General features: G+C 70.3%; 49 protein-coding genes and 1 pseudogene (1 of these 50 running past the window's edge). 30 read left to right on the top strand and 20 right to left on the bottom strand.

All coding sequences use genetic code 11. The annotated features are described in order from the left end of the window. A protein-coding gene (locus tag ABD299_RS06805) for an NsdA family TPR-like regulatory protein (RefSeq protein WP_344259598.1) crosses the window boundary here: on the bottom strand, nt 1-867 show its 5' portion. 516 nt of this gene lie to the left of the window's left edge; only the first 867 of its 1,383 coding nucleotides appear in the window; the start codon lies at nt 865-867; the stop codon falls past the left edge of the window. A gap of 350 nt (nt 868-1,217) precedes the next feature. Here ABD299_RS06805 and ABD299_RS25110 point away from each other — a divergent pair, with 350 nt between their 5' ends. From ABD299_RS25110 to ABD299_RS06775, 7 genes are all read left to right on the top strand, one after another. Continuing rightward, complete coding sequence (locus ABD299_RS25110) at nt 1,218-1,970, top strand: ATP-binding protein (protein ID WP_425581267.1); 753 nt, start codon at nt 1,218-1,220, stop codon at nt 1,968-1,970. Further along, nucleotides 1,967-3,187, top strand: coding sequence for a methyltransferase, FxLD system (gene fxlM, locus ABD299_RS06800; RefSeq protein ID WP_344259597.1), 1,221 nt, complete (start codon nt 1,967-1,969; stop codon nt 3,185-3,187). The genes ABD299_RS25110 and fxlM overlap by 4 nt, the downstream gene beginning before the upstream one ends. Nucleotides 3,188-3,267: 80 nt before the next feature. Continuing rightward, the gene (locus tag ABD299_RS06795) at nt 3,268-3,477 is read left to right on the top strand and encodes an FxLD family lanthipeptide (RefSeq protein ID WP_344259596.1); all 210 of its coding nucleotides are present in this window, start codon (nt 3,268-3,270) and stop codon (nt 3,475-3,477) included. A gap of 95 nt (nt 3,478-3,572) precedes the next feature. Further along, nucleotides 3,573-6,665 (top strand): lantibiotic dehydratase, encoded by a 3,093-nt coding sequence (locus ABD299_RS06790; RefSeq protein WP_344259595.1) that lies wholly within the window; start codon nt 3,573-3,575, stop codon nt 6,663-6,665. Continuing rightward, on the top strand, nt 6,649-7,875 hold the full coding sequence (locus ABD299_RS06785) for a lanthionine synthetase C family protein (protein ID WP_344259594.1): 1,227 nt from the start codon (nt 6,649-6,651) through the stop codon (nt 7,873-7,875). The genes ABD299_RS06790 and ABD299_RS06785 overlap by 17 nt, the downstream gene beginning before the upstream one ends. Next, nucleotides 7,857-8,948 (top strand): thiopeptide-type bacteriocin biosynthesis protein, encoded by a 1,092-nt coding sequence (locus ABD299_RS06780; protein WP_344259593.1) that lies wholly within the window; start codon nt 7,857-7,859, stop codon nt 8,946-8,948. The genes ABD299_RS06785 and ABD299_RS06780 overlap by 19 nt, the downstream gene beginning before the upstream one ends. 97 nt (nt 8,949-9,045) lie before the next feature. Continuing rightward, on the top strand, nt 9,046-10,179 hold the full coding sequence (locus tag ABD299_RS06775) for a hypothetical protein (protein ID WP_344259592.1): 1,134 nt from the start codon (nt 9,046-9,048) through the stop codon (nt 10,177-10,179). Between the two features lie 96 nt (nt 10,180-10,275). On the opposite strand, the gene ABD299_RS06770 is transcribed toward ABD299_RS06775, so the two are convergent. After that, nucleotides 10,276-12,840 (bottom strand): type I restriction endonuclease subunit R, encoded by a 2,565-nt coding sequence (locus ABD299_RS06770; RefSeq protein ID WP_344259591.1) that lies wholly within the window; start codon nt 12,838-12,840, stop codon nt 10,276-10,278. A gap of 24 nt (nt 12,841-12,864) precedes the next feature. On the opposite strand from ABD299_RS06770, the gene ABD299_RS06765 reads away from it, so the two are divergent. The 4 genes from ABD299_RS06765 (at nt 12,865) to ABD299_RS06750 (ending at nt 14,524) form a co-directional block, all read left to right on the top strand. Continuing rightward, a complete protein-coding gene (locus ABD299_RS06765) occupies nt 12,865-13,212 on the top strand; it encodes a hypothetical protein (protein ID WP_344259590.1) in 348 nt (115 codons plus the stop codon). Beyond that, nucleotides 13,209-13,610 carry a hypothetical protein gene (locus tag ABD299_RS06760; RefSeq protein ID WP_344259589.1) on the top strand — a complete coding sequence of 134 codons (402 nt, stop codon included), beginning with the start codon at nt 13,209-13,211 and terminating at the stop codon, nt 13,608-13,610. The genes ABD299_RS06765 and ABD299_RS06760 overlap by 4 nt, the downstream gene beginning before the upstream one ends. A gap of 151 nt (nt 13,611-13,761) precedes the next feature. Next, nucleotides 13,762-14,214 carry a hypothetical protein gene (locus tag ABD299_RS06755; protein ID WP_344259588.1) on the top strand — a complete coding sequence of 151 codons (453 nt, stop codon included), beginning with the start codon at nt 13,762-13,764 and terminating at the stop codon, nt 14,212-14,214. Between the two features lie 178 nt (nt 14,215-14,392). After that, a complete protein-coding gene (locus ABD299_RS06750) occupies nt 14,393-14,524 on the top strand; it encodes a hypothetical protein (protein ID WP_344259587.1) in 132 nt (43 codons plus the stop codon). 271 nt (nt 14,525-14,795) lie between these two features. Here ABD299_RS06750 and ABD299_RS06745 read toward each other — a convergent pair whose 3' ends face one another. From ABD299_RS06745 to ABD299_RS06710, 8 genes and pseudogenes are all read right to left on the bottom strand, one after another. Continuing rightward, nucleotides 14,796-15,413, bottom strand: a complete 618-nt coding sequence (locus ABD299_RS06745) for a DUF6461 domain-containing protein (protein WP_344259586.1) — start codon at nt 15,411-15,413, stop codon at nt 14,796-14,798. A gap of 99 nt (nt 15,414-15,512) precedes the next feature. Continuing rightward, on the bottom strand, nt 15,513-15,728 hold the full coding sequence (locus tag ABD299_RS06740) for a DUF397 domain-containing protein (protein WP_344259585.1): 216 nt from the start codon (nt 15,726-15,728) through the stop codon (nt 15,513-15,515). Continuing rightward, on the bottom strand, nt 15,725-16,594 hold the full coding sequence (locus ABD299_RS06735; RefSeq protein WP_344259584.1) for a helix-turn-helix domain-containing protein: 870 nt from the start codon (nt 16,592-16,594) through the stop codon (nt 15,725-15,727). Before ABD299_RS06735 ends, ABD299_RS06740 begins: the two co-directional genes overlap by 4 nt. Before the next feature lie 1,180 nt (nt 16,595-17,774). After that, nucleotides 17,775-18,041, bottom strand: a complete 267-nt coding sequence (locus ABD299_RS06730) for a type II toxin-antitoxin system Phd/YefM family antitoxin (RefSeq protein WP_344259583.1) — start codon at nt 18,039-18,041, stop codon at nt 17,775-17,777. 206 nt (nt 18,042-18,247) lie between these two features. Continuing rightward, the gene (locus tag ABD299_RS06725; RefSeq protein ID WP_344259582.1) at nt 18,248-18,439 is read right to left on the bottom strand and encodes a DUF397 domain-containing protein; all 192 of its coding nucleotides are present in this window, start codon (nt 18,437-18,439) and stop codon (nt 18,248-18,250) included. A gap of 26 nt (nt 18,440-18,465) precedes the next feature. Next, nucleotides 18,466-19,338, bottom strand: coding sequence for a helix-turn-helix domain-containing protein (locus ABD299_RS06720; RefSeq protein ID WP_344259581.1), 873 nt, complete (start codon nt 19,336-19,338; stop codon nt 18,466-18,468). Nucleotides 19,339-20,274: 936 nt separating this feature from the next. Next, nucleotides 20,275-20,502 (bottom strand): type II toxin-antitoxin system VapB family antitoxin, encoded by a 228-nt coding sequence (locus ABD299_RS06715; RefSeq protein WP_344259816.1) that lies wholly within the window; start codon nt 20,500-20,502, stop codon nt 20,275-20,277. Nucleotides 20,503-20,604: 102 nt separating this feature from the next. Beyond that, a pseudogene (locus tag ABD299_RS06710) lies at nt 20,605-21,176 on the bottom strand (Uma2 family endonuclease); the annotation flags it as partial. Between the two features lie 197 nt (nt 21,177-21,373). On the opposite strand from ABD299_RS06710, the gene ABD299_RS06705 reads away from it, so the two are divergent. Continuing rightward, nucleotides 21,374-22,051: an esterase/lipase family protein gene (locus ABD299_RS06705; protein ID WP_344259580.1), complete on the top strand. Its 678-nt coding sequence runs from the start codon at nt 21,374-21,376 to the stop codon at nt 22,049-22,051. 105 nt (nt 22,052-22,156) lie between these two features. On the opposite strand, the gene ABD299_RS06700 is transcribed toward ABD299_RS06705, so the two are convergent. Genes ABD299_RS06700 through ABD299_RS06690 form a run of 3 tightly spaced genes read right to left on the bottom strand, consistent with a single transcriptional unit; the run spans nt 22,157 to nt 25,438 of the window. After that, the gene (locus ABD299_RS06700; protein WP_344259579.1) at nt 22,157-24,544 is read right to left on the bottom strand and encodes an ATP-binding cassette domain-containing protein; all 2,388 of its coding nucleotides are present in this window, start codon (nt 24,542-24,544) and stop codon (nt 22,157-22,159) included. 28 nt (nt 24,545-24,572) lie between these two features. Then, the gene (locus ABD299_RS06695) at nt 24,573-24,983 is read right to left on the bottom strand and encodes a VOC family protein (RefSeq protein WP_344259578.1); all 411 of its coding nucleotides are present in this window, start codon (nt 24,981-24,983) and stop codon (nt 24,573-24,575) included. A gap of 5 nt (nt 24,984-24,988) precedes the next feature. Then, nucleotides 24,989-25,438 carry a helix-turn-helix transcriptional regulator gene (locus ABD299_RS06690; RefSeq protein ID WP_344259577.1) on the bottom strand — a complete coding sequence of 150 codons (450 nt, stop codon included), beginning with the start codon at nt 25,436-25,438 and terminating at the stop codon, nt 24,989-24,991. A gap of 276 nt (nt 25,439-25,714) precedes the next feature. On the opposite strand from ABD299_RS06690, the gene ABD299_RS06685 reads away from it, so the two are divergent. Both ABD299_RS06685 and ABD299_RS06680 read left to right on the top strand, forming a co-directional pair. Continuing rightward, nucleotides 25,715-26,935 carry a S8 family peptidase gene (locus ABD299_RS06685; RefSeq protein WP_344259576.1) on the top strand — a complete coding sequence of 407 codons (1,221 nt, stop codon included), beginning with the start codon at nt 25,715-25,717 and terminating at the stop codon, nt 26,933-26,935. Between the two features lie 185 nt (nt 26,936-27,120). Beyond that, on the top strand, nt 27,121-27,873 hold the full coding sequence (locus ABD299_RS06680) for a GntR family transcriptional regulator (RefSeq protein WP_344259575.1): 753 nt from the start codon (nt 27,121-27,123) through the stop codon (nt 27,871-27,873). 48 nt (nt 27,874-27,921) lie between these two features. On the opposite strand, the gene ABD299_RS06675 is transcribed toward ABD299_RS06680, so the two are convergent. The 7 genes from ABD299_RS06675 to ABD299_RS06645 all read right to left on the bottom strand — a co-directional run bounded on the left by ABD299_RS06675 (nt 27,922) and on the right by ABD299_RS06645 (nt 37,080). Further along, the gene (locus tag ABD299_RS06675; protein ID WP_344259574.1) at nt 27,922-30,447 is read right to left on the bottom strand and encodes a SpoIIE family protein phosphatase; all 2,526 of its coding nucleotides are present in this window, start codon (nt 30,445-30,447) and stop codon (nt 27,922-27,924) included. Nucleotides 30,448-30,533: 86 nt separating this feature from the next. Then, on the bottom strand, nt 30,534-30,734 hold the full coding sequence (locus tag ABD299_RS06670) for an SPOR domain-containing protein (protein ID WP_344259573.1): 201 nt from the start codon (nt 30,732-30,734) through the stop codon (nt 30,534-30,536). 232 nt (nt 30,735-30,966) lie between these two features. Then, a complete protein-coding gene (locus tag ABD299_RS06665; protein WP_344259572.1) occupies nt 30,967-32,982 on the bottom strand; it encodes a TPM domain-containing protein in 2,016 nt (671 codons plus the stop codon). Nucleotides 32,983-33,052: 70 nt separating this feature from the next. Then, nucleotides 33,053-33,841 carry a succinate dehydrogenase/fumarate reductase iron-sulfur subunit gene (locus ABD299_RS06660; RefSeq protein ID WP_344259571.1) on the bottom strand — a complete coding sequence of 263 codons (789 nt, stop codon included), beginning with the start codon at nt 33,839-33,841 and terminating at the stop codon, nt 33,053-33,055. Next, entirely contained in the window at nt 33,838-35,784 is a 1,947-nt protein-coding gene (locus ABD299_RS06655) for a fumarate reductase/succinate dehydrogenase flavoprotein subunit (protein WP_344259570.1), read from the bottom strand. The genes ABD299_RS06660 and ABD299_RS06655 overlap by 4 nt, the downstream gene beginning before the upstream one ends. Nucleotides 35,785-35,832: 48 nt before the next feature. Next, on the bottom strand, nt 35,833-36,666 hold the full coding sequence (locus tag ABD299_RS06650) for a hypothetical protein (protein ID WP_344259569.1): 834 nt from the start codon (nt 36,664-36,666) through the stop codon (nt 35,833-35,835). A gap of 129 nt (nt 36,667-36,795) precedes the next feature. After that, the gene (locus tag ABD299_RS06645) at nt 36,796-37,080 is read right to left on the bottom strand and encodes a hypothetical protein (protein ID WP_344259568.1); all 285 of its coding nucleotides are present in this window, start codon (nt 37,078-37,080) and stop codon (nt 36,796-36,798) included. 295 nt (nt 37,081-37,375) lie between these two features. Here ABD299_RS06645 and ABD299_RS06640 point away from each other — a divergent pair, with 295 nt between their 5' ends. The 16 genes from ABD299_RS06640 to ABD299_RS06565 all read left to right on the top strand — a co-directional run bounded on the left by ABD299_RS06640 (nt 37,376) and on the right by ABD299_RS06565 (nt 57,644). Further along, entirely contained in the window at nt 37,376-39,640 is a 2,265-nt protein-coding gene (locus ABD299_RS06640; RefSeq protein WP_344259567.1) for an ABC transporter family substrate-binding protein, read from the top strand. Between the two features lie 165 nt (nt 39,641-39,805). Beyond that, a complete protein-coding gene (typA, locus tag ABD299_RS06635) occupies nt 39,806-41,674 on the top strand; it encodes a translational GTPase TypA (RefSeq protein ID WP_344259566.1) in 1,869 nt (622 codons plus the stop codon). A 453-nt stretch (nt 41,675-42,127) separates the two neighbouring features. Next, entirely contained in the window at nt 42,128-43,738 is a 1,611-nt protein-coding gene (locus ABD299_RS06630; RefSeq protein ID WP_344259565.1) for a peptide ABC transporter substrate-binding protein, read from the top strand. A 130-nt stretch (nt 43,739-43,868) separates the two neighbouring features. Then, on the top strand, nt 43,869-44,798 hold the full coding sequence (locus ABD299_RS06625; protein ID WP_344259564.1) for an ABC transporter permease: 930 nt from the start codon (nt 43,869-43,871) through the stop codon (nt 44,796-44,798). Next, nucleotides 44,791-45,732: an ABC transporter permease gene (locus ABD299_RS06620; protein WP_344259563.1), complete on the top strand. Its 942-nt coding sequence runs from the start codon at nt 44,791-44,793 to the stop codon at nt 45,730-45,732. Before ABD299_RS06625 ends, ABD299_RS06620 begins: the two co-directional genes overlap by 8 nt. Before the next feature lie 99 nt (nt 45,733-45,831). Beyond that, nucleotides 45,832-46,866, top strand: a complete 1,035-nt coding sequence (locus ABD299_RS06615; protein WP_344259562.1) for an ABC transporter ATP-binding protein — start codon at nt 45,832-45,834, stop codon at nt 46,864-46,866. Then, the gene (locus tag ABD299_RS06610; RefSeq protein WP_344259561.1) at nt 46,859-47,884 is read left to right on the top strand and encodes an ABC transporter ATP-binding protein; all 1,026 of its coding nucleotides are present in this window, start codon (nt 46,859-46,861) and stop codon (nt 47,882-47,884) included. The genes ABD299_RS06615 and ABD299_RS06610 overlap by 8 nt, the downstream gene beginning before the upstream one ends. Nucleotides 47,885-48,125: 241 nt before the next feature. After that, nucleotides 48,126-49,775 carry a peptide ABC transporter substrate-binding protein gene (locus tag ABD299_RS06605; protein WP_344259560.1) on the top strand — a complete coding sequence of 550 codons (1,650 nt, stop codon included), beginning with the start codon at nt 48,126-48,128 and terminating at the stop codon, nt 49,773-49,775. Between the two features lie 108 nt (nt 49,776-49,883). Then, the gene (locus tag ABD299_RS06600) at nt 49,884-50,807 is read left to right on the top strand and encodes an ABC transporter permease (protein WP_344259559.1); all 924 of its coding nucleotides are present in this window, start codon (nt 49,884-49,886) and stop codon (nt 50,805-50,807) included. Continuing rightward, nucleotides 50,800-51,717 (top strand): ABC transporter permease, encoded by a 918-nt coding sequence (locus ABD299_RS06595; protein WP_344259558.1) that lies wholly within the window; start codon nt 50,800-50,802, stop codon nt 51,715-51,717. Before ABD299_RS06600 ends, ABD299_RS06595 begins: the two co-directional genes overlap by 8 nt. 13 nt (nt 51,718-51,730) lie before the next feature. Further along, on the top strand, nt 51,731-52,732 hold the full coding sequence (locus tag ABD299_RS06590) for an ABC transporter ATP-binding protein (protein WP_344259557.1): 1,002 nt from the start codon (nt 51,731-51,733) through the stop codon (nt 52,730-52,732). Then, a complete protein-coding gene (locus ABD299_RS06585) occupies nt 52,722-53,762 on the top strand; it encodes an ABC transporter ATP-binding protein (protein WP_344259556.1) in 1,041 nt (346 codons plus the stop codon). Before ABD299_RS06590 ends, ABD299_RS06585 begins: the two co-directional genes overlap by 11 nt. A gap of 293 nt (nt 53,763-54,055) precedes the next feature. Then, a complete protein-coding gene (locus tag ABD299_RS06580) occupies nt 54,056-54,250 on the top strand; it encodes a DUF2304 family protein (RefSeq protein ID WP_344259555.1) in 195 nt (64 codons plus the stop codon). A 73-nt stretch (nt 54,251-54,323) separates the two neighbouring features. Next, complete coding sequence (gene mshB, locus ABD299_RS06575) at nt 54,324-55,172, top strand: N-acetyl-1-D-myo-inositol-2-amino-2-deoxy-alpha-D-glucopyranoside deacetylase (protein ID WP_344259554.1); 849 nt, start codon at nt 54,324-54,326, stop codon at nt 55,170-55,172. Continuing rightward, nucleotides 55,169-55,534: a DUF6113 family protein gene (locus ABD299_RS06570; RefSeq protein ID WP_344259553.1), complete on the top strand. Its 366-nt coding sequence runs from the start codon at nt 55,169-55,171 to the stop codon at nt 55,532-55,534. Before mshB ends, ABD299_RS06570 begins: the two co-directional genes overlap by 4 nt. 421 nt (nt 55,535-55,955) lie before the next feature. Next, entirely contained in the window at nt 55,956-57,644 is a 1,689-nt protein-coding gene (locus ABD299_RS06565; protein WP_344259552.1) for a hypothetical protein, read from the top strand. The last annotated feature ends 27 nt before the right edge of the window (nt 57,645-57,671 follow it).

Below are 57,671 nucleotides of genomic sequence, written 5' to 3'. Positions count from 1 at the left end.
GATGCGGGCCTCCCGTGCCAGGGTGACGGCCGATTGCACAGGTCCGTAGTAGTAGCCGAGCATCGCCGCCTGAGCGCGCACACGGGCCCGCAGCTCGGCGTTGCCGCTCTCGTCGGAAGCGTGCCGGGCGGTGGCGTACCAGATGCGTGCGTCGTCGATTTCGCCGAGCTTCATCAGGGCGTCCGCGATCAGTGTGGACACCACGGCCGTGATCTCCGTGAGCCGCACCGTCACCGAGGCTGGCTGCCGGTCTTCCAACAGATCCTTGGCCTCCCGGAGGATGCGGAGCAGCTTGTTCATCATCTGGGCGGGCGGCGTGAAGACGTACTCGTGCCGGACCAGCAGGAGCTGCTCCTCCAGCAAGTCCATCTGGCCGGGGGCGACGGTGCCCGCGGCCAGGGCGCGGTCCACCGAGCGCCGAGCGGCGTCGATGTCTTGGAAGAGGGGGTCGCGTTTCATGGCGATCCCGGAGCTGGATGCATGCGTCCGAGCCGTGTGCCGCGCGGGCGGTTCGCCTTCGTCCGCCAAGTCGTCGGAGTGCCCGAGCCCGAGCTCGTAGGGCGTGGCGCCGTAGTAGCGGCACAGCAGCGCGACGGCTTCCGCCCGGGGAGCGCGTGCGCCGGTTTCCCACAGCCGCAGTTGGTCCTCGTCCGCCTTCGGGCCCTCCGGGCTCATCTGGAGGGCCAGGTCCCGGAGTTCTCCGCCGGCCTGGTTCAACGTGAGCCCCCGGGCGAGGCGGTTCGCACGGAGCTTGGACAGACCGCAGTGGTCACGGATCGCTTGCGCGGTCTCAACGACCGTCCACCCTTCCTCAGCCGCCCGCTCTCGTATGGTCCGTGCGCACGCGACACCATGTCGGCCCGTCATCCGACCCACGATCCGCCTCCCTCCGCAGTGGCTGTTCAGGTCAGTAAGCACCATCGTTCCCGGAGTATCCGACGCTTTCCGTCGGTTTTTCGGCCGGATGAGGGAACTCCCGTCTCCTTGGCGTCGGTTCCGACGCCCGCGCCGGTTGAGCTACGCCCTGCCGTTGCCGAAGCTACGTGCCACGTTGAGCCGCACATCCCAGTACGCGGCCACCGACGATCGGACACTTCGATGGCACCGCTGATTGATCGCACCGCAGTACTCACTGTGCCGCCACAGGCGGGCACGGTCGCCGGCCGGTGCTTTCGGGTTCCTGAAGTGAGCCGATCCCAGGCACGGGAGTACTGAAGATGACCTCCTTTCCGTGTATCCGCCGCTTCGCCATCACGATCCCGGCCGAGCTGCACCAAGTCTCAGCAGCCCGGCGCCTGATGGAGACCCACCTGAGCCGATGGGTCTGCCCGCTCCTCGACGACGCGTCCTTGGTGGCGCAGGAGCTGATCGCCAACGCGGTGCGGCACGGCTGCTCCGGCCCGGATGAGACCGTGGTGCTGAGCGTCGAGCAGACGAACAGCCGGCTGCTGATCGCAGTGGACGACCCGTCGCCGAAGCTCCCGCATGTGCGCCGCGCTGCCGATGACGACAGCAGCGGGCGGGGACTGCTCATGGTCCGGGCACTTGCCAGCTGCTGGGGCTACCGGGCAGCTGAGGACGGCCGGGGCAAACGGGTGTGGTGCATCCTGGCGCCGCCCGGTAGTCCGTCGTCTCTCACCTCTTCCCAGAGGGGGACCTTCCTGTGCGCGACCTCCGGCAGACCAGGGGCTGACTTCCCGATACAGCCACCGGACACGGTGCCCGTCCAAGGCGACTCGGCCACTTCCCCGGCTACGGCGACCACTTCTTGGCCGCGCTTGTCACCACCACGGCTCGTACACGGCACTACTCGTCCAAAGCTCCCCCGAGTTTCAGCGATCCCATTGCCCGCGGGCCCCTGGGCATCCGAGGAGAGCCTCCGGCCAACGAACGAGCGGAGAAGAGCCAACCCGGACATCATCACCGTCCCCCGATCGGCACCACACATCACAAGGAGTACGAGTCCATGAGCGAACTACGCGACGAAAACCGGGCGGAAGAACTGCGGAACAAGACCGTGGACCAGCTCGTCGCGGATGGCACGATCACCTCCGCGAGGGTGGAGGCCGCTCTGCGGAAGGTCCCCCGGCACATCGCCGTCCCCGAGGTCCCGGTCGAGAAGGCGTACAGCGTCTATGAACCCGTGGTCACCAAGCAGGACGAGCACGGCATCCACACGAGTTCGGTATCCGCTCCGCAGATCCAGGCCATGCAGCTGGAACAGGCTGACATCCAGCCCGGTGACCGCGTGCTGGAGATCGGAACGAACGGTCCGAACGCCGCCTACATCGCGGAACTGGCCGGGCCCACGGGGCAGATCACCACCGTTGACATCGACCCCGCCCCCGCCGACCGGGCCCAGCGGTTCCTGGACGCCACTGGCTACACCGGCGTGCGGGTTCTCGTCGGTGACGCCGAGCACGGTGTCCCCGATCGCGCCCCCTTCGACGCCATCCTGGTGACGGCCGGGGCATGGGACATTCCCCCCGCCTGGATCGCCCAGCTGAACGAAGGCGGTCGGCTCGTCGTCCCGCTGCGCATCAACAGCCTGACCCGCACGTACCGCTTCGTCCGCGAGGGTGATCACCTGGTCAGCACCGGCGCGCACGTGTGCGGGTTCGTCCCGATGCAGGGTGACGGTGCCCACCGGCAGGAGACGCTTCTGCTGCGCGGCAACGAGGAGATCGCGCTGCGCTTCGATGAGGCCCTGCCGGCCGATCCGTCGCTGTTGAACGGTGTGCTGATCCCCCCGCGCGCCGAGGTGTGGACCGGGGTCACCGTCGGGCGGGCCGAACTGATCGGCGGCCTTCAGCTGTACCTGGCGACGATGCTGCCGGGGTTCTGCACCATGGCTGTCGATCCAGACCTGGACACCGGCGTCGTCGAGCCCAACAACCCCCGGTTCTCGATGGCCGCGGTGGACGGACCGAACTTCGCCTACCTGCTGGTGCGCCGCACTCCCGACGACAAGAACGTCGAGTACGGCATCCACGCCTTCGGGCCGGACCGGGACAAGATCGCCGAGCAGATCCGCGACTTGTTGCGCACGTGGGCCAAGCAGTACCGGGGCGGCCCCGATCCGCGACTGACCGTCCACCCGGCCGGCACCCCCGATGACCGGATTCCCGGCGACCGGGTCATCGACAAGAAGCACAGCCGCATCTCGATCTCCTGGCCTACCGCATAAGAGACGGCCCAGGCCAGGCGTCACGCACCACCACGACCGACACCAAACGACACGCACCAAACGACAGGGAGAGCGATCCCATGACCAACACCGCACTGCTCGACCCGGCCACCGCGCTGGACGAGCCGCCGACCACCGACCTGCTCGACGACGAGTTCGCGCTGGACGTGCACATCGTCATCGCTGAGCACCCCACCGGCAAGTTCAGCTGCGCCACCAGCGACGGCTGCGGAAACACGTGCGCCAACGGCGCCAGCGCCTGCAATTCCTTCACGGACGACCCGGCCTGACGGCTGCCTGACCGCCGGGGGCGACAGCCATCGACAAGCCGTCGCCCCCGGCGACACCGTCCGCGCTTCCCGGCGCGAAGAAGGAGGAATGCCTCGTGGCCCCAGGCTCACCCATCCGATACCAGTGGCAGCCCGGCACGCTGCTGCGTGCTTCCACCGCCGCACATCCCATACCCCTGGCCGACCTTGATCTGTACGGCGCGGACAGTGCCACCGCCGGAGCGAAGTGGCTGGCCACCGTATGGCGGGACGAGTGGGTTCCCGCCGCACTGGCCGCCGCCAGCCCCGTCCTGTGCCGCCAGATCGACGCGATCCTCGCGGACGCGGAACCCGAGGAGCGCCGGGTACGCCGGGCCGTGCTGTCCGTGGCCTCGTATCTGCTGCGTTGGAACAACCGACCCACGCCTTTCGGGGCGTTTGCCGGAGTCGCCCCGGCCCGGACCGGGCCCGGCATGCACCTGGCGTGGGGCACCGGGCAGCGCACCGTGCTGCGCCCCGACGCCGACTGGATGACCGACATCATCCTCCGTCTCGAACGAAGCCTTGCTTTGATCGAGCGGCTCACGGTCGTCGCCAACAACACGGGCCACTCACGCGGTGACCGGCACGTGGTGCCCGGCCTGCCGTCCACCGGGCGTGACGTACTCCTCGCCCCGGTAGAGATGTCGGTTCGCCGCACCCGTCCCGTGGCCACCGTGCTCGACGCCGCCAGATCCCCGGTTCCGTACGACGTGCTGCTGCGCCACCTGGCCGAACAGTTCCCCGCAGCGCGCCCCCGACAACTCAAGGCCCTGCTCGCCGACTTACTGTCCCGGCACGTCCTGATCAGCAATCTGTGGCCCCCGATGACCTGCGTCGACACGCTCACCCACGTATCCGCTCAACTGGAGAAGGCCGACGCAAGCAGCATTCCGGGCATCGGCAATCTTGCCAGGCAGCTTCACGCGTTCCGTGAGGCCATGGACAACCCGGACACCGCCACACCGTGGGCGCCCGGAACCACCCTCACCCGGGACATGCGCCGCCTCAGCGATGTCGCGCCGGTGCCGCTGCTGGTGGACACCGTCCTGGACTGCGATCTCCAGGTGCCCGAGGACGTGCTGTGCGAGGCGGCCGAAGCCGTCGGCGTCATGTACCGGCTGACACCGCACCCGTACGGCTATCCGCAGTGGCAGGACTACCACCGGCGGTTCCGCGCCCGGTACGGCGTGGGGGCGCTGGTGCCCGTACTGGACCTGGTGGCTGACAGCGGACTCGGGCTGCCCGCCGACTACACCGGCGCCGATCGCCGGCGCGCACCGCGCCTGCTGACCGAGCGGGACGAGAAGCTCATCGCACTCCTCCACCAGGCGATGCTCGATGGTCGCCGGGAGATCGTCCTCACCCGCAGAACAGTCGAGGAACTCGCAGCCGGCGACTCCGAACACATCCTGCCCATCCCCCGGGCGGAGGTCGCGGTCGAGATCCACGCCGCCTCTGCGGAGGCCGTCCGTCGGGGCGACTACCGGCTCCGGATCACGGGCATGCCCAGGCCGGGCAGCAGCATGTTCGGACGGTTCGCCCACCTGTTGCCCCCGGACGCCCAGGACCGGCTCACCGCCGGTTACGCGATCACCGCGCCCGAGGCGATCCCGGCGCAGCTCTCGTTCGCCCCGCGCCGCCGCCGCAATGAGAACGTCGCCCGCACGATGCGGCTCCTGCCGCACGTCATCCCCCTCGGCGAGCACCATGAGCCCGGCCCAGGTGTGATCCCGCTGGAAGACCTGGCGGTCACCGCCGACGCCCGGCAGTTCTACCTCGTGCAGATGTCGACCGGCCGCCGCATCGAGCCCCGCGTCCCCCACGCCCTGGAGGCCGGAATCCACACGCCACCGCTCGCTCGATTCCTGGCGGAGATCACCACAGCACGGTGCGCCGTGTACAAGGCATTCGCCTTCGGGGCCGCCGCACGCCTGCCGTACCTGCCTCGCGTCCGCTACAAGAAGACGATTCTGGCCCCCGCCCGGTGGCTGATCACCGCCGCGGAGCTGCCTGCTCACACCGCCCCGATGGCCGACTGGGAGAAGGCCCTGGACCAGTGGCGGGACCTGCTCCGGGTGCCCGACCGCGTCGCAGTCGTGGAGTACGACCAGCAACTCCCCATCGACCTGGGGCAGCAGATGCACCGAGCACTGCTGCGGACCCGGCTGGACAGCACCCGCCGCATCGAGCTGCGTGAGACGGTCCACCAGGACGAGCGTGCCTGGATCGGACGCCCGCACGAGCTGCTGATCCCCCTCGCCCTGGACGACTCCGCCGCCCAGCGAACCGAGCCGCCCGACCTCACCCACGGCCCTGTCACCACCGAGCCCCTGCTGCCGGGCCGGTCAACCGTCCTGCACGCCCGACTCCACGTCCACCCCATGCGGGTCGACGAGATCCTGACCGGTCATCTGGACAGCCTGCTCCGGCGGTTCGACCCTGCGCCGGCATGGTGGTTCCGCCGCCACCGCGACACGAGCCGACCGGACTCCGCCCCGTACCTGGAGCTCTACCTGACGCTGCCCGATGCTGACTCCTACAGGCAGGCCGCCGCCCACGTCCACGACTGGGCCGCCCATTTGCACCAGCAGCACCTGGCCGCCCAACTGGAGCTGTGCACCTACCAGCCGCAGACCGGCCGCTACGGCCACGGGCCCGCGATGGACGCCGCTCACACGGTCTTCGCCGCGGATTCCGCTGCCTGCATGGCGCAGATCCGCGCGGCACCCGACGACAGGAGCACCGCTCAAGCCCTGGCCGCGGCGAGCATGTTCGAGCTCGCGGAGTCCTTCACCGGCGATGCCGACCGAGCCGCGGGCTGGCTGACCCACAACCTGCCCCGGGAACACGGGCCTCTGGACCGGGCCCTGCTGAACAACGCGCTCGCCCTGGCGGACCCCGCCCGCACCGCACTGCGGTCCCGGCCCGGCGGCCACGCCATCGCCACCACATGGCAGAACCGCGCCGCCGCCCTGGCCGCCTATCGGGAGCAACTAGCCCAGCAGCGCGACCCGCACACCGTGCTGCGATCCCTCCTGCACGAGCACCACATCCGGGCTCTGCCCGTCGACCCCGACCGCGAACGGATCACCGGCCGGCTGGTACGAGCCTGCGCCCAGCGCCACATGGTCCGCAGCTCGGGAGCCCACCGTGCCCACACCAACTGACCTGTTCACCCTCGCGGACGACTTGGCCGGCCGTCTGGCCATCCCCGCCCCCGTACCCGAACCCTGGACATCACAATGTCTGGCCACAGGTGCCGCCGGAATCGCACTGCTCCACATCGAACGCGCCCACACCGGGCGGGCGACCTGGCACCAGGCCCACACCTGGATCAAGCACGCCGTCACCGCCGACATCAGCGCCTCCGACGTCACAGGCCTGTACCTCGGGGCGCCCGCCGCGGCGTTCATGCTGCACACCGCACTCAGCCCCGACTCGCCCCGGTACCGCAACGCGCTGGCCGCCATCGACCGGCATGTGAACGCCGGCGCCCACCGCCGCATCACCGCCGCCGAGGCACGCCGCCGCACGGGGCGGCGCCCCGCCTTCCGCGAGTACGACCTCTTCTACGGCCTGACCGGCATCGGCGCCTACCTTCTACGCCGCGACCCCGGCTGCAACGCCCTGGGCCGCATCCTCGACTACCTCGTCACCCTGACCTGGCCCCTACGCGGGGATGACGGAACGACGCTGCCCGGATGGTGGGTCGATCACGACCCCAACCTGAAGTACTCCACCGAATTCGCCGGTGGCCACGCCAACTTCGGCACGGCGCATGGGATCGCCGGCCCCCTGATGCTGCTCGCGCAGGCGATGCGGCAAGGGATCACGGTGGAGGGCCACACCGAGGCCATCGCCACCATCCTCACGTGGCTGGACTCCTGGCAGCAGAACGGTCCCGCTGGCCCCTGGTGGCCGGAGCACATCACCCTGCCGGAACTGCGCACGGGAAGAACTCTCCAGCCCGCCCCCGCCCGGCCGAGCTGGTGCTACGGGACCCCCGGCCTCGCCCGCGCGTGCCAACTCGCCGCCATCGCCACCGGCGACCCGGGCAACCAGCACTCCGCCGAACACGCCCTCGTCGCCTGCCTGAACGACCCCGTTCAGACCGCCCGGCTGACCGATCCCGGCCTGTGCCACGGCTGGGCGGGCGTCTACCAGACCGCGTGGCGTGCCGCCCACGACGCGGCCGGAACCGGTGTGCGCGCCGCCCTGCCCTCCCTGGCGGATGCCCTGGCCCGCCACGCCCAGTCCACCCCTGGACGCGGCGCCGGGCTGCTCCAAGGCGAGGCGGGTACCGCCCTCGCGCTGACCACCGCCGCGACCGAAGCGGCACCGACCTCGGGATGGGACGCATGTCTGCTGATCAACTGAACCGCCCCACCGCCCTCGACGCCACAACCCGGGCAGTCCTGGACCTCCTCTCCGGCGCCGACATCCACACCGTCGCCGCCCGCACGGGGATGGAGCCGGCCGACCTGACCGCCGCTGTCACGGTCTACCGGAACGCTGGCCGCGAAGCGCTGGCCGCCCAGAGCCAACCTGCATGGCGACACCTGTACCTCCAGTTCGCCGACTGGGGAGCAGCCGAGCAGACCGCCGCCCGCCAACTGCTGCCGACCCTCGACGCCGTCCAGAGCTCCGCCCAGATCAGTCACTGGTGGTTCATTCGTAAGAACCCCTGCTGGCGGCTTCGGCTACTGACCCCGGAAGCCGCCCCCGTGCCGGACCGTGTGTCCCTCGTACTCGACCGCCTTGTCGTCGGCGGTGAGCTCCACCGCTGGTGGCCCGGAATCTACGAACCCGAGGCCGCGGCCTTCGGTGGTGACACCGGCATGGCGATCGCCCACGACCTGTTCCACGCCGACAGCCGCACCGTCCTGCACCGGGCGCTGACCGGCGGTGCGCCGCTCGGGCGCCGCGAGGTGTCGATTCTGCTGTGCGCCACGCTGATGCGTGCCGCAGGCCTGGAGTGGTACGAGCAAGCAGACGTCTGGCACCGCATCACCCAGCAGCGACCCCTGCCCGGCAACGCCACCCCGGACAAGATCAGCGCCATGTCCGGTGACCTGCTGAAGCTCATGGTTGCCGACACCAGTTCCACCAGCCCGATGCTGCACCCCGGTGAGGGCCTGGCCTCCGCCGAGGACTGGGTCGCGTCATTCCGCCAGGCGGGCCGCGAGCTCGGCATGGCGGCCCAGGACGGCACCCTCTACCGCGGACTCCGGGAGGTCATCGCCTACCACATCATCTTCCACTGGAACCGGCTCGGCCTACCTGCCGGAACCCAAAGCATCCTGGCTCATGCGGCGTACGCGGCGATCCTCACTCCGCAGACCTGCCCTGCCGAAGGGCCGGCCCCGTTTCGTGAAGGCGCGAGGATGAGGGAACGGAGTCCGGCGGGGAGGCGATCACCAGGTGACCAAGCGCGTCGCCTGGACCGGTAACGTGTGCGGTTGGCGCAGGTATGGCCGGGCTGATCGAGGTCAACGAGGGGGACTGGAGCAACTGATGGGCTTTCCGACGAGCGACATGGTCAGTGCAATGTCGTGGTACCTGAAGTTCCAGAGCTTGCACGGCCTGCTGGTGGAGCGCCATCCGATGTGGGCGTCACGGGCGAACATCCTGGACGGCAAGAACGTCCTGAAAATCACTCTTGCTGATGAGACGGACAGAGGGGTAGCTCTCGCTGTCGTACGCGAGCGTTACACACAAGTGTGGGCGGTCGTCGACGGCATGGACGTGTTGCACGGGAACCTCCTCGTGTGGCCGCTTCAGGGCACCTCTGACGAGACGCTGGTGGACGCTCTCCACGCCTGTGCTGTGGCTGCTGAACGCAGAGAACCGCTGCCCTCACCATGGTGCTGGAACGAACCAGGAACATCGGAACTCACCGAGCTGGCGGATCTCCTCGCTGCGCGTCGTGTAACCGTAGACCGCGTGATGGCAGGTAACCGATACCGTGCCTTGAGAAGCGGGATCGTAAGCTTTGACGTGGAGATCATCCAGCACGGGGAGGGCCGGTTTCTCGACGCGCGGACGGACGACATGGACGTGCGCGTCTCCTTGAAGCCCGCCCTCGGGTGGCTTGTGGACGTCCGGTACGGCCACGAGGGCGTCTGGCGGCGCGTCGACCTGGGCGCCTGGGTCAGTGGGCAGGTGAGCAGCTCGGAACCGGGGGTTCCGCGCGACCGAATTGCACTCTCTCGGCTCGCCGACTTCGTTGCTCACGAGCTCCACTGCGGCGACGCGGCTGAGTACGGGCGACCCGAGACCGAGTGCCGCGAACAGGTTGAGGAAAACGCCGTGACCTCTTCATTTCAGCTTTCGCCCACCGCGTTGGTGGAGGCCGTTGTCGCGCAGTTGACGGAGCGGGGGTTCGGCGACGTCTCAAGGGGCCTGGGCGACTCAGTGTTCCGATCCGACCGTTTCTGGATCGAGTGGAGGAAGGGTAGCTCACGCCTGTCGACGCCCATGCTGCAGAGGTTGAACGGAATCGCGGCAGCCGAGGGGCGACGGTTGATACTGCTCAGCACGTCGGACATCAGCCGCCCAGCCGCCGCTTTTGCGGACCAGGCGCGGGGCTATGTCTTCCAGATCAGCCAGGACACCGGTGAGCTGATGCCACTGAACAGCCGTGCCCGAGAGGCCAATCTGCCCCGTTCTGCTGTTCGTTGATGTCCAACTGTCCACCTCGTTACCGCCTGCGTACTGCCAATCCTGCTGGCCGGTTGGACCGGCAAGCAGCAGAAGTGGTCCGTTGCCGTATCGATGTCACGTACGGCTCTCCGGGGTGCCGTTCGTCGACCACTCGTTGGCGAAGTGCTCCATCTGCTTCAGGACCAGGTTGATCGCCTCGGCCTCCTGGTCCGGCGGGTAGTTGCGGCGGGCCAGGAGGCGCTTGATGGCGCTGCGCAGACGGGCGCGGACCGGCTCGCGGGCGATCCAGTCCGGCTTGAGCTTGCTGCGGACCTCCGCGACCAGCTCGCGGGCGATGCCGGCCAGCACCTCGTCGCCCATCACCGAGCGCGCCGTGCCGTGGTCCGCGACCGCGTCGTAGAAGGCCAGCTCGCGCCAGTCCAGCGGAGGGTTGAACTTCTCGCCGCGGCGGGCGTCGTCCATGACCTCCTTCGCCATCTCGACCAGCTTGGCGATCAGCTCCGCGCTCGTGTACTGCTGCCGCATGTACCGGACCATCAGGTCCTGCAGCCGCTCGGAGAACGTCGTACGGCGGACGATGTTGTGCCGCGTCACCTCGCGCATCTTCCGCTCGATGAGCCGTCGCAGCGCCTCCGCCGCCAGGTGCGGGGTCTCGCTGTTCTGGAGCTGCGCCACGAGGGCGTCGTTCAGGTGCGTGAGGTCGGCGGTCTCCAGCCCGGCCTCGGCGAACAGGTCGGTCACTCCGCCCGTCTCGACGACCGATGAGGTCAGCTGCGCGAGGTACAGCTCGACGTCCCTGGCGACGGGCAGGCCGCGCGCCTCGCGGTCCATCGCGTCGTACTTCGCCATGTAGGCCCGCACCTCGACGAAGAACTGGATGTCCCGCCGCCACGCCGGGTGGTCCGGGAAGCGCTCGCCGATGTTCTTCGCGCTGGCCGACAGCGCGTAGAATCGCTCCAGCCGGTGTGCGTGCTCCCGGAAGCGCCGGCCGAGGGTCTGGCGGGGATCGTCGAGCTTCTCCGGGTCGTTGCCCGCCGTGCGCGGGTCCCGCAGGTAGTTGGCGGCCCGCATCGCCGCGTCGATGAACGCCGTCTTGGACGGCGTGGCCAGTCTGGTCCGCCAGTCGAAGCCGCGCAGGATGTCGGTGAGCACGTCGTACTCGTTGCGCAGCTCGTCCAGCGCCCGGTCGAGGTCCTGCCCGAGCGTGCGGTCCTGCCGGTCGGCCTCGGTGTACTCGGCGATCGCCCGCTGGAGGTTCTCGGTCAGCGGGGCGTAGCCGACGAGGAGGCCGTCTTCCTTGGCGCGGAAGCGCCGGTTGACGCGGGCCAGGGCCTGCATCAGGTTGGCGCCCTTGAGCGGCCGGTCCAGGTACATGGTGTGGACCGGAGGGGCGTCGAAGCCGGTCAGCAGCATGTTGTTGACGATGAGCAGCTCCAGCTCGTCGTCGGGGTCCTTCGCCCGGTTGATGACCGCCTTGCGCTGGCCGTCGCGCAGGGCATGGGCGAGCAGGTGCTCCGCGTCCTTGCGCGAGTTCGAGGAGAAGACGATCTTCATGGCGCCCTTGTCGACCTCGTCGCTGTGCCACTCGGGTCGCAGCTCGCGCAGCGCGTCGTAGACGCGGACGCAGATCTCGCGGGTCGCGCACACGACCATCGCCTTGCCGGACGCGCCGCCCGTCTCGGAGACGCCGACGAACGGCTCCATCCGCTCGCGCCGCTCCTCCCAGTGCTTCACGAGGTCCTCGGCCAGATCCCGTATGCGGGCGGGCGCGCCGTACATCGCGTTCATCGTGGCGACAGCCTGCTCGACGCGGCGGCGCTCGGTGTCATCGAGGCCGTCGGTGATGCGGTCGGCCTCCTCGTCGATCGTCGTCGGATCGATGTCCTTGTCCAGGACGAGCTGGATGACGCGGCTCTCGTGGAACACCTTGACCGTGGCGCCGTCGTCGGCGGCGCGCTTGAGGTCGTAGACGTCGATGTAGCCGTTGCAGTCGCCCTTGTCGCCGAACACCTCGCGGGTGTTGCGGTCGGCCTGGGAGAGCGGGGTGCCGGTGAAGGCGAGGAGCGCGTCGCGCAGGTGGCGGGCGTAGCCGTCGAGGGAGCCGTAGTGGCTGCGGTGCGCCTCGTCGACGACGACCACAATGTTGCGGCGGTCCGACAGCAGCGGGTGGTCCGCGCCCGACTCCTTCTCCTCCTTGGTGCGCCCGAACTTCTGGAGCGTTGTGAAGAGGATGCCCCCGACGCGCTTGGCGGCCAGTTCCTCGCGCACCTCGGCGCGGGTGAGGACCTGCTTCGGCGCCTCCGGGAGGATCTCGCTCTCCAGGAAGGTCGAGTAGAGCTGGTCGTCGAGGTCCGTGCGGTCGGTGATGACGACGACGGTCGGGTTCAGCAGAGCCGGGTCCTTCATCACCATGGTGGTGGTGAGGACCATCTCCTCGGACTTGCCCGAGCCCTGCGTGTGCCAGACGACGCCAGCCTTCCCGTCGCTCGCCGAGGCCGTGCGGACGGCTTCGGCCGCCCGGGTCACCGCGTGGAACTGGTGCGGCTTCGCGATGCGCTTCATCCGCTTCGACGGGACGAAGTTGATGAAGGACCGGACGAGGGTGAGGAAGCGCGGCTGGGTGAACAGGCCGTGCAGGGCGAGGTTCTGGCCCGAGTCCCCTCCCGGGTAAAGGTCCACCCGGTCACCGACCCGGTCCCCCACGTGCTGCCCAGCCTGTGCCGCATCGCCCTGGAGAACGCCTTCCTGGAGGCCGCCTGGATCCGGCACCACCGCGCGGGCGGTCCCGAGCACGCGCTGCAGGCCGCCGTCACCGGAGCCGACAAGCTGATGAAGGTCGCTGCGCTGGCCCTGTTCGGCGACGCACGGCGGACCGGCGACGTCTACCGGGAACTGCGTACGCGCTGCGGGCAGCACGCCGTGGACACCCTCAAGCGGTGCCAGGACGGCGCCCATGCCGAGGGCGCGCGGATCACCGACCCGCACCGTTTCGTCGACCTCGTCGACACCATGGCGCAGAAGATCCGCAAGCCGGAGGAGGCCGTCCGATGAATGCTCCCACCGCCTCCGCTGCCGCCTCGCCGGCATCCGACACAGCCGTTGGAGCACTCCTGCTGACGGCCGACCTGCTGCTGGCCGGGGATCTCTCCGCCGCCACGGCCGCGGGCCGCCACCGCGGGGCCTCGCTCGCCCTGCGGACGGCCCTGGAGATCTGCGTCGACCGGGTGCTGGACACCGCGGTGCCGGGACTCTCCGGCACCACCATGCGGGCCAAGCTCCTCTGCCTCCACCGCTACACGACGCCGGAGACCGCCCGCCGGGCCAGGTCCGTCTGGTCGCACCTGTGCCTGGGCTGCCACTACCACCAGTACGAGATCGGACCCACGTACAACCAGGTTCGCGCTTGGCGGGCGGAGGTCGGAGCGCTGGTCCGGGAACTGGCTGACTGACTGCAGTCCCGGACGGTCCGTCACCGTCCGGTTCTGTTAGTCATTCGATGGGGTGCGGGTGCATGCCGTGGCGGTGTCCCGCGGAACGCCATGAGGGGGATGTACATGAGCACCACCACACGACGAGATCATCGCGCTGGAGCAGAAGCCGGTGGACCACGCGTACGACCGCTACGGGACGCGGCTGGCCGAGATGACCGACGGATCGGTCGCGAGGGCTTCCGCCAGCGGGAAGGACGGCATCGCCAACCGACGCGAGGCCGAGGAGCGGGCCGCTGCCTATGGAGGGCGGGGCGGCGAGTCACTGGTTATCAGCCGGGTCGACGTGCGGGACGAGCCCAGGCCCTGGTACGTCGGTCGACGCGGTGTGCGCGATGCCGAGAACGAGCCCGTGGTCGTGCTGCGGACCACGCCGCTCGCGAAGAAGTGGTTCGAGGCACACCAGGACGCGCCGGGCGTGGTAGTCCTGCAGCGGCGGCTGCGCTGCGCGCAGCGCGTCGTCGAGGACTACTCCGACGAGATCTCCGTGCCCGGAGTGCCCTCGGGCATGCCGTCCGAAGCCGGCACCGAGGCCGAACGGCTACGGGTCGCGTCCCCGCGCTGAGGCAGGCCGCCGACGATGCCCTGCCGGAAGACCGGCCCACGGGCCGCCCGCTCGCCTGCACCGCGCGGGCCTCGCCCGCCGGCCCACACCCCCGCCGATATCGCCCGTATCCAGCGCCGCAGGCCCCCGCAGCCGGACAACTTCCTCCTGCGCGAGCTGCGACGCGCGCGGGGGCCGGATGCGGGACATCGTCGAGACGATCCAGCGCAACCAGACGGACCTGGTCACCGGCTCGCCCTCCGCCATCCTGGTGGTCCAGGGCGGACCCGGCCCCGGCAAGTCCGCGGTCGGTCTGCATCGTGTGACCTAGCTCGTGCAACAACGAGCACTTCAAGGTCCTCGGACTTCCTCGTCATCGGCCCGCACCAGCGGTTCCTCGACTACGTCGGGCCAGGTTCCTGTCCACCCTCGGTGCCCGGGACGCCAAGCCGTCCAGCTGAAACCCGCTTGTGGGACGGCGAGATCCTTGGCACCGACACCCCGCGCACCCGACTGGTCAAGTCCGGCGGACGCATGGCGTGGGACGCACCGTCGGATCGGGCAACGATCAGATGCCCGTGACGAAGCGATGGCAGATCCAGTCAGACGCGGCCGGGCTGTGAGTGGGGCAGGCTCGCAAGCGTGTAGGTCGTTTCCATGAGCAGGCGGGCGGACAGGGACACGCCCGTCAGGTGTCCGGCAAGGGCGAACGCCGCCTGCCGGGACAGGCAGTTCTCCGGTTTCTCGTCTCCGAGGTGGAAACCGATGTGCCGCATGGTCTCCAGGAGAGCGTCTGGTGTGGAGCCCCAGCGGTGGTTCGGGAACATGGGGTCGAAGCGGAGCCGCGCCTCTTCGTCCTCGGCCCAGAGGAACGCGCCGACGCGGTTGACGTTGACGAAGTGCGAGACCCAGCATGTCCCGGCGGACGCGGGCATCGCGCGCTCTTCGTTGACGCCCAGATAGCCGTTCGGCTCGATCAGCAGCGTCCAGGGACCGAGGGCGGCCATCGCACCGAAGTCACCGTCCAGTGTCGGGCCGTAGGAGTGGTCGACGAAGGCTGTGATGTCGTCGGTGGTGCCTTCTCGTCGGCCTCCGAGCCGGTTGATCAGGTCGTCTGGAGACACGTCACGCACGAGTGTGAAGCAGTACGCCTCGGCGAGGAGCGGGAATTCCTTGGAGAACCACGTGTAGTCCGCTGCTGTCTTCGGCACGGTGCTCATCCTGGCTGACCCCGCTGACAGCCGTCACCGGCCGATAGCGAGCCACAAGGCCGCGTGCCGTCTCCCCGGCTCGGGGCTGGGAGACGGCACGGGTGCTGCTCAGAGGTGGTCGGTGCCGACTGCCCGGACGAAGGTGTTCCAGGCTCCGGTACCGGCTCGGAAGCCGGGGATGGCGGTGTCCTTGGAGTCCCGGACGGCCAGGCCGCCGGGGAGGTCGGCGACTTCGAGGCACTCGCCGCCGTTCGCGCTGTGGGACGACTTGCGCCAGGCTGCCGCGCTCAGGTCGGCGGTGTGCATGTCGTGGTTGTGGTTCACAGAGTGCTTCCTTCCATGATTGTCCGGATCTGCTCTCGTGAGTCATCCACGGGAAGCGCTGCGGCGAGAACCCGGTCAAACGCCATCTCGAAGACCTTCACGTCGTCATCGGCTTCCACGAACTGGCCACCTCGCAGATTCTCCAGGAACGCCACGGTGGGCCATGGCTGGGGGAAGCGGACAACCTCGAACAGGCCCATCATCCCAGGGTGTGCTGTGGCGGTGAGCGGCATGACCTGGATGGTGATGTTGGGCAGCTCCGTCATGTCGAGCAGGTGCCGCAGCTGTTCTCGCATCATCGACGGGCGTGAGGCCGAGCGGTGGTACAGAGCGGCTTCGTGCATCACGGCCCACAGGGTCAGCGGGCGTTCCGGGCGTGTGAGGACTGCTTGGCGGGTCTTGCGGACCTCTGCGAGCGCGTGGACTTCCTCGGGGGTGCGGGTGATCGCCGTGGCAGCGATCGCCTCTCGCGCGTAAGCCCCGGTCTGGAGAAGCCCGGGGACGAGGTTGGGTGAGTAGATGTGCGTGGACTCGGCGTCTTCCTCCTGTGCGATGTAGTCACGGTAGTCGTGGGCCACGACGCTTCCGTAGGTCTGCCACCAGCCCCGTTTCCCTGCGTCCCTGGCCAGTCCTTCCAGGGCTGCGATCACTTCCTGATCCTCGACACCGTAAGCGCTGACGAGGGGCGCCACTTCGTTCGGCTTGATGTTCGCCTTCGCGTTCTCGATGCGCGACAGCTTGGTGGCGTCCCAGCCGACGAGCGCTGCCGCGGCTTCCAGCGTGTGACCGGATTGGTTCCGGAGGTCACGCAGACGGCCTCCGAGGCGCCGTCGGCGCAGGGTGGGAACAGGCTTCACGGTCGGCATGAGCGCTGGGTCCTTTGCGGGTATCGAGCACGGTGGTTCGGGGGCCGGTACATCGCAACTGGGAATACGTGCCAGCCCAATGGGTGCAGTGTGCCGCGAAGAGGGTACGCAAGTCCATCGAACTAGGTTTCTTTCTTTGGGGGTTTCACTTGCAATATTGCGAGTAGGGCTCCCAAAGGTGCATGCTTTTCTTGGTGCCTGACTGTCGATCACCTCGTCAGTGCGATCTGTTCTGAGCGAGCGAAGTTGCTCTCCGAAAATCGCAAGAATCAGTTCAACTGGCCGGGAGACTCATGCATTACGTCCACCCTCGAACGCAGCCACGCATTGATGTAGCCGCCGTGCACAGCGACGTGGCACTGGTCCTCCTGTTGCCCCTCCACGACCACACCCACGGGGGACTCATCGCCGCACTGCGGCGGCGGCTCTGCGCACATGTCCACGCCCTGGTCCCGGCGGCCATGGCGTGGGCTTCACGCCAACCTGGTGGGACCAACCAGGCCCGACACACGGCGACCATTCGGCAGGCTCTGATCATCGCCCGCGACGGCGGCCGAGCGAACCCCGATCCCGCACACTCCCTGCGACTCCTTGCGAAGGCTGCCGACACCCTCGCGCGGATGGCCTCCGCCGAAGACCGCCCCGCCCCTATGCCGCAAGACGACGACGTGCCGAGTTCACACCTGCGCGCCCCGAGCGCGGACCGGCCCGGGCCGGTGAACGGTTGCGTCACCTGCGCCCACCTGGCCCGCTTTCGGGAGCGGGCTTACGCGGCAGGTGATGGGGCTGCGGTCTCTGACGCGGATGCGCGTATGCGACGGCACCACATCAGCGAGCATGACGAATAGGGGGTGGGCCCCGACAGGCGGAGAATTCGATGCCGGGGCCCATCCCCCTCGTGGTGGAGCATGGTGGCGTTGTTGCGCTCAGTGAGCCGCGCTCGTGGAGAGAATCGAGGGCCGCGGCCACCAGCGGTCGGTGCCACCGGGCGAGAGCGGACTTGTCGGCCAGGGCACGGGGGCGTTCAAAGGGAGCCTTCGCACCCTTGACGGAGTCGGGCACTTTCGTCTTATCGACGACCTCGCTGAAGTCGAGCGTTCCCGAGGAAGATCGGCTTGGATGGTGCGGACGCCTTCACCACCGCCTGGAAAAGGCCTCGGGCCGGAAGGTGGTGCGGTACTCACTCACCGCGCGCCAGCGTTTCCTTCATGACGTCCTCGATGGGGACGCCGGCCGAGCGGTCCGCCATCCGCTCGTCGATGATGCGATTGATCTCGCACTCCTCCCACTGCTGGTACTTACGCAGAACCTGGATCGATACGACGGCGGCGACTTCCTTTCCTCGTCGTGTGATCACCGTGGGCTGGTCATCGCGATCGGCCCGTTCGACGACCTCCGCGAAGTGTGCGCGGACGTCACGGATGGACTCTACGGGGATCTGTGTCATGACTCATGGCTACCGGATGTTCCCTGCGTACACACCGGAGGGCTTCGGACATCAAAGAGGCTCTGCTCCGGCTCAACCTCTCGGACTGGCCTCGGGGGTTTCGTGCCAGGTCGCTGCTCCCTCTGACAGTGGTCACCGGCTGACAGTGCGCCACAAGGCCGCGGCCGTCTCCCCGGCTCGGGACGGGGAGACGGCACGGGTGCTGCTCAGAGGCGGTCGGTGCCGACCGCCCGGACGAAGGCGTTCCAGGCGCCGGTACCGGCCCGAAAGCCGGGGATGGCGGGGTCCTTGGAGTCCCGGACGGCCAGGCCGCCGGGGAGGCCGGCGACTTCGACGCAGCCCTCGGCGCCGTTGCTGTAGGTGGACTTGCGCCATCCGCCGGTGCGAGGTGCGGCCATGCGCGAGTGAGGCGAACGAGCGGTCTTCATGTGCTGTCCCTTTCCATGAGCTGCCGGATGGCCTCCCGGGAGTCGTCCACGGGGAGCGCGGCAGCGACGACGCGTTCGAATGCTGCCTCGAAGACTGCCACGTCCTCGCTCCCCTCCATGAAGTGCCCTCCGCGCAGGTTCTCCAGGTACGCCACGGTCGGCCAGGGAGAGGGGAAGCGGACCACCTCGATCGGTCCCAGCAGACCTGGATGGGGAGTCGCGGACAGGGGCATGACCTGGATGGTCACGTTGGGCAGTTGGGACATGTCCAGAAGGTGGCGCAGCTGGTCACGCATCAGCGTCGGCTGGGAGGCGAAGCGCTGGTGCAGTGCGGCTTCATGGATGACGGCCCAGAACTTGAGCGGTCCGCCGGGCCTTGTCGTCAGGATGGCCTGGCGTGTCTTCCGGATCTCAGCAAGGGCGTTGACCTCCTCCGGGGTCCGGGTCGTGCTGATTCCTGCCACGATTTCGCGGGCGTAGGCACCGGTCTGAAGCAGGCCGGGGATGAGGCTGGGGGTGTAGATGTGGGTGCTCTGCGCGTCGGTCTCCAGCGTCAGGTAGTCCTTGTAGCTGAGTCCGACCACATCGCCGTACGCCTGCCACCAGCCCTGCTTGCCGGCGTCACGGGCCAACGCTTCCAGCGCAGCCACGACTTCGGGGTCCGTGACGCCGTAGTGCTTGAGCAGAGTCGCCGCCTCCTGCGGCTTCACGCGGGCCTTGGCGTTCTCGATGCGTGACAGCTTGCTTTCGTCCCAGCCCATCATGCCCGCCACCCGCTCCAGGCTCAGGGAAGCCTCGTTGCGGTATCTCCGCAGGGCCTCGCCGAGGCGGCGTCGGCGCAGCGTCGGTACGGCTCGCACATTGGGCATGGTGTCGTTTTCTCCTTCTCGGGTGCGGAATGAGCCCGGCGAGGTGCAGTCTTACAGCACCCAGGTGCTCAAATCGATAGAACGCATGTACTTCACTCTGAAGATTCAGGTGACAAGGTTGCCAGTTTGAGATTCATGGGTGCACTCTCTTCATGGCAGTGACGTGACCCGACATCAGATGGGAATCTCAGACACCGTGTCTCAGCGGCTCAACTCATCGACACTTCCGGCCGGAACCGATATGACGGAGGTCCGGAGTGACGTGCTTCTGGCTCTGCTGCTCACCCGTGACGGCCGGGCTCACGGCGGGGTCATCGCCGCATTGCGGCGGCGACTCCGCGCACATGTCCACGCTCTGGTCCCGGCGGCCATGGCGTGGGCTTCACGCCTACCCGGGGGGACCAACCAGGCCCGACACACGGCGACCATTCGGCAGGCTCTGATCATCGCCCGCGACGGCGGCCGAGCGGACCCTGACCCCGCACACTCCCTGCGACTTCTGGCAAAGGCTGCCGACACCCTCGCGCGGATGGCCTCCGCCGAAGCCCGGTCCGCCCCCATGACGCAAGACGACGACGTGCCGAGTTCACACCTGCGCGTTCCGAGCGCCGACCGGCCCGAGCCGGTGAGCGGTTGCGTCACCTGTGCCCACCTGGCCCGCTTCCGGGAGCGGGCTTACGCGGCAGGTGATGGGGCTGCGGTCTCTGACGCGGATGCGCGTATGCGACGGCACCACATCAGCGAGCATGACGAATAGGGGGTGGGCCCCGACAGGCGGAGAATTCGATGCCGGGGCCCCGCCCCCTCGTGGTGGAGCATGGTGGCGTTGTTGCGCTCAGCGAGGCCGCGCTTGTGGAGGGAATCCAGGGAAGCGGCCACCAGCGGTCGGTGTCACCGGGCGAGAGCGGACTTGTCGGCCACGAATGGGGCGCTCACTCAAGTGGCCTTCGGGCCCTTGGCGGAGTCGGGCACTTTCGTCTTATCGACGATCTCGCTGAAGTCGAGCTCCTCCGACTTGACCGCATCGATGAACTGCTGCCGAAGTCGACGCTTGACGTCGTCCTCCATTGCGGTCCGTACGGCAGCGGCTTCGGTCTTCCTGCCGTGGAACCCCTTGGGCTGGGCGGCCATCTCACCATCAAGATCGATCACGGTTCGGGCCATCGGCGGTTCCTTTCGCTCGCAATGTGACACCACATTGCGTGGAATGGTGTCGTTTCGGTCTGACAGGCCTCGTCTGGTCGAGCTCTCGGCTGACTCATGCCTCCGCGGTGGGGTGAGCCTGTCGAGGTCCAGGCTGATCTCGAAAGGCACGGGGCGCTTGAGAGTGTCCCGGAAGATGCCGGCGGGCGCGTAGACGCCAGTGGGTTCGTCGAGTTCGTAGACGTGGGCGACGGGGTGCCGTTCTCTCCCTCGACACGCCAGTAGTGCGGGATCCCGGCCTCGGCGTACTTGTGCAGCTTCACCGTGCGATCGCGGTGCGCGGGCTCCGGTGAGACGACCTCGACGACGAGCTGGACCTCTTCCGGCGCGTACCACGTGCGGTCCGGGTCGTAGGGGGCGGTTGTCACGAGCAGATCCGGCTCCGGCCGGTTGCGCTCATCAAGGCGGATGGTCATCTCCCGTTCGACCTCGAAACCCGTGGGCGCACTCGCCATGAGCGTGGCGGTGAGGGAAGTGACAAGGCGGCCGTGCCAGGACCGCCGGTGTGACGTCGTGAGGACGAGGGCTCCGTCGATCAGCTCGGTGTGGCGAGGCGCCTCGGGGAGGCGGTCCAGGTCCTCCGCGAACCAGCCTTCCGCGCGCGGCGGGCGCATCCAGCCCGGTGGTGCGGCCATGGCTCAACCGTATCGACTCGCTGAGGACCGGTCCACGAGGCCGTCTGCCGCACTGTGATGTTTCCGTGATGTGAACGGCAGGCTACTTGTGAGTAATCTAACGCCACCGGAAGCAGGGGACTGCTCCCGGTACGGGACGCGCGCGCCCTGAAACCTCCCACACCGCAGCTTCCGCTGCTCACCCGACAGGAGTTCAGATGCGCCTGCGTCAAGTCCGGGCTGCCCTCCTCGCCCTGCTGGCCGCCGTGCTGGTCGTACCGCTCACCGCGAGCACCGCGCAAGCCAACAACTCCGAGCCCGTCGTCTTCGTGCACGGCTTCTCCGGCAAGAGCGGCCAGTTCTCCACGATGACCGCGAACTTCAGGGCGAACGGCTACTCCGACGACCAGCTTCACGTCTTCGGATACAACTCGTTCCAGTCCAACGTCACCATCGCGCGAGAGCTGTCCGACTACATCGACGAGGTTCTCCGGAAGACCGGCGCGAGCAAGGTGGACATCGTCACCCACTCGATGGGCGGTCTCTCCTCGCGCTACTACATCAAGTACCTCGGTGGCGCCGACCGGGTCGACGACTGGGTGTCGCTCGGCGGGCCGAACAACGGGACCGTGATCGCCGGGTTCTGCAACCTCCTCATCACCTCCTGCAGAGAGATGAGCACCGGATCGAGCTTCCTGAAGAACCTCAACGCCGGTGACCCGACGCCGGGCAACGTCACCTACACGACCTTCCGCTCGCCCTGTGACCTGGTCATCATCCCGGGCAGCAGCACGGTCCTCAGCGGGGCGGACAACCGCCAGACCGCCTGCCTCGGGCACATCGGGATGATCTCGAACACCGGAGTCATCAACGCCGTGCGCGACGCCGTCTCCTGAGGCCGCGGCCCCCGTACCTGCATCGGCCCGCCCCGGAGCCGAACCGGCTCCGGGGCGGGCGGCGTGCCGCCCCTGCCCGGGCGGGTGCCGGGCAGGGGGCGCGTGTCAGGGGGCGATGTAGTCGGCGAGGTGGCGGGCGGTGAGGGTGGAGCGGGCGGCGACGAGATCGGCGGGGGTGCCCTCGAAGACGATCTGCCCGCCGTGGTGGCCGGCGCCGGGACCCAGGTCGATGATCCAGTCGGCGTGGGCCATGACGGCCTGGTGGTGCTCGATGACGATGACCGAGGTGCCGGAGTCGACGAGCCGGTCCAGCAGGCCGAGCAACTGCTCGACGTCGGCGAGGTGCAGGCCGGTGGTCGGCTCGTCGAGGACGTAGACGCCGCCCTTCTCGCCCATCCGGGTGGCCAGCTTGAGCCGCTGCCGCTCGCCGCCCGAGAGCGTGGTGAGCGGCTGCCCGAGGCTGAGGTAGCCCAGGCCGACATCGGCCAGCCGGCGGAGGATGGCATGCGCGGCCGGCGTGCGGGCCTCGCCGGAGCCGAAGAACTTCTCCGCCTGGGCCACCGACATGGCCAGCACCTCGCTGATGTCGCGGCCCGCGAGGTGGTGCTCCAGCACCGCCGCCTGGAACCGCTTGCCCTCGCACTCCTCGCATGTGGTGGCCACCCCCGCCGCCATGGCCAGGTCCGTGTAGATGACGCCTGCGCCGTTGCAGGTGGGGCAGGCGCCCTCGGAGTTGGCGCTGAAGAGTGCCGGCTTGACGCCGTTGGCCTTCGCGAAGGCCTTGCGGATCGGGTCCAGCAGCCCGGTGTACGTCGCCGGGTTGCTGCGCCGGGAGCCGCGGATCGCGCTCTGGTCGACCGACACCGCACCGGCATCGGCGGGCATGGACCCGTGCACCAGCGAGCTCTTGCCGGACCCGGCGACGCCCGTGACGACGACCAGCACCCCGAGCGGGATGTCGACATCGACATCGCGCAGGTTGTGCGCCCGCGCACCCCGGATCTCCAGCGTGCCGGTGGGCGTGCGGACCTTCTCCTTCAGCGCGGCCCGGTCGTCGAGATGACGGCCGGTGAGGGTGCCGCTGCCCCGCAGCCCCTCGACGGTTCCCTCGAAGCAGACGGTGCCGCCCTCCGTACCGGCACCGGGGCCGAGGTCGACCACGTGGTCGGCGATCGCGATCGTCTCCGGCTTGTGCTCCACGACGAGCACGGTGTTGCCCTTGTCCCGCAGCCGCAGCAGCAGGCCGTTCATCCGCTGGATGTCGTGGGGGTGCAGGCCGCTGGTGGGCTCGTCGAAGACGTAGGTGACGTCGGTGAGCGAGGAGCCGAGGTGCCGGACCATCTTGGTGCGCTGCGCCTCACCGCCGGACAGGGTGCCCGACGGCCGGTCGAGCGAGAGATAGCCCAGCCCGATCTCGGTGAACGAGTCGAGGGTGCGCCGCAGCGCGGTGAGCAGCGGTGCCACCGACGGTTCACCGAGGCCGCCGACCCACTCGGACAGGTCGCTGATCTGCATCGCGCAGGCGTCGGCGATGCTGACCCCCTTGATCTTCGAGGTGCGGGCGGCCTCGTTGAGCCGGGTGCCGCCGCAGTCGGGGCAGTCGGTGAAGGTGACGGCCCGGTCCACGAACGCCCGGATGTGTGGCTGCATCGCCTCCCGGTCCTTGGAGAGGAACGACTTCCGCACCCGGGGGACAAGCCCCTCGTAGGTCAGGTTGGTGTTCTCGATCCGGACCTTGACCGGCTCGCGGTGGAGGAAGTCGTGCAGCTCCTTGTCGGTGTAGTCGCGGATCGGCTTGTCCGGGTCGAGGAAGCCCGAGGCCGTGAACATCCGCACCATCCAGCCGTCCGCCTTGTAGCCGGGGATGGTGATCGCGCCCTCGGCCAGCGACCTGCTGTCGTCGTAGAGCTGGGTCAGGTCGATGTCGGAGACCGTGCCCCGGCCCTCGCAGCGCGGACACATGCCGCCGGTGACGGAGAAGGTCTTCTTCTCTGTGCGGCCGGCGCCGCGCTCGACGGTGATCGAGCCGGCCGCCCGCACCGACGGGACGTTGAAGGAGTACGCGTTGGGGGAGCCGATGTGCGGCTGTCCCAGCCTGCTGAACAGGATGCGCAGCATCGCGTTGGCGTCGGTGGCGGTGCCGACCGTGGAGCGGGCGTTGGCGCCCATCCGCTCCTGATCGACGATGATGGCCGTCGTCAGCCCTTCCAGCACGTCCACCTCGGGCCGGGCCATCGACGGCATGAAGCCCTGCACGAAGGCGCTGTAGGTCTCGTTGATCAGCCGCTGCGACTCCGCGGCGATCGTGTCGAACACCAGCGAGCTCTTGCCCGAGCCGGAGACCCCGGTGAACACCGTCAGGCGGCGCTTGGGGATCTCGACGCTGATGTCCTTGAGGTTGTTCCCGCGTGCCCCCTGTACGCGGATCAGGTCGTGGCTGTCGGCGGCGTGCGGCGCGGACGCCTGGGTGTTCGTGTCCCCGGCCGTGCTCATCGTGTGTTCCCCTCCTCGGGCTGACGGCTCAGCGCAGCTCCTGGATGCGGACCAGGTTGCCCGCGGGGTCGCGGACGGCGCAGTCGCGCATGCCGTAGGGCTGTTCGGTGGGCTCCTGGACGATCTCGGTGTCGCTCGCCAGGAGCCGCGTGAAGGTGGCGTCCAGGTCCCTGGTGGCCAGCAGGATCCAGCCGTAGGTGCCCTTGGCCATCATCTCGGTGATGGTGCGGCGCTCGTCGTCGGTGATGCCGGGGTCGGTGGCGGGCGGGGCCAGCAGGATGGAGGTCCCGGGCGTGCCGGCCGGGCCGACGGTGATCCAGCGCATCGTTCCGCTGCCGACGTCGTTGCGGACCTCGAAGCCGAGGGCGTCCCGGTAGAAGGCCAGGGAGGCCTCCGGGTCGCTGTGCGGGAGGAAGGCGGCGTGAATGGTGATGTCCATGGCCGTCACGCTAGCTGCGGCTCTGCGGCCGGGGCTTCTCGATTCCTGATCGGTCTTGTCACCTGTTTCGCCAGGCACGGCGGCATGCCCTCCGTCGTGCGTGCTGCCCGGCGCCGGTAGACGCTCGGCGGCACACCGACCAGTTCGGTGAAGCGCGTGCTGAAGGTGCCCAGCGAGGAGCAGCCGACCGCGAAGCAGACCTCGGTGACGCCGAGGTCGCCGCGGCGCAGCAGGGCCATCGCGCGCTCGATGCGACGCGTCATCAGGTAGGAGTACGGCGGTTCGCCGAAGGCGAGCCTGAACTCACGGCTGAGGTGCCCGGCCGACATGTGGACATCCCGGGCGAGCGCCTGGACGTCCAGCGGCTGCCTGTACTCCCGGTCGATGCGGTCGCGGACGCGGCGCAGCCGCGCGAGGTCCTGCAGGCGCTGGGCCGAGGCGGGTCTGCTGGTCACCCGGGAGATGGTGCCACGCCCCACCGACAGTGCCCGGGAGCCGCAACGGGGGAGGCCGTGCCTGCCTGCCGGGCGAGCCCGCGGGCGGCCGTGCGGGGTCGCTACTTCGGGTGAAAGCGCTGTGCCGGACGGTCCGATCCGGGTTGGGTTCCCCCTGACGGGAATAGATAGCGCACAGTGTCCGGGCGATTGCTTGTGGTGATTGCCGGGCGGGTCAGCGTGGCTCCGAGGCCGGCCGATGGCCTCGTGCCGCCGCGTCCGTGAGAGGAGCGAGCGATGGCAGGGAAGGGCAGTAGGACAGGGGGCGGGCACAGGCCGCTGCGGGGGGTGGTGCCGGCCGCGGTGGCGGCGGCGGTGATGCTGGCAACGGCGGCCGCGCTTCCGGCGGCGGAGCCGCCCCCGGCCGGCGAAATCCTCAACGCGGGATCGGACACCGCTATCGAGGGAAGCTACATCGTCTCCTTCGCCGATGCCGGAGTGGAGGCGGCCTCCACCCGTGGCGCGGAGTTGGCGGCTTCCTACGGCGCGCAGATCACCACGGTCTACAAGCGCGCGATCAACGGCTACGCGATCGAGGCGTCCGAGGAGCAGGCGAAACGGTTCGCGGCCGACCCGGCGGTGGACGCGGTGGTGCAGAACGAGCGGGTGCGGCTGTCCGCCGAGACCCAGCCGTCGCCGCCGTCCTGGGGGCTGGACCGGATCGACCAGCCGCGGCTGCCGCTGGACCGGCGCTACACCTATCCGGAACACGGCGGCGAGGGCGTCACCGCCTACATCATCGACACCGGGATCCACCACGGGCACACCGACTTCGAGGGCCGCGCCGCCCCGGGCTTCGACGCCTACGGAGGGAACGGCGAGGACGCCCACGGGCACGGCACGCACGTGGCGGGAACGACGGCGGGAGCCGCTCACGGGGTCGCCAAGAAGGCCTCGCTGGTCTCGGTGAAGGTCCTCGACGAGAGCGGCAGCGGCAGCCTGGAGACGGTGGTCGCCGGGATCGACTGGGTGACGGAGAACGCCGAGCGCCCCGCGGTGGCCAACATGAGTCTGGGTGCCCGCGCCACCGATCTGCTCGACGACGCGGTGCGCAACTCGGTGGCGTCCGGGATCACCTACGTGGTGGCCGCCGGCAACGAGAGTCAGCTCGCCTCGCAGGTCTCCCCGGCCCGGGTGGCCGAGGCGATCACCGTCGCCGCCACCGGACGCAGCGACGTGCGGGCGCTGTACTCCAACTGGGGCCCGGCCGTGCAGGTCTTCGCTCCGGGCTCGGACATCACCTCCGCCTGGACCGGCGGTGACCGGGCCACCCGCACCATCAGCGGCACCTCCATGGCGGCTCCGCACGTGGCGGGCGCCGCGGCCCTGTATCTCGCGGAGCACCCGCAGGCGTCGCCGCGGCAGGTCGCGGGGGCCATCGACGAGGCGGCCGTGCCCAACCGGGTGATCCTGGCGGGACTGGGTACCCCGAACAAACTTGTGCAGGTCCAGCCCTGACACCCCGTGACGACACGGCGGATGAGGCGGGGGTGTCCGGGGCGTGCGTCGTCGTTCGCGTGACACCTGAACAGGGGTCATCACTTCGAGTGAAACCCTGGCCGTCTCTTGCCGCCCCCGACGCCGCGTTGTCAAGCTGGTCCCGATTCGTCCACCCCGTACGGGGTGTGTCCCTGGGAGGGTCCGTGCCGTTCGGTGAGCAGCCCGCATATCTCCGAGTCGCCGACGATCTCCGGCGGCAGATCGCCGACGGGTCCCTGCCGCCGCACACCCGGCTGCCCTCACAGGCCGGCATCCGTGCCGCCTACGGCGTGTCCGACACGGTCGCACTGGAGGCCCGCAAGGTGCTCATGGCCGAGGGGCTGGTGGAGGGCAGGTCCGGTTCCGGCACCTACGTGCGCGAACGGCCCGAGCCGCGCCGGATCTCGCGCAGTGGCTACCGGATCATCGGTGACGGCAGTGTCTTCCGGCAGGAGCAGGCCGACGACCGGGTGAGCGGCAGCTGGGAGGGCCGCAGTGAGCGCCAGGAGGCCGCTCCCGGCATCGCGGCCCGGCTGGGCGTCGACCCGGGCGAGGAGGTGATGTGCACCCGCTACGTGTTCCGCACCGGGAGCGAGACGGTCATGCTCTCCACCTCGTGGGAGCCGCTGCTGCTCACCGGGAAAACCCCGGTGATGCTTCCCGAGGAGGGGCCGCTGGCGGGCCGGGGGGTGGTCGAGCGGATGGCGGCCATCGACGTGCAGGTGGACAACGTCGACGAGGAGGTGGGAGCCCGCCCGGCGCTGGCCGCCGAGGCGGCAGTGCTGGGCGGCCTTCCCGGGCATGTGGTGCTGGTGATCACCCGCACCTTCCGGGCCGGCGGCCGCCCGGTGGAGACGGCCGACGTGGTGCTCCCGGCCGACCGGTACCGCGCGGGGTACCACCTGCCGGTCCGCTGACCGGGCGGGGCGGCGGGGAGGGCCGCCCGGGTTCCCGGCGACCGCGGGTCAGCGCGGCGGAGCGCCGGCCTCCGGCGGAAGGCCGAGCTCGAACCACACCGTTTTTCCCGGGGGTTCCGGCCTGGTTCCCCACCGGAGCGACTCGCGCGCCACCAGTTGCAGTCCCCGGCCTCCCTCGTCCTCCGGGCCGGGCGCCCGCCGCAGCGGCGGATCGGCGGTCGGGTCCGACACCTCGATGCGCAGCGAACTGCCGCGCTCCATGCGCACCTCGACAGGTCCGTGGGCATAGCGCAGCGCGTTGGTGAACAGCTCGCTGACCATCAGCACGGAGTCGTCGATGACGGACAGCAGGTTCCAGTGCAGAAGCGTCTGCCGCACCGCTGCCCGGACACGGCGGACGGCCGGGGGTTCGGCGGGGAAGGTCCAGGCCGCCGTGCGGACACCGGCCCCGGCTCCGGGCAGGCCGTCGACCTGGGCGACGAGCAGCGCGATGTCATCGGCGAGTCCCCGGGCGGTGCCGTTCTCCCCCGGCCGGATGCCCAGCGCCGCGAGCACCTCCTCGCACAGGGCGTCGAGGGAGGGTGTGCGCCCGGTGGTGCGGGTGGAGAGCAGTGCGCTGAGCCGGTCGATGCCCGCGGTGATGTCCTCGCCGCGTTTCTCGATGAGGCCGTCGGTGTAGAGCACGAGGATCGCGCCCAGGGGCGTCTGGAGCTCGCGCTCCTCGAACACGACGCCCTCCACGCCCAGCGGGCCGCCGGTGGGCAGGTCGAGGGGCGCTGCCGTCCAGCTCCCGCTGTCCCGGCCGGAGGTCATGAGGACCGGCGGCGGGTGTCCGGCGAGAGCGATGGTGCAGCTGTGCCGGGCGGGGTCGTGCACGGCGTACGCGCAGGTGGCCATCAGCGGTTCGTCGGGCCCGGGAGCCAGGTCGTCGGCGAGCCCGTTCACGCGGTGCAGTAGTTCGGCGGGCGGCAGCCCGAGCCCGGCCAGCGTGCGCACGGCGGTCCGCAGCCGTCCCATGGTGGCGGCGGCCCGCAGGCTGTGGCCCATGACGTCACCCACCACGAACGCCGTGCGGCCCCCGGTGAGCGGGATCACGTCGAACCAGTCGCCTCCCGCCTCCGACTGCGAGCTGCTGGGCACGTACCGGTAGCCGAGGCGCACGCCGGGAAGGGAGGGGACGTGCTGCGGCAGCAGGCTGCGCTGGAGCATCAGGGCGCTTTCCCGCTCCCGGGTGTAGAGCCGCGCGTTGTCCAGGGAGATGCTGGCCCGGTTCGCTATCTCCATGGCAAGGGCCAGATCGTCGTGGTCGAAGCCGTCCCGCTCGCCGGCGCGGCTGACGATCAGCAGGCCGAGCACGGTGCCGCGGGCCCGCAGCGGCACGGTCAGCAGGGAGTGGATGGCGAGGTCGTGGGCTGCCTCGACCCTGGGATCCTGGGCGAAGCTGACGGCGCGCAGCTCCCGGGACCCCACCAGGGCGGGGTTTCCCGAGGTGAGCACCGAGCCGAGGATGGACTCCGGCTCGAAGTCCACGGTCTGTCCCATCCGCAGCAGCCGGTCCACGGCGGGTGTGTGGGTCCTGGCGGCGGCGCCGAACTGGGTCAGGGGCGAGGAGGTGAGCCGGTCGGGGTCGGGCAGCTCACCGCCGTGGGCCACGGCGTCGAACAGCAGCACGGAGGAGTAGTCCCCGAAGCGGGGGACCAGGATCTGGGCCAGGGTTTCGGCGATGCGCCGGACGTCGAGGTGGTCGCCGAGCACGATGCCGACGTCGTCCAGCAGGGACAGCCGCTGCCGCGCGCGTTCGATCTTTTCCAGGGCCTCGCGCCGCTCGGTGATGTCCATGATCGTGCAGCCGACCCCGAGGGTCTTCCCCGAGCCGTCGGTGAGGCGGCCCAGGGAGACCGAGCGGGCGCCGCGGCCGTCGGGGGCGATGGTGACGAGGTCGATGACGGATCGTCCGGTCTCCAGGACCTCCTCCTGGATCCTCTCGAGCTGCCCGGCGCCCGGCGAGGGCAGGATCTCGGGGAGGGTGCGGCCCAGCAGGCTGCCGGCGGAGACGCCCTGCAGCCGGCACAGCGCCTCGTTCACCCGGATCAGGCGCCGGTCGGTGTCGAAGATCCCGATGCCCAGGGGGGAGGCGGAGAAGAGCGCGTCGAGCGCGGCGAGGTCGTGCTCCAGAGGCCGCAGCCGCTCGGTTTCCACGAGATTGGCGAGAATGAACGGGGTTCCGGAGCTGTCCCGCATCAGGGCGGCGTGGCTGTACAGCTCCACGGGCCGGCCGTCGCGGTGGAGGACGGTGAGGGTGCCCTGCCAGCGGGTCTCCCGGTGCAGGCTGCGGTAGATGTGCACACCGGGGTCGGGGGCGCCCTCGGGCAGCAGGGAGGTGAGGTGACGCCCGACCACCTGGGTGTCCGACCAGCCGAGGATCTCCTCGGTCGTCGGGCTCCACAGCAGGATGCGGCCCCGGGCGTCCATCATGACCACGCCCGAGCGCAGGACGTCGAGCAGCGTGTGCGGCGTCGTCCGCGTCAGCGCTCCCGCCGGGGAGCCCCGCTCGGCCGAAGGACTCGTGCTCACGCTCTCCACGCCCCTGCTCGGATGATTCTCCGGCCACCGCCGGAGAAAGCGGACAAAACAGTCCACCTATCCGATTGTGCACGTGGTCAGCGGCGCGCGCTGTCTCCCTGTGCGACGCGCTCCACCAGGTAGCGGCCCGCCGTGCTCCTCGGGTGTGCGCCGGAGCCCAGCTCCAGACGGCGGACGAGGCGCTGTGCCTCCGCCCGTGTCGCGCAGTGTCCTACCCGGTAGCGGCTGCCGTTCTCGTCCTGCCGGATCACCTGCCAGGGCAGGTTGCTCTCGCTCATTCCTCACCCCCGGTCCGCATATGCCCGACCCTACGTCAGCGCCTCACCCCCCGCACACGTATCAGGCCATCGAAGCGGCCGGTGGGCGGGGGCGTACGCCGGGGTGTGGACCGGCGCGGCGGATGCTGCGCGCTCTTGGGGTTCCGCCGTGCGCCCGCCGGGGGATCACGGGGCACACCCTCGTTGCGCCGGACGGGTGAACGACGGCCCCTGCCCGGGCGCGGCCGGACGCTCAGCCGCCGTTCGACGGCATCCGGCTGCCGGGCCCGCCGAACCGTGCCGCTCCCGTCCCGTCCGGCAGCAGGATGCCGGCCTCCCGTGCCATGGTCTCCCCTGGACCGCCGTCCGCCGCGGCGGCGCCGTTCCGCCTCCGCGGGGCACCGTTCTCCCCGGCAGGGGCCCTGCGGTCCACATCCTGCTGGGCGAGCCGGTAGGCCTGCCGGGCCAGCGCGTCGGCGCCCAGCATCAGCCGCAGCGCCGACCGCGGATCCTGGGACGTGACCGCTGCCGCCCGTGCCCGGCAGCGCTCGGCCTCGGACAGCGCCGTGCGGGCCGGGCAGCCCACCCGTCCGCGCCGGGTGGTCACAAAGTCCTGGGCGGCGGCCAGTTCACCCTGAACCACCAGCAGCGCCAGCTCCAGCAGCTCCCGGGCCCGCTCCCGCCCGGCCTCCGGGTCCCGTACGCCGTCCAGGGCGTCGCTGAGGGCCGCTCCCGCCATCAGCAGCCGGCGCACCGCTGCGAACGGCTCCCGGCCGCCTGTCACCGGCTCGTCCTCCGCCTGCCGCAGCAACTCCGCCGTCCGGTCCGCCGCCTCCCCCAGCCCTTCCGGCCCGGTGCCCCTGCCCGCCGCCTCCCGGGCCCGGGCCAGGTCCGCCGCGGCCGTCTCCCGGGCCCGCCGTTCCTCCTGCTCCGCGGCACGCAGCTCCGCCGCGCGCCGCCCGACGGCGCCGGCCAGCAGCTCGGCCTGGTCCACCGCCGACTCCGCCGCCCGGACGGCCGCGGCCGCCCGCTGCCGGTCACCGGTCTCCACCGCCAGGTCCGCGTCCGCCAGCCGCCCGGCCGCGAACGCCAGCCGGGCCCCGGCCTCCCGCGGATGGTCTCGCACCGGTGCGAGGCAGGCCATGGCGTAGCGCGACATCAGCCCGTCCAGGACCGAGGCCGCGTCGCTCACCCGTTCCCCGGCCGCGTCCCATCGACGGCGCGCCTCCCGCAGCGCGCTCGCCGGGTCTCCTGCCAGGTCCCGCAACCGCGCGAACGGGACCGCCGCGTCGTCCAGGTGCCGGGCGGCCATGGCGCACGACCGGAGAATTCCGTTGAGCACCCGCCGCCGCTCCTCCTCGGGCTGCCGTGGGCCGGCCTCGTCCAGCCGGAGCCGCAGCCGGAACGCCGCGGTGGTCTCCCTGACCGCGGCCGTGGTCGCGTCCCGGAAGGGCCGGGCCTCCGCCCCGGCCCGCGCCTCCGCCCCGGCCCGCGCCTCCGCCCAGCCCAGCTCCTCGATGCTGGTGCGCACCGCGTCGTCCAGCTCGATCAGCGCCTCCCGGGCGGCCGTCTCCAGCGCGGCCGTCGGCGGGCCGCCACCCGCCGGGGCGGGCCGGCGGGCCGGGCCCGGGCGCCCGTCCGGCCGCCTGCCGCGGCTGTACAGCAGGACGCCCAGCGCGGCGGCGGAGCCCACCAGCAGCAGGGGAAGCAGCACGCTGCCGCCGCCGGTGCCGGTGGTCCGCCCCGGCTGTTCCTCTCCGCGCACCGCCAGCGGGCCCGGAATGGCGTTGCCGCTGAGCGCCGCCGCGTAGCCGTGCGCGGCCCCGATGGCCGCGCCGGACCAGTCCTCGTTCCGCAGTGCCGGTTCGATCGCGATGCTCGACACCTGGGCGAGGGTGTCCGCCGTCAGTCCGCTGGCCGGCGGGGCGTGCACCGCGTGCAGCCGCTCGCCGGTGGCCACGGCCAGGAGTACGTCGCTGCTGCCCAGGCCGCTCCGCTTCGCGGTGGCGTCCGCCCACTCCTGGGCGCCGCGCCCGGCGAACTCGCCCACATACACCACGTGGAGGCGCAGCCGCTGCTGGCGGTGCAGCCGGTCCAGGGCCCGGCGGACCTCGGACTCGCGCCCGTGGAGCACGCCGACCCGGTCGGTGATGCCCTCCGCCTGCTCCAGCTCCGCCGGCCCCGCCGCCGGGGCGCCGGCCACGGACCAGCCCAGCAGCAGGACGGTCCCGCAGCACAGCGCGGCAAGCAGCAGGCGTACAGGGTGCACCGTGCCCACGTTAGGTGCGGTATGCCCGGTATGCGACCGCGAGGCCTCCGGCCGGGGTGCGTCCGGAGGATCAGTCCTTCGCGCCCCGCCGGCGGATTCTGCTGCCGAGCCACACCAGCGGGTCGTACTTCCGGTCGGCCACCCGCTCCTTCATGGGGATGAGCGAGTTGTCGGTGATCTTGATGTTCTCCGGGCACACGTCGGTGCAGCACTTGGTGATGTTGCAGTACCCCAGGCCGTGCTCCTCCTGGGCACTGCGTGCGCGGTCCACCCCCTGCGACGCGGCGTCGTCGAGCGGGTGCATGTCCAGCTCGGCGATCCGCATGAGGAACCGGGGGCCGGCGAAAGCCTCCTTGTTCTCCTCGTGATCCCGGATCACATGGCAGACGTTCTGGCACAGGAAGCACTCGATGCACTTGCGGAACTCCTGCGACCGCTCCACATCCTCCTGGCGCATGCGGTACTCGCCGGGACCCACTCCCTCCGGAGGCACGAAGGAAGGGATCTCCCGGGCCTTGCGGTAGTTGTGGCTGACGTCCGTCACCAAGTCCCTGACCACCGGGAAGGTCCGCATCGGAGTGACCGTGACGGTCTCCCCGGGGTCGAACAGCGACATCCTGGTCATGCACAGCAACTGGGGCCGGCCGTTGACCTCGGCGCTGCAGGAGCCGCACTTGCCCGCCTTGCAGTTCCAGCGCACCGCGAGGTCGGGCGCCTGGGTCGCCTGCAGGCGATGAATGATGTCCAGGACCACCTCGCCGTCGTTGACCCGGACGGTGAAATCCTCCAGCGCCCCGGAGCCGGCATCGCCGCGCCAGACCTTGAAGTGGGCGTCGTAGCTGCTGCTCGCCGTGGTCACTCGCTCGTCAGCTCCTCGTCGGTCAGGTACTTCGCCAGCTCGTCGCGTTCGAACAGGGAGAGCAGATCGGGGCGCACGGGCGGCAGGTCCCGCCGGGCCAGGGCGATCCGCCCGTCGTCCGCCGCGGGCTCCGGATCCGTCCGGAGGGTGCACAGCAGATTCACCCGGCGCCAGGCACGCTCCATCGCCGGATGGTCGTCCCGGGTGTGTCCGCCGCGGGACTCGGTGCGCTCCAGTGCCGCCCGCGCGACGCACTCGCTGACCAGCAGCATGTTCCGCAGGTCCAGGGCCAGGTGCCAGCCGGGGTTGTACTGCCGGTGCCCCTCCACGGCGACCCGCCGCGCCCGCTGCCGCAGTTTCTTGAGCTGCCGCAGTGCCTCGGCCATCTCCGGTTCGCTCCGGATGATCCCCACGAGATCGTTCATGATCTGCTGAAGGTCCTGGTGGACGGTGTAGGGGTTCTCCGGCGGGAGGCCGGAACCGGGCTCCGGTTCCCCGGCGGCCGGGTGGAACGGGCGTACGGCCTCCTCTGCCGCGGCCTCGACGGCGGCGTCGGACACCGAGGGGCGGCCGGACTCCTCCAGGGAGGCGGCGTACCGCGCCGCGTGCAGCCCGGCACGGCGGCCGAAGACCAGGAGGTCGGAGAGAGAGTTGCCGCCCAGCCGGTTGGAGCCGTGCATGCCGCCGGCTACCTCGCCCGCGGCGAACAGCCCCGGGACTCCCGTGGCCGCCGCGGTGTCCGGGTCCACGTCGACGCCGCCCATGACGTAATGGCAGGTGGGCCCCACTTCCATCGGCTCGGCGGTGATGTCGACATCGGCCAGCTCCTTGAACTGGTGGTGCATCGACGGCAGCCGCCGCTTGATCTCCTCGGCCGGCTTCCGCGTGGAGATGTCGAGGAACACTCCGCCGTGCGGGGAGCCGCGGCCGGCCTTCACCTCGGCGTTGATCGCCCGGGCAACCTCGTCCCTGGGCAGCAGCTCCGGGGGCCTGCGATGAGCGGCCGGGTCGTCGTACCAGCCGTCGGCCTCGGCCTCGTCCTCGGCGTACTGCTCGCGGAAGACGTCCGGAATGTAGTCGAACATGAAGCGCCGGCCGTCGCTGTTCAGCAGGACGCCGCCGTCGCCGCGCACCGACTCCGTCACCAGGATGCCCTTGACGGACGGCGGCCAGACCATGCCCGTCGGGTGGAACTGCACGAACTCCATGTTCACCAGGGGGGCGCCGGCCAGCAGAGCCAGGGCGTGGCCGTCGCCGGTGTACTCCCAGGAGTTGGACGTCACCTTGAAGGACTTGCCCACCCCTCCGGTGGCCAGCACCACGGCGGGGGCCTGAAGGACGAAGAAGCGGCCGGACTCCCGCTCGTACCCGAAGACGCCGGCCACCCGCCCGCCGGCGCCGTCCTCCGTGAGGACCCGGGTGACCGTGCATTCCTGGAAGACCTTCAGCCGGGCCTCGTGATCACCGTGCCGGGCGGCGTCCTCCTGCTGGAGGGCGACGACCCGCTGCTGGAGGGCACGGATCAGCTCCAGGCCCGTGCGGTCCCCGACGTGGGCCAGGCGGGGGTACTCGTGTCCGCCGAAGTTCCGCTGGGAGATCCGGCCGTCCTTCGTCCGGTCGAACAGCGCGCCCCAGGCCTCCAGCTCCCAGACCCGGTCCGGCGCCTCGCGCGCGTGCAGTTCGGCCATCCGCCACTGGTTGAGGAACTTCCCGCCCCGCATGGTGTCGCGGAAGTGCACCTGCCAGTTGTCCGCCTCGTTCGCGTTGCCCATGCTGGCCGCGATCCCGCCCTCGGCCATCACCGTGTGGGCCTTGCCGAACAGGGACTTGCAGACCACGGCGGTCCGCAGACCCTGCTCGCGGGCCTCGATCGCGGCCCGCAGCCCGGCTCCGCCGGCCCCGACGATCACCACGTCCCACGCCTGTCGCTCCACTGTGCTCATCGTTCGCGCTTCTCCCCTTCTCGGCGGGCTGTCGGTCCGCGGTCCGTGTCAGAACAGCACCGGGTCGGTGATGCGCCCGGTGGCCAGCAGGTAGACGTAGAAGTCCGCCACGGCCAGGCTGACCAGCGAGGCCCAGGCGTACTCCATGTGCCGGCCGTTCAGCCGGCTGGTCCACGTCCACAGCCGGTAGCGCACCGGGTGCCGGGAGAAGCTCTTGAGCCGGCCGCCCATGATGTGGCGGCAGGAGTGGCAGGAGAGGGTGTAGGCCCATACCAGGGCGATGTTCGCCACCATGATCACCGTCCCCAGGCCCATGTGCCCCCACTCGTAGTCCGCGTTGCGGAACCCGAGAACGGCGTCGTAGGTGAGGATCACCGCGATGACCACGGCCGGGTAGAAGAAGTAACGGTGGATGTTCTGCAGCACCAGCGGGAAGCGGGTCTCGCCGGTGTAGGCGCGGTGCGGCTCGGCCACCGCGCAGGCCGGCGGGGATGCCCAGAACGCGCGGTAGTAGGCCTTGCGGTAGTAGTAGCAGGTCAGCCGGAACCCCAGGGGCAGGGCCAGGAAGATCAGCGCCGGGGAGAGCGTCCACCAGTCGCCGAACAGCGGCCAGTTGGGGCCCGCCTTCATGTCGGCGCAGTTCTCCGCCAGACAGGGGGAGTAGAACGGCGAGACGTAGGGGGCCGCGTAGTAGTGCGCGTTGCTGAAGGCCCGCCAGGTGGCGTACACGACGAAGGCGGTCAGCACCACGACGGTGATCGTGGGCGCCAGCCACCACCGGTCGGTCCGCAGGTGCCGGGCGCCGACGGGCGCCCGGCCGGGTCCGTTGACGCCGCCGCGGGGCGGGGTGGGGGATGCGGGAGGTTCGGTTTCGGTGGCCAAGGGTGTCTCCGGTCGGGGACTGCCTGGGGGAGTCCGTCGGGCAGGGAGGGCGTGGCGGGAAGGCCTTCGGGAGCGGACGCGGCCCCTCACGGGACCGCCGTCACGGATGGCGGGCGGCCGGCATGCCGGTCAGGGCGCCCGGCGGCCGCCCGCTCCCAGGCCCTCGTCGTCGGAATCGGTCCACAGCCGGCGGTCGTAAGGCGCCTCCGGAACGGTGATCATCTCGTGATGCGCGGCGGACGGAGGGGGAGCCGCCGCCGCCAGCAGCGCCAGGCTCTCGCGCAGGTGGTCCGTGTCGCTGCGGACCCGCCGGACCTCCAGTGGGCTGCCCAGCTCCTGCTCCAGCCTGCTCACGCATCTGGCGAGACCCTCCAGGCATCGCTGAGCGGCGTGCAGCTCATCGTGCAGTGACATCGCGTACCACCTCCAGTGGTGGTCGAAGCACCGGACGATGCGAGTGTGACGCGCGACACAGTGGGTTGGGAAGGGCGCTGCACCGGTTTCCCCCCAATGGGTGGCCGGATCCTTGCGTCCGGGCCGCCCGGCCGGTGTCCGCGGCGGACCCTTGGCCCGGTCGGGTGGCTCGCCGTGGACCCTCGCCGTGTCGTCCGGCCGGGGAGCCGCGGGACGACTTCAGTGGAGTAATACATGTGATCAGCCGGAAAGCTGGGCGGATCGCACAGGGCCGGCGGACCCCGGAGGTAACACCATGTCAGGCCTGTCAGCGACCGGCACCGCCGCGCGGTGGTGCCCGGCCCGGCGATACGCGGCGGCTCTCGTCACGGCGGCGCTGCTCGCCCCCGCACTGGCGGGATGCGGAGGTGCCCGGGAGGGGGTGAGCGGGGCCGGCGGCACCGGCTGGGCCGTCGCCCGCGCCGACCGCTCCGAACTCGCCCGGGGGTCCGCCGTCACCTGGGGAATCGACCGGCTGCCCGACACCTTCAACGCCTTCCGGTACGACGCCGGGCCGGTCACCGACCAGGTGGCCGCCGCGGTGCTGCCGACGCTGTTCACCCTGGACGAGCACGGCCGGCCCCAGCTGAACGAGGAATACCTGGTCTCCGCCGAGATCACCGCGCGCGAACCCCGGCAGACCGTCCGCTACACGCTCCACCCGGACGCGGCCTGGAGCGACGGCGAACCCCTGTCCGCGGCGGACTTCGAGGCGCAGTGGGAGGCCCTCGGCGGCCAGGACAGCGCCTACTGGTCGGCCCGGAACGTCGGCTACGACCGGGTGGAGAAGGTCGGCCCGGGCCCCGCCCCGCACCAGGTCGATGTCACCTTCACCAAGCCCTACGCCGACTGGAAATCACTGTTCACACCGCTCTACCCGCGCTCGGTGACGGGACAGGCGCGCAGCTTCAACGACGGGTCCCGCACCGGCCTTCCCGCCACCGCCGGCCCCTTCGCGCTGGACGAGGTCGACCGGGGGGAGGGAACCATCCGCCTGGTCCGCAGCAAGGAATGGTGGGGCACCCCCGCGCTGCTGGACGAACTCGTCTTCACCGAGGTGCCGTTCGACCAGCGGCGGGACGCCCTCACCAGCGGCAGGCTCGACGTGGTGGAGGTCGGGCCGGGCGAGGCCGGCCGGATCCGCTCGGCCGCCGAGCGGCGCCCCGGCGCCGCGGCGCCCGACGGGGCGACCAGCCTGGTGAGCAGCCGGCAGGAGATCGCCGAGGCCATGCAGCGCTGGGCGCGGGCCCGCCTGGAGCTGGAGTCGGCCCGGGACACGGGCCGCGACAGCGCGCGGAAGGAGCGCGCCCGCACCCGGGCGGCGGCGCTGGCGGCACGGGCCGCCGAGCACCACGCCGAGACCGTGGCCGCGGCCGAACGGCTGCGCCACCGGACCTTCGCCGCGCGCGAGGAGGAGGTCAGGAAGCGGCTGCGCGGCTACACCGTGCACCGCGCCTACGCCCCCGCGTACACCCAGCTGGCCATGAACGGGCGCAGCGAGGTGCTGAGCGACGAGCGGGTCCGCTGGGCGATCGCGCGGGCGCTGGACCGCGAGAAGCTGGCCGAGGCGGTGCACGCGCCTGCCGGGCTGCCGGTCCGCCCGCTGGGAAGCCATCTGCGGATGCCGGCCCAGCACGGTTACCGGGACACCAGCGGGGCGCTGGGGGACACCGGGCCGAAGGCCGCTGCCCAGGACCTGGAGGCGGCCGGCTGGCAGGGCCGCCCCGAGGAGTCCGCGGGCGCCGCGTACCGGCTTCGCGAGGCAGCCTCCGGCACTCCGGAGGCGGCGGCCCGCTTCACCGCCGCTCCGCCGGCGGCGAGGCTGCGTGCGGCGCTGCTCGGTCAGGCGGCGAAGGCCCAGAGCGCCGCGGCGCGCGAGGGCGGCCGGGAGGCTCCCCGGCTGGAGCGGGCCGCCCGGGACACCGCCCGGGCGGCGAAGGAGGCCGCCCGGTGGTCCCGCCTGCTGAGCGAGCGACTCGCCGCCCCGGTGCGGACCAGACAGGACGAGCAGCTGCGGCTGCGTTTCGTGGTGCCCGCGGGCGCGGGGGGCGAGGAGCTGCGGGCGACGGGCCGGCGGATCGCCGAGATGCTGGCCGGCGTCGGGGTGCGGGCCGAGCTGACCGAGGTGGACGGGGAGGAGTTCTTCGCCGAGCACATCACCTCCGGGGACTTCGATCTGGCTCTGTACTCCTGGCCCGCCACCGCCTATCCGGCCACCGACGCCCGGCCGCTGTTCGCCAAGCCGCGGGCGATCGCGGGGGGAGAACTTATCGTGGAGCAGAACTACACCCGGGTCGGCACCGACCACATCGACCAGCTGCTGGACCAGGCCGCGGGCGAACTGGACGAGAAGGAGCACGCGAAGCTGCTGGACCGCGCCGATGCGCGGATCTGGGCGGTCGCCGGCTCCGTGCCGCTCTACCAGCGCCCGCAGCTGGTGGCGGCGAGGTCGGACCTGGCGGGGGTGGGAGCCCACGGACTGGCGACGCCCCGGTACCAGGACATCGGCTACCGCAAGTGACGGACCCGGCCGGCGCCCCGGCCCCGGGCCGCCGTCCGGCGGGACAAGGGGCCACGGGGCACTGCTTTTCCGGTGCCGGCCGGCCGCACCGTACGATGGCGGACGAGGCCGGTGCACGTGTCTGCCGAGCCATCTCAGCCACCGAACCGGAAGAAGCTCCGCAGCATGCCCACGCGCCAGGACATCCGTAACGTCGCCATCGTCGCCCATGTCGACCACGGCAAGACGACCCTCGTCGACGCCATGCTCAAGCAGGCCGGGGCCTTCACGTCCCACCAGCAGGTCGACGACCGGGTCATGGACTCCGGGGACCTGGAGCGCGAGAAGGGCATCACCATTCTCGCCAAGAACACCGCCGTGCGGTACCACCCCAAGGGCGGCGGCGAGCCGATCGTCATCAACATCATCGACACCCCCGGGCACGCGGACTTCGGCGGCGAGGTCGAGCGCGGCCTGTCCATGGTGGACGCGGTGGTCCTGCTGGTGGACGCCTCCGAAGGTCCGCTGCCGCAGACCCGTTTCGTGCTGCGCAAGGCGCTGCAGGCCCGGTTGCCGGTCATTCTGTGCATCAACAAGACCGACCGGCCGGACTCGCGGATCGCCGAGGTCGTCGACGAGACCTACGACCTCTTCCTCGACCTGGACGCGGACGAGGAGCAGATCGAGTTCCCCATCGTCTACGCCTGCGCCCGGGACGGTGTCGCCTCACTGACCCAGCCCGCCGACGGCACGGTCCCGGCCGACAGCGACAGCCTGGAGCCGTTCTTCACCACCCTCCTGGAGAACGTGCCCGCACCGGTTTACGAGGAGGGGGCGCCGCTCCAGGCGCACGTCACCAACCTGGACGCCGACAACTTCCTCGGCCGGATCGCGCTGTGCCGCGTCCAGCAGGGCAGCCTGAAGAAGGGCCAGACCGTCACCTGGCTCAAGCGCGACGGCTCCTCGCAGAACGTCCGGATCACCGAGCTGCTGATGACGGACGCGCTGACCCGCAAGCCGGCCGAGCAGGCCGGGCCCGGCGACATCTGCGCGGTGGCGGGCATCCCCGACATCATGATCGGCGAGACGCTGGCGGACCCGGACAATCCCGTGGCGCTGCCGCTGATCACCGTGGACGAGCCGGCGATCGCCATGACCATCGGCACCAACACCTCGCCGCTGGTGGGCAAGGGCGGCAAGGGGCACAAGGTCACCGCGCGGCTGGTGAAGGACCGGCTGGACCGCGAGCTGGTGGGCAATGTCTCGCTGCGGGTGCTGCCCACGGAGCGGCCGGACGCCTGGGAGGTGCAGGGCCGCGGTGAGCTGGCGCTGGCCATCCTGGTGGAGACGATGCGCCGGGAGGGCTTCGAGCTGACGGTCGGCAAGCCCGAGGTGGTCACCCGGGAGATCGACGGCAAGCTGCACGAGCCGGTGGAGCGGATGACCATCGACGCGCCGGAGGAGCACCTGGGGGCCATCACCCAGCTGATGGCAGGCCGGAAGGGCCGGATGGAGACCATGACGAACCACGGCTCGGGCTGGGTGCGCATGGAGTTCCTGGTCCCCTCGCGCGGGCTGATCGGTTTCCGCACCGAGTTCCTGACCGAGACCCGGGGCACCGGCATCGCGCACAGCATCTTCGAGGGGCACGAGCCGTGGGCCGGTGAGCTGCGCACCCGCAACAGCGGTTCGCTGGTGGCCGACCGGCCCGGTGTGGCCACGCCGTACGCGATGCTCAACCTCCAGGAGCGCGGCACCATCTTCGTCGAGCCGGGCACGGAGGTCTACGAGGGCATGATCGTGGGGGAGAACTCCCGCTCCGACGACATGGACGTCAACATCACCAAGGAGAAGAAGCTCACCAACATGCGTGCCGCTTCCGCCGATACGACGGAGAACCTGGTTCCTCCGCGTAAGCTCTCCCTGGAGCAGTCCCTGGAGTTCTGCCGCGAGGACGAGTGCGTGGAGGTCACGCCGGCCGAGGTGCGCATCCGCAAGGTGGTCCTGGACCAGAAGGAGCGCGCCCGCACCGCTTCGCGGGCCAAGCGCCAGTAGCGCCCTCCGCGGGCGGCGTCCCGGCCCTCGGGCCGCCGCCCCGGCGCGGGGTGGCAGCGGCACACCGGTCGGTCCGGTTTGCCGTGAATCCACCAGAGGGTTGCGGGCATGTCAAGGGGGCCGCCGCGTCGCGTTCCGGCCGCTGTTCGATTTTCGGACAGATTGGGTTGTGTGCGTCACATCAGTCCGGATAGCGGAGAGTGTTCCCTCTTGATTTGTCCGATTTTGCCACTTGTTAACCTCTCATCTTCATCAAAATGAAATCAGGATCCGGTGGTTCGCCCTGTGTTTATGCCCAATAGTTGGGGGCATTGCGATCGGGCGTGACTGCCTTGCCGTCGGGGGGCGGAAGGGGCGGCCGCGTCCGCGCGAGACCGGGCGTGCGGATGTCAACTCTCCGTGGGTCCGGTGCTCTTGACTGCATTGAAAGCGGACTCCCAAGGAGGCAGCCCCATGCGTGGTGCACGCAGCGCCAAGTGGGTAGCGGGTGCAATCGTCGTGGCCATGGCCGCGACGGCCTGTGGCAGTGATGACGGTGGCAACGGCGGCGACGGCGGTGGAGCGGCCGGCGACGTCAACCCCGACGGCGTTCTGGTGGTGGACCTGGGGGAGCCGCAGAACCCGCTCATCCCCACGGACACCAACGAGGTCTACGGCAGCACCGTCCTGGACCAGCTCTTCAGCAACCTGGTGGACTTCGACGACGACGGCGAGCTGGTCCACGTCGCCGCCGAGTCGATCGAGCCCAACGACGACGCCTCCGAGTGGACCGTCACCCTCAACGAGGGCTGGACCTTCCACGACGGCACCGACGTCACGGCCGACAACTACGTCGACGCCTGGAACTGGGCCGCCGACCCGGCCAACGGCCAGAAGAACGGCTACTGGTTCGAGGACATCGAGGGCTACGGCGACGGCGAGACCATGTCCGGTCTCGAGGTCGTGGACGAGACCACCTTCACGGTGACGCTCGAGGAGCCGGTCTCGTACTTCAACTACAAGCTGGCCTACACCCCGTTCGTGCCGTACCCGGACAGCTTCTTCGAGGACCCCGAGGAGTTCGGCAGCAACCCTGTCGGCCAGGGCCCGTACAAGTTCGTCTCGTGGGACCACAACGAGTCCATCGTCCTCGAGCGCAACGACGACTACGCCGGCGACAACAAGGCGCAGAACGGCGGTGTCACGTTCGCGATGTACACCGACCCGAACGCCGCCTACCAGGACCTGGTCTCCGGCAACGTGGACGTCCTGCGCCAGGTGGACCCGCAGAACCTGCCGGTCTACGAGGACGACCTCGGTGACCGCGCCATCGCGCAGCCGTACAACGCGATGCAGTCCATCGTGCCGGTCTGGTACAGCGAGGACTGGGAGGACACCGACCCCCGCGTCCTGCAGGGCATCTCCATGGCGATCGACCGGGAGTCGATCACCGAGACCATCCTCTTCGGCTCCCGCGTGCCGGCCGACAGCTTCGTGCCCCCGAACGTCCGCGGCTACGAGGCGGGCATCGGCGGCGAGATCATGGAGTACAACCCGGAGCGCGCCAAGGAGCTCATCGAGGAGGCCGGCGGCGTCCCCGACAACGAGATCCACATCCAGTACAACTCCGACGGCGGCCACCAGGACTGGGTCGAGGCCGTCTGCAGCGACATCGAGAACAACACCGGCATCACCTGCCTGACCGACCCGAAGCCGGACTTCGCCACCGACCTCGACGCGCGTGACGCGAAGGAGGTCAAGTCCATGTACCGCGGTGGCTGGATCATGGACTACGCGCTGAACGTCTCCTTCATGAAGGAGCTGTACGGCACCAACTCCAGCGCCAACACCGGCTTCTTCTCCGACGAGGAGGTCGACCGCCTGTTCTCCGAGGGTGACTCCGCCGCCACCGTCGAGGAGACCGTCGCGGCCTACCAGGAGGCCGAGCGGGTCCTGTTCGAGAAGATGCCGGCCATCCCGCTGTGGTCCTACAACGTGAACGCCGGCCACTCCGAGAAGGTCACCAACGTCAACTTCGACACCTTCGGCAAGCCGCTGATCACCGAGATCCAGGTTGTCGACTGACGGTCGCCCGCAGCAGTAAGCACCACCGCGCGGCCGACTGAGCCGCTACCGCGTGTGCCATGGGGCCGACGGTCCGTTCCGGAAGACCCCGGAACGGACCGTCGGCCCCGCAACCTGACATGGAGGAACAATGGGGCGCTATGTCGCGCGGCGACTGCTCCAGATGATCCCGGTCTTCATCGGGGCGACCCTGCTGATCTTTCTCATGATGTACGTCCTGCCGGGTGACCCGGTGCGGGCGCTGTGGGGAGACCAGCGTGTCGACAGAGACCAGATGGAAGCGATGAGAGCGAGCCTGGGCCTCGATCTCCCCATCTGGCAGCAGTACCTGAACTACATCACCGGCGTCTTCCAGGGCGACTTCGGGACGCAGGTCGCGACCCGCCGGGAAGTCTCCGACGTGATCATGAGCGCCCTGCCGGTCACCCTGCGGCTGACCGCCCTGGCCCTGCTGATCACCGTCGTCCTGGGCATCGGAATGGGTCTGCTGGCCGGGCTCCGCGCCGGCAGCAGGATCGACACCACGGTGCTCTTCATCACGCTGCTGTTCATTTCGGTGCCGGTGTTCGTCATCGGCTATGCCTACCAGGTCTTCTTCGGCCACAATCTGGGCTGGATCAGCCCCACCGTCCGGGACAGCGAATCCTGGGGCCAGCTGCTGCTGCCCGCCCTCGTCCTGGCCTCGCTGTCGCTGGCGTACGTCGCCCGGCTCACCCGTACGTCGATCGCGGAGAACAAGCGGGCCGACTACATGCGCACCGCGCGCGCCAAGGGCCTCACCCAGAGGCGCGCCGTCGGTGTGCACCTGATGCGCAACTCGATGATCCCGGTGGTGACCTTCCTGGGTGTCGACATCGGCAACCTGATGGCCGGTGCCATCGTCACCGAGGGCATCTTCAACATCCACGGCATCGGACGGGTGGTCTACTCGGCGCTGATGAGCCGGGAGGGCTCCACCGTCGTGGGAGTCGTGACCTTCATCGTCATCGTCTATCTCGTGATCACTCTGCTCGTCGACCTGCTCTACGCGGTCCTGGACCCGAGGATTCGCTATGCCTGAGATCCACACCAGGGCCACCGACTCCGTGCCGCCCGAGGCGGGCGCCGCGGCCGATACCGGCCCCGCCCCCGGCAAGCCGCGCAGCCTGTGGTCCGACGCCTGGTACGACCTGCGGCGCAAGCCCACCTTTCTGATAGCCGCCGGTCTGGTGCTGCTCTTCCTGGTGATCGCGGCCTTCCCGGGCCTGTTCACCTCGGCCAGCCCGCGGCTCGGCGACCGGTCGCTCAGTCTCCAGCCTCCGATGCTGACCCATTTCTTCTCCCCGGAGTGGCTGGGCTACGACATCCACGGCCGGAGCATCTACGCGCGTATCATCTACGGGACGCGCGCCTCGGTGCTGATCGGTATCAGTGTCACCGCCATCGTGCTGGTCTTCGGCAGCCTGACCGGCATGGTCGCGGGCTACTTCGGCGGCTGGATCGACGCCGTGGTCTCCCGGCTCGTCGATGTCTTCATGGGCATTCCGTTCCTGCTCGGTGCCATGGTGGTGCTGGTCTCCTTCGACGGGCGCACCACCTATGTGGTGATCCTGGCCCTCGCCTTCCTCGGCTGGACCACGGTGGCACGCGTCATGCGCGGGTCGGTCATCTCCGTCAAGCAGTCCGACTACGTGGCCGCGGCCCGCTCCCTGGGCGCGGGCACCTGGCGGATCATGACCCGGCACATCCTGCCCAACGCCATCGCTCCGGTGATCGTGGTCGCCATGGTGGCGCTCGGGGGCTACATCTCGGCGGAGGCGACGCTGTCCTACCTGGGAATCGGCCTCTCCGACCCGGCCATCTCCTGGGGCGGTGACATCAACACCGGCAAGGACCGCATCCGGATCGCCTCGCATCTGCTGGTCATGCCGTCGATCATGCTGAGCCTCACGATCCTGGCCTTCCTGATGATGGGCGACGCCGTGCGCGATGCCCTCGACCCCAAGCTCCGGTGAGGGGGCCGGCTGTGAGCGACGCAACCCCGGCCGCCGGGCGGCCCATCACGTCCTTCGCGCGCCCCGGCTGCGTGAGCGGAGAAGCGAACGGAGAACGCCGTGTCGATTGAACTGACCAAGGCGGACGTCCCCGGCGTTCCGCTGCTCGAAGTCCGCGACCTGCACGTGGAGTTCCACACCCGTGAGGGCGCGGCCAAGGCCGTCAACGGGGTCAACTACACCGTGGACGCCGGAGAGACACTGGCGGTGCTCGGCGAGTCCGGGTCCGGCAAGTCGGTGACCGCCCAGACCATCATGGGCATCCTCGACATGCCGCCCGGCAGGATCACCGGCGGTGAGATCTTCTTCCGCGGCGAGGACATGCTGACCATGTCCGAGGAACGGCGCCGGCGGATCCGCGGGAACAAGATCGCCATGATCTTCCAGGACGCGCTGTCCTCGCTGAACCCGGTGCTCTCCGTCGGCTTCCAGCTCGGTGAGATGTTCCGGGTGCACCGGGGGATGTCCCGGAAGGAGGCCAGGGCCAAGTCGATCGAGCTGATGGACAGGGTGCGCATCCCGGCGGCGCGGGAGCGGGTCAACGACTACCCGCACCAGTTCTCCGGCGGCATGCGCCAGCGCATCATGATCGCGATGGCGCTCGCCCTGGAACCGGACGTCATCATCGCGGACGAGCCGACCACGGCACTGGACGTCACCGTGCAGGCGCAGGTGATGGACCTGCTCTCCGAGCTCCAGCGCGAGTACGACATGGGGCTCATCCTGATCACCCACGACCTCGGTGTGGTCGCCGACGTCGCCGACAAGATCGCGGTGATGTACGCCGGGCGGATCGTGGAGACCGCCCCCGTGCACGAGCTCTACAAGCGTCCCGCACACCCCTACACCAAGGGGCTGCTGGAGTCGATCCCCCGCCTGGACCACAAGGGCCACGAGCTCTACGCCATCAAGGGCCTGCCCCCGAGCCTGACGGACATCCCGGTCGGCTGCGCCTTCAACCCGCGCTGCCCGCAGGCCAGGGACGTGTGCCGCACGGACGTCCCGCCGCTGCTCGATGTGACCGAGCCGGACGGCGCTCCGCTCGGCGGCCGGGCGAGCGCCTGCCACTTCTGGAAGGAGACCATCCATGGCTGAGCCGATCCTGGAGGTCCGCAACCTGGTCAAGCACTTTCCGCTGACCCGCGGCATCCTCTTCAAGCGGCAGATCGGCGCGGTCAAGGCCGTGGACGACATCTCCTTCACGCTCAACCGGGGCGAGACGCTGGGGATCGTGGGAGAGTCCGGCTGCGGCAAGTCCACCGTCGCCAAGCTGCTGATGAACCTGGAGCAGCCCACCTCCGGCCAGATCATCTACAAGGGAGAGGACATCTCCCGGCTGTCCGGCAGCGCCCTGAAGGCGGTGCGGCGGAACATCCAGATGGTGTTCCAGGACCCGTACACCTCGCTGAACCCGCGGATGACGGTCGGCGACATCATCGGGGAGCCCTTCGAGATCCACCCGGACGCCGCGCCCAAGGGGGACCGGCGCCGCAGGGTACGGGAGCTGCTGGACGTCGTCGGGCTGAACCCGGAGTACATCAACCGGTACCCGCACCAGTTCTCCGGCGGCCAGCGCCAGCGCATCGGCATCGCCCGCGGCCTGGCGCTCAACCCGGAGATCATCATCTGCGACGAGCCGGTCTCCGCGCTGGACGTCTCGGTGCAGGCCCAGGTCATCAACCTGATGGAGAAACTGCAGGACGAGTTCAACCTGTCCTACATGTTCATCGCCCACGACCTGTCCATCGTGCGGCACATCTCCGACCGGGTCGGCGTGATGTACCTGGGGAAGATGGCCGAGATCGGCACCGACGAGGAGATCTACGACCACCCCACCCATCCGTACACCCAGGCGCTGCTCTCCGCCGTGCCGCAGCCGGACCCCTCGGTCCGGGACACCCGCGAGCGGATCCTGCTGACCGGCGACGTGCCCTCCCCGGCGAACCCGCCGTCGGGCTGCCGGTTCCGGACCCGCTGCTGGAAGGCGCAGGACAAGTGCGCCGAGGAGGTGCCGCTGCTGGCCGTCCCCCAGCGTTTCCGGGGCACCGGCTCCCGCGCCGCCCACGAATCGGCCTGCCACTTCGCCGAGGAGCGGGACGTCGTGCACAGCTGAGCCGGGCTGCGGCCGGCCGGGCCGCCGGCGTGCGGAGGACATCCGCGCGCCGGCGGCCCTTTCGCCGTCCGGAACGCGGCGGTCCGGCCCGGGGCCCCCGGAGGGTGGGCCGGAGGTCCGGCATCCGGGCGTATTTGTGCGACAGTCCGCATCCGGTCGGGCGTCCTGCGTGCACAAAGAGGGCGTAAGCGATCTTATGGGGTGTCCGATGTGACATCAGGCAGCTCCAAGGAGGCACCCCATGCGTGCAGGCACGCGCCTGATCTGCGCCGTTGCCGGTACTACGGCTATCGCCCTGCTGGCCACGGCGTGCGGCAACAACGGGAACGGCGGGGGCGGCACCGGTTCCGGCAACGGAGACGCCATCATCCGCGCCTCCTGGGGGGACCCGCAGAACCCGCTGGAGCCCGCCAACACCAACGAGGTGCAGGGCGGCAAGGTCCTCGACATGATCTTCCGCGGTCTCAAACGCTACAACCCGGACACCGGCGAGGCCGAGGACGCCATGGCCGAGTCGATCGAGACCGAGGACCAGCAGAACTTCACCGTCACGATCGAGGAGGGCTGGACCTTCCAGGACGGCACCCCGGTCACCGCCCAGTCCTACGTGGACGCCTGGAACTACGGCGCACACATCGACAACACCCAGGTCAACAGCTACTTCTTCCAGTTCATCGACGGCTACGAGGACGTCCACCCCACCGATGAGGACGCGTCCCCCACCGCCGACACCCTCAGCGGCCTGGAGGTCGTGGACGACACGACGTTCACCGTCCGGCTGACCGAACCGTTCTCCCTGTGGCCCGAGACCCTCGGCTACAACGCCTACGTCCCGCTGCCGCGGATGTTCTTCGACGACCACGACGCCTGGCTGGAGAAGCCGGTCGGCAACGGCCCCTACATGGTCGACTCCTACGCCCGCAGCCAGTCCATGAACCTGGTCAAGTACGAGGACTACAACGGGGACGACGAGGCCCGGAACGACGGCGTGGAGCTGCGGGTCTACACCGACACCAACACCGCCTACACCGACCTGCAGGCCGGAAACCTCGACATCATCGACGACGTCCCCTCCCAGCAGCTGCAGAACGCCGAATCCGATCTCGGCGACCGCTACATCAACGAGCCGGCCGGCATCATCCAGAGCATCTCCTTCCCCCTCTACGACGAGGCATGGCAGGGCGAGGACATGGCGAAGGTCCGGCAGGGCCTGTCGATGGCGATCAACCGCGAGGAGATCACCGAGCGGATCTTCTACGGCACCCGCACCCCGGCCACCGACTACACCTCGCCCGTCCTCGGCGAGGCCGGCGGCTACCGGGAAGGCCTGTGCGGAGAGTTCTGCGAGTACGACCCGGACCGGGCCAGGGAACTCATCGAGGAGGGCGGCGGTCTGCCCGGCGGCCGCGTCACCCTCACCTCCAATGTCGACACCGGCTCGCACCGCCAGTGGATGGACGCCGCCTGCAACAGCATCAACAACGTGCTCGACGACACCGGCGCCTGCACGGTCAACCCCATCCCGACCTTCGCCGACTACCGGAACGAGATCCAGGCCCGCAACATGACGGGGATGTTCCGCACCGGCTGGCAGATGGACTACCCGCTGATCCAGAACTTCCTGCAGCCCATCTACTACACCAACGCCTCCTCCAACGACGCCGAGTACAGCAGCGAGGAGTTCGACCGGCTCGTGGACGAGGCCAACTCCGCCGACGACGAGGACGAGGCCGTCGACCTCTTCCAGGAGGCCGAGGAGGTACTGGTGCGTGACATGCCGGCCATCCCGCTGTGGTACCAGAACGGCACCGCCGGCTACTCGGAGCGGGTGAGCAACGTCCGGCTCGATCCCTTCTCGGTGCCGGTCTACACCGAGATCACCGTCGACTGACACGCGCCCGCCCGGACATCGCGCCGGCCCGCCGTCCGCCTTCCCCACCGGCGGCGGCCGGCCGGCGCGGGCCCTCCGGCTCCCGTCCCTCGTCCACAAGGAGGACCCGTGGGGCGCTACGTCATCCGCCGCCTGCTCCAGATGATCCCGGTGTTCATCGGAGCGACCTTTCTCATCTTCGTGATGGTCTACGCGCTGGGCGACCCGGTGGCCGGCCTGTTCGGCGACCGGGCGCCGGACCCGGCCACGGCCCAGCGGCTGCGCCAGGAGTTCAACCTCGACCGGCCGCTGTGGCAGCAGTACCTGCTCTACATGGGCAAGATCTTCACCGGTGACTTCGGGACCGCCTTCAACGGCCGCCCGGTCACCGAGCTGATGGGCCGGGCGTTCCCCATCAGCTTCCGGCTGATGCTGGTCGCCATCGCCTTCGAGATCGTCCTGGGCATCCTGCTCGGCGTGGTCACCGGCCTGAACCGCGGCAGGGCCGTCGACACCACCGTCCTGATGCTCACCCTGGTCGTGATCGCCATCCCCACCTTCGTGCTCGGCACCACGCTCCAGTTCTTCCTCGGTGTCGAACTCGGCTGGATCAACCCGGCGGTCAGCGCCGAGGGCCGTTTCGGGGAACTGATCGTGCCGGGCCTGATCGTCGCCCTGGTCTCCCTCGCCTACGTCACCCGGCTCACCCGGACCTCCGTCGCCGAGAACACCCGCGCCGACTACATCAGGACAGCCGTCGCCAAAGGGCTGCCGAGGCGCCGGGTGACCGTCCGTCACCTGCTGCGCAACTCCCTCATCCCGGTCGTCACCTACCTCGGCGCGGACATCGGCCTGCTGATGGCCGGAGCGATCGTCACCGAGCGGATCTTCAACATCCAGGGCGTCGGCTACCAGCTGTTCCAGGGCATCCTGCGGCAGAACTCGCCGACCGTGGTCGGGTTCGTGGTGGTCCTGGTGCTGATCTTCCTGCTCGCCAACCTGCTCGTCGACCTCCTGTACGCCGTGCTCGATCCGAGGATCCGCTATGACTGAACCCTCGGCCGTCCCGGTCGCCCCGCAGGCCCCGGCCCAAGCCGCTCCCGAACCGGGCCGGGCCCGCAGCCTGTGGTCCGACGCCTGGCACGACCTGAGCCGCAACCCCGTCTTCCTGATCTCCGCCCTGCTGATCTGCTTCCTGGTGGTCATCTCGCTGTGGCCCGGCCTCATCGCCACCCGGTCCCCACTGCGCTGCGAACTCGGCCGCTCACTGGACGGCCCCGCCCCCGGCCACTGGTTCGGCTTCGACACCCAGGGCTGCGACGTCTACACCCGCACCGTCTACGGCGCCCGCGCCTCCATCGCGGTCGGTGTGTGCGCCACCCTCGGCGTGGCACTGGTCGGCAGCGTCATCGGCGGGCTGGCCGGGTTCTTCGGCGGCTTCTGGGACGCCCTGCTCTCCCGGGTCACCGACGTGTTCTTCGGCATCCCGATGATCCTGGGCGCCATCGTCTTCCTCAGCATGGTCCGGCTCGGCGGCATCTGGCCCGTGGTCCTGGTCATCGCCGCCCTGGGCTGGCCGCAGATCGCGCGCATCGCCCGCGGCTCGGTCATCACCGTCAGACAGAACGACTACGTGCAGGCCGCCCGTGCGCTGGGCGCCGGCAGTACCCGGCTGCTGCTGCGCCACATCCTGCCCAACGCGATCGCCCCCGTCATCGTCATGGCCACCATCATGCTGGGCACCTTCATCGCCCTGGAGGCGACCCTGAGCTTCCTGGGTGTCGGCCTGCGCCCGCCCACCGTCTCCTGGGGGGTGGACATCTCCATCGCCTCGGACGGCATGCAGTTCCGCAACGCCCCGCACATCCTGCTCTATCCGGCCGCCGCCCTGAGCATCACCGTGCTCGCCTTCATCATGCTCGGCGACGCGGTCCGCGACGCCCTCGATCCCAAGCTGCGCTGAGGGAGTGCCCACCGTGACCGAAGCCCCCGGTACGCCTCTGCTGGACGTGAAGGACCTGCACGTGGAGTTCGCCACCCGCGACGGCACCGTGCGGGCCGTCAACGGCGTCAGCTACGCGGTGGACGCCGGGCAGACGCTCGCGGTCCTGGGGGAGTCGGGCTCCGGCAAGTCGGTGACCGCGCAGGCCGTCATGGGCATCCTCGACATCCCGCCCGGACGGATCACCGGCGGCCGGATCCTCTTCCGGGGCCGCGACCTGCTCCGGGCGAGCCGCGAGGAGCGCCGTGCCATCCGCGGCGAACAGATGGCCATGATCTTCCAGGACGCGCTGTCCTCGCTGAACCCGGTGCACTCGGTCGGCATCCAGCTCGCCGAGATGTTCCGGGTGCACCGGGGGATGTCCCGCAAGGACGGCAAGGCCAAGGCGGTCGAGCTGATGGACCGGGTGCGCATCCCGGCGGCGCGGGAGCGGGTCAACGACTATCCGCACCAGTTCTCCGGCGGCATGCGCCAGCGCATCATGATCGCGATGGCGCTCGCCCTGGAGCCCGCGCTGATCATCGCGGACGAGCCGACCACGGCGCTGGACGTCACCGTGCAGGCGCAGGTGATGGACCTGCTCTCCGAGCTCCGGCGCGAGTACCGGATGGGCCTGATCCTGATCACCCACGACCTCGGAGTGGTCGCCGACGTCGCCGACAGGATCGCGGTGATGTACGCCGGGCGCATCGTGGAGCACGCCCCCGTCCGTGACCTGTACCGGAGCCCGGCGCACCCCTACACCAAGGGACTGCTGGAGTCCGTGCCCCGGCTGGACCGCAAGGGCAAGGAGCTCTACGCCATCAAGGGCCTGCCGCCCAACCTGCTCCACGTGCCGCCGGGCTGCCCGTTCCACCCCCGCTGCCCGCTGGCCCGGGACATCTGTGTCACCGACCCGCCGCCGCTGTACGAGGGCATGGGCGAGGGCCGCAGCAGCGCCTGCCACTTCTGGAAGGAGACGCTCGGTGAGCGCTAGCACCCGCGATCCGATCCTGGAGGTCCACGGCCTGGTCAAGCACTTCCCGCTCACCCAGGGCATCCTCTTCAAACGGCAGACCGGCGCCGTGCGGGCGGTGGACGGGGTGAGCTTCGCGCTGTACCCGGGCGAGACGCTGGGGATCGTGGGGGAGTCCGGCTGCGGCAAGTCCACCGTCGCCAGGCTGATGGTGAACCTGGAGCATCCCACCGCCGGCAGTATCCGGTACAAGGGCGAGGACCTGGCCGGGCTCTCCCGCCGGGCCCTGAAGGCGGTGCGGCGGAACATCCAGATGGTGTTCCAGGACCCGTACACCTCGCTGAACCCGCGGATGACGGTCGGCGACATCATCGGGGAGCCCTTCGAGATCCATCCGGAGGTGGCGCCCAAGGGGGACCGGCGCCGCAGGGTGCGGGAGCTGCTGGACGTCGTCGGGCTGAACCCGGAGTACATCAACCGGTATCCGCACCAGTTCTCCGGCGGCCAGCGCCAGCGCATCGGCATCGCCCGCGGGCTCGCCCTCAACCCGGAGATCATCGTGGCCGACGAGCCGGTCTCCGCGCTGGACGTCTCGGTGCAGGCCCAGGTCATCAACCTGATGGAGAACCTGCAGGACCGGTTCGGTCTGTCCTACATGGTCATCGCCCACGACCTGTCCATCGTGCGGCACATCTCCGACCGGGTCGGCGTGATGTACCTGGGCAAGATCGTGGAGACCGGTACCGACGAGGAGATCTACGACCACCCCACCCACCCGTACACCCAGGCGCTGCTCTCCGCCGTGCCGGTGGCCGACCCGGAGGTCACCCACCGGAGGGAAAGGATCATCCTGGAGGGTGACGTGCCGTCCCCGGCGGATCCCCCCTCCGGCTGCCGGTTCCGCACCCGCTGCTGGAAGGCGCGGGAGCGCTGCGCGCGCGAGGAGCCGCCGCTGGCCACCCCCGAGCCGCTGCGTGGCGCCCACGGGCCGGTGACGCACCCCTCGGCCTGTCATTTCGCGGAGGAGAAGCAGCATGTCGCCCACGACTGAGCGCCGGGCGCCGCCGCACCCGGCGGGGGCGGTCCTGGCGAACCGCCCCCGGGGCCCGGGCCACGGCACCCGCACGGCCGTGTCGTCCCAGTGTCCGGCTCCCGCGTCTCCCCCGGGTGTCGTGCGCGTTGCCGCGGCGTCAACCCTCCGGCGGTGGCCGTGCGCCCCTGTTCTGCACCCATGCACCGCGACGTGCCCACTCACCGACAGTTAAGATCCGTGGCGCATGGTGGGTAGGACACTGTCATTGGCCCTGCCCTGATCCGACCACGTCCCCCTGGAGGTGATCCGCGGTGGCCTTCTCCATCTCCGCAGTGGTGTTGCTGGCGATCATTGTCGTTCTGCTGGTCAGGAAGTCGGGCCTGAAGGGCGTGCACGCGCTGGTCTGTGTCCTGTTCGGCTTCTTCCTCGCCAGTTCCTCCGTAGCGCCGACCATCAACGAGGTGACGTCCAACGTGGCGGGAATGATCAGCGGTCTCAGCTTCTGACGGGTGCCGTGACCGGTGCCGGCGTGGCGGGCACCGGACCGGCCGCCGGCCGGCGGGGGATAGGCTCACCGGTATGGAACGCAGCGTGCTGCTGGTGCATGCGCACCCCGACGACGAGTCGATCACCAACGGCGTCACGATGGCCGCCGCGGCCGGCAGCGGCGCCCGGGTGACGCTGGTCACCTGCACCCAGGGGGAGGAGGGCGAAGTCATCCCCGGAGAGCTCGCCCACCTCGCACCCGACCGGGAGGACCGGCTCGGTCCGCACCGGGCCCGGGAGCTGGCGGCGGCGATGGCCGAGCTCAACGTCACGGACCACCGCTTCCTCGGCGGGGCGGGCCGCTGGCGCGACTCCGGCATGATGGGCGCGCCCTCCAACGACCGGCCGCACGCCTTCTGGCGGGCCGGCACCGACGAGGCCGGCGCCGCTCTGGCGGAGGTGATCGCCGAGGTCCGGCCGCAGGTGCTCATCACCTACGACCCGGAGGGCGGGTACGGCCACCCCGACCACATCCAGGCCCACCGGGTCGCCATGCGCGGGGCCGGACTGGCCGCCGGCCGGCACCGCGTCGCCCGCGTCCTGTGGAACTGCGTGCCGCGCTCCGCCGCGGAGCGTGAGCTGGCGGCACTGCGGGCCGCGGAACCGGGACCGTTCCGCGGTGTCGCCGCCCTCTCCGACATCCCCGGGGTGGTCGCGGACGAACAGGTGTCGCTCGCCGTGCGGGGCACCGCCGCCCAGGTGGCGGCGAAGGCGGCGGCCATGCGGGCGCACGCGACGCAGATCGAGGTGGCCCCGGGGGACCGGGTCTTCGCCCTCTCCAACGGACTCGCGCAGCCACTGTGGGGCGAGGAGTACTTCCTGGTGGCGGCCGGCGAGCCCGTGCCGGCCGGTTCCGGCGACATCTTCGCGGGGCTGTCATGAGTGCCGCGCGGCTGATCGGCTACCCGGTGCTCGCCGTGCTGGGCGTGCTCACCGGCGCGGCGGGCTCCCTGGTGCAGGCGGGCTGGTTCCCGTTCGGGCTGCTGCTCGCCCTGGGCGGTGCCGCGGGGCTGTTCTGGGGCGGCGCCCTGGTGACGCGCACCCGGGTGGGCGCGGCCGTCCCGGCCGCGGGCTGGGCGCTGACCGTGCTGCTGCTGACCGCCTCCCGGCCGCAGGGCGACTTCGTCTTCGCCGCCGGCCTCGGCAGTTACCTGTTCCTCCTCGGAGGCATGACGGTGGCGGTGCTGTGCGCCACGCTGGCACCCACCGAGCGGCCGATGTTCGCGGTGCCGGACCGCCGCTGACCGCCCGACGGCGCCTCCGGTGGCCCCCTGAGGCGGCCCGGCCGCCCCGCCGCGGCCCCGCCGTCCGGTTCGTCCCCTTTCGTTCGGTGGCCGGTCCGGCCGGTCACGGCCGGACCGGATGGGCGGCAACTGCGCTGCGGCGCAAGCCTCTTGGCGGGAAGACCCCGCAGGCCGGCCGGCGGTCGCACGGAAGTGCCCCGCACAAGTGGGCACCCGGCGGGCGATAACACATGCGCGACCCCAGTATCGTGGGGCTCGCCGCCGGTTCCCGGTCGTGTTCCGGGCCGGCCGGTGTAGCCAACCGGGAGATCCTGCCTTGAGTCGTGAAACTGACAGTTCGTCCCCTTCGTCCCGGGGGCCGTACGGCACACCCGCTGCCAGCAGCGCTCCGCAGCCGGAGGAGAAGAAGACCGAGACCACGATGACGACCCGGGTGCGTATCAACATCCCCGGATCCCGGCCCATCCCGCCGGTCGTCGTGCGTGAGACCGTCGAGGGGACCCCGGAGCCGGCGCCGCCGGGCGACGAGACCGCCGCGGACGCCGCCGCCTCGCCGGCCGGCTCCGGCGGGGACGCCGCAGCACCGGCCAAGAAGACCAGCTCCTGGTTCCAGCCGCGCAAGCCGCCGTCCGGCGAGACGCCGGCCGGCGGGGTGCCGGAGGCGGAGCAGACCCCTCCGGAGTGGTACCGCCGGCAGCAGGAACGGGAGTCCGGCGGACCCGGCCCGCAGCCGGAACCGCCGGCACCCGCGGGCGGAATGCCGCCGCTCCCGGTCCGGGACGGCAGTACTCCGCTGCCCCCTCCGCCGCCGCGCGGCGGAGGCCCCAGCGGCCCCACCACCGGCCCGGCCACCGGGGAGATGCCGGCGGTCATGGCGGCGGCGTCCTCCGCCCCGCCGCCCCCCGGCGGCACGGAGGACGTCGAGGACAACGGCGGGCCCACCACCATGGATCTGGGCGGCCCGCTGCCGCCGGCTCCCGCCCGCTCCTCGGCGGACACCGCGGCCCTGCCGGTGATCCCCGACCCCTTCGGCCTCGGCCGGCCCGGCAGCCCGTCCGGCCCGCTCCCGCCTCCGGCGGTCTCCGCGCCAGCCCCCGGGCCCGCCGCGGAGCCGGAGGACGAACCGGCGCCGCGCAAGAGCCGCTCCAAGCTGAAGCTGCTGGCCGTGGCCCTGGTCGGTGGCCTCACGGTCGCCTACGGCGCCGGCCTGGTGCTCGACCCCGAGGAGGTCCCCAAGGGCACCACGGTGCTGGGGCACGACATCGGCGGCAGCAGCACCCAGGCGGCCGTGAACCAACTGGACGCCGCGCTGGACGAGTCCGCCAACTCTCCGCTGACGCTGGTGGTCGGCGACCAGGAGGTGGAGCTCAAGCCGGGCGTCGCCGGACTGGTCATCGACACCGAGGCGACCGTGCGGGCCGCGTCGGTGCAGGACTACAACCCGATCACCGTGATCGGCTCGCTGTTCGGCGCCGAGCGCGTCACCGAACCGGTGTACGCGGTGGACGAGGAGAAGCTGACCGCCGCCCTGGCCGACGCCGCCGCCCTGGCCGGCGGCGGGGACGGCGAGGAGCCCCGGGAGGCCGGCATCACCTTCGAGGACGGGCAGGCCATCGCGGACCTTGGTGAGACAGGTGCCGCCATCGATGTCGCCGCCGCGGCCGAGACGGTGCGGGCGGCGTTCGTCCGGCGGGCCGAGACGGGGCGGAACGAGCCTGTCGAACTGCAGGCCACCGGGGAGGCGCAGGGCATCGACGCGGCGGAGATCGAGCGGGCGATGCAGGAGTTCGCCGAGCCCGCGGTGTCCGGCTGGGTGTGGCTGCAGGCCGCCGACGTGGAACTGCCCTTCAGCGAGCGCACGATCAGCGAGTTCCTGTCCATGCAGGCCACCGACGACGGCTCGCTCCAGCCGGTGATCGACACCGGACGGCTCGCCGAGATCTACGGCAGCACCTTCGACGGCATCATGATCGACGGGGGAGCGGGGCTCGTCCCGATGACCCCGGAGCACGCGGCCGCGGCACTGGTGCAGGCGCTGCGCGAGCCCGCGGTGGCCGACGAGGGCCCCGAGAGGCGGATCGCCGCCGTGGAGGCCGCGGTGCGCGGCTGACAGGGCAGGCACCGCGCGGCACGCGGG

The sequence above is a fragment of the Streptomyces sodiiphilus genome (assembly GCF_039529215.1).
Taxonomy (GTDB): Bacteria; Actinomycetota; Actinomycetes; order Streptomycetales; family Streptomycetaceae; genus Streptomyces; species Streptomyces sodiiphilus.
This window is presented reverse-complemented; position numbering and strand designations above follow the sequence as displayed.

Coding starts and splice junctions, on each gene's coding strand:
- ABD299_RS25110 (WP_425581267.1), top strand. CDS start 1,218: ATGACCTCCTTTCCGTGTATCCGCCGCTTCGCCATCACGATCCCGGCC.
- fxlM (WP_344259597.1), top strand. CDS start 1,967: ATGAGCGAACTACGCGACGAAAACCGGGCGGAAGAACTGCGGAACAAG.
- ABD299_RS06795 (WP_344259596.1), top strand. CDS start 3,268: ATGACCAACACCGCACTGCTCGACCCGGCCACCGCGCTGGACGAGCCG.
- ABD299_RS06780 (WP_344259593.1), top strand. CDS start 7,857: ATGTCTGCTGATCAACTGAACCGCCCCACCGCCCTCGACGCCACAACC.
- ABD299_RS06775 (WP_344259592.1), top strand. CDS start 9,046: ATGTCGTGGTACCTGAAGTTCCAGAGCTTGCACGGCCTGCTGGTGGAG.
- ABD299_RS06760 (WP_344259589.1), top strand. CDS start 13,209: ATGAATGCTCCCACCGCCTCCGCTGCCGCCTCGCCGGCATCCGACACA.
- ABD299_RS06750 (WP_344259587.1), top strand. CDS start 14,393: ATGCGGGACATCGTCGAGACGATCCAGCGCAACCAGACGGACCTGGTC.
- ABD299_RS06745 (WP_344259586.1), bottom strand. CDS start 15,413: ATGAGCACCGTGCCGAAGACAGCAGCGGACTACACGTGGTTCTCCAAG.
- ABD299_RS06735 (WP_344259584.1), bottom strand. CDS start 16,594: ATGCCGACCGTGAAGCCTGTTCCCACCCTGCGCCGACGGCGCCTCGGA.
- ABD299_RS06730 (WP_344259583.1), bottom strand. CDS start 18,041: ATGACACAGATCCCCGTAGAGTCCATCCGTGACGTCCGCGCACACTTC.
- ABD299_RS06725 (WP_344259582.1), bottom strand. CDS start 18,439: ATGGCCGCACCTCGCACCGGCGGATGGCGCAAGTCCACCTACAGCAAC.
- ABD299_RS06720 (WP_344259581.1), bottom strand. CDS start 19,338: ATGCCCAATGTGCGAGCCGTACCGACGCTGCGCCGACGCCGCCTCGGC.
- ABD299_RS06715 (WP_344259816.1), bottom strand. CDS start 20,502: ATGGCCCGAACCGTGATCGATCTTGATGGTGAGATGGCCGCCCAGCCC.
- ABD299_RS06705 (WP_344259580.1), top strand. CDS start 21,374: ATGCGCCTGCGTCAAGTCCGGGCTGCCCTCCTCGCCCTGCTGGCCGCC.
- ABD299_RS06700 (WP_344259579.1), bottom strand. CDS start 24,544: ATGAGCACGGCCGGGGACACGAACACCCAGGCGTCCGCGCCGCACGCC.
- ABD299_RS06695 (WP_344259578.1), bottom strand. CDS start 24,983: ATGGACATCACCATTCACGCCGCCTTCCTCCCGCACAGCGACCCGGAG.
- ABD299_RS06685 (WP_344259576.1), top strand. CDS start 25,715: ATGGCAGGGAAGGGCAGTAGGACAGGGGGCGGGCACAGGCCGCTGCGG.
- ABD299_RS06670 (WP_344259573.1), bottom strand. CDS start 30,734: ATGAGCGAGAGCAACCTGCCCTGGCAGGTGATCCGGCAGGACGAGAAC.
- ABD299_RS06655 (WP_344259570.1), bottom strand. CDS start 35,784: ATGAGCACAGTGGAGCGACAGGCGTGGGACGTGGTGATCGTCGGGGCC.
- ABD299_RS06645 (WP_344259568.1), bottom strand. CDS start 37,080: ATGTCACTGCACGATGAGCTGCACGCCGCTCAGCGATGCCTGGAGGGT.
- ABD299_RS06640 (WP_344259567.1), top strand. CDS start 37,376: ATGTCAGGCCTGTCAGCGACCGGCACCGCCGCGCGGTGGTGCCCGGCC.
- typA (WP_344259566.1), top strand. CDS start 39,806: ATGCCCACGCGCCAGGACATCCGTAACGTCGCCATCGTCGCCCATGTC.
- ABD299_RS06630 (WP_344259565.1), top strand. CDS start 42,128: ATGCGTGGTGCACGCAGCGCCAAGTGGGTAGCGGGTGCAATCGTCGTG.
- ABD299_RS06625 (WP_344259564.1), top strand. CDS start 43,869: ATGGGGCGCTATGTCGCGCGGCGACTGCTCCAGATGATCCCGGTCTTC.
- ABD299_RS06620 (WP_344259563.1), top strand. CDS start 44,791: ATGCCTGAGATCCACACCAGGGCCACCGACTCCGTGCCGCCCGAGGCG.
- ABD299_RS06610 (WP_344259561.1), top strand. CDS start 46,859: ATGGCTGAGCCGATCCTGGAGGTCCGCAACCTGGTCAAGCACTTTCCG.
- ABD299_RS06605 (WP_344259560.1), top strand. CDS start 48,126: ATGCGTGCAGGCACGCGCCTGATCTGCGCCGTTGCCGGTACTACGGCT.
- ABD299_RS06595 (WP_344259558.1), top strand. CDS start 50,800: ATGACTGAACCCTCGGCCGTCCCGGTCGCCCCGCAGGCCCCGGCCCAA.
- mshB (WP_344259554.1), top strand. CDS start 54,324: ATGGAACGCAGCGTGCTGCTGGTGCATGCGCACCCCGACGACGAGTCG.
- ABD299_RS06570 (WP_344259553.1), top strand. CDS start 55,169: ATGAGTGCCGCGCGGCTGATCGGCTACCCGGTGCTCGCCGTGCTGGGC.
- ABD299_RS06565 (WP_344259552.1), top strand. CDS start 55,956: ATGACGACCCGGGTGCGTATCAACATCCCCGGATCCCGGCCCATCCCG.